Origin of the sequence: Streptomyces specialis (assembly GCF_001493375.1) — a bacterium.
In the GTDB taxonomy this organism is placed as follows: domain Bacteria; phylum Actinomycetota; class Actinomycetes; order Streptomycetales; family Streptomycetaceae; genus Streptomyces; species Streptomyces specialis.
The window spans coordinates 255,547-312,415 of the sequence record NZ_LN929896.1 but is presented as its reverse complement, the minus strand read 5'-3'; the positions used below and the strand labels follow the sequence as shown (position 1 = coordinate 312,415).

General features: G+C 73.7%; 49 protein-coding genes and 2 pseudogenes (2 of these 51 running past the window's edge). 32 read left to right on the top strand and 19 right to left on the bottom strand.

All coding sequences use genetic code 11. The annotated features are described in order from the left end of the window. From BN2279_RS19635 to BN2279_RS19620, 4 genes and pseudogenes are all read left to right on the top strand, one after another. Window positions 1–1,663 (top strand): annotated as a pseudogene (locus BN2279_RS19635) (bifunctional acetate--CoA ligase family protein/GNAT family N-acetyltransferase); it begins 1,229 nt to the left of the window's first position. Between the two features lie 49 nt (window positions 1,664–1,712). After that, the gene (locus tag BN2279_RS19630) at window positions 1,713–2,300 is read left to right on the top strand and encodes a DUF5998 family protein (protein ID WP_059011460.1); all 588 of its coding nucleotides are present in this window, start codon (window positions 1,713–1,715) and stop codon (window positions 2,298–2,300) included. Then, window positions 2,297–3,520 carry an alkaline phosphatase family protein gene (locus BN2279_RS19625; RefSeq protein WP_059011458.1) on the top strand — a complete coding sequence of 408 codons (1,224 nt, stop codon included), beginning with the start codon at window positions 2,297–2,299 and terminating at the stop codon, window positions 3,518–3,520. The genes BN2279_RS19630 and BN2279_RS19625 overlap by 4 nt, the downstream gene beginning before the upstream one ends. A 16-nt stretch (window positions 3,521–3,536) precedes the next feature. Beyond that, window positions 3,537–4,223 carry a thymidine kinase gene (locus BN2279_RS19620; protein WP_059011456.1) on the top strand — a complete coding sequence of 229 codons (687 nt, stop codon included), beginning with the start codon at window positions 3,537–3,539 and terminating at the stop codon, window positions 4,221–4,223. A gap of 37 nt (window positions 4,224–4,260) precedes the next feature. Here the strand turns inward: BN2279_RS19620 and BN2279_RS19615 are convergent, their stop codons facing one another. Beyond that, window positions 4,261–4,989 carry a VOC family protein gene (locus BN2279_RS19615; protein ID WP_234348012.1) on the bottom strand — a complete coding sequence of 243 codons (729 nt, stop codon included), beginning with the start codon at window positions 4,987–4,989 and terminating at the stop codon, window positions 4,261–4,263. A 141-nt stretch (window positions 4,990–5,130) separates the two neighbouring features. Here BN2279_RS19615 and BN2279_RS19610 point away from each other — a divergent pair, with 141 nt between their 5' ends. Then, window positions 5,131–5,970: a sulfurtransferase gene (locus tag BN2279_RS19610; RefSeq protein ID WP_059011452.1), complete on the top strand. Its 840-nt coding sequence runs from the start codon at window positions 5,131–5,133 to the stop codon at window positions 5,968–5,970. Window positions 5,971–5,995: 25 nt separating this feature from the next. On the opposite strand, the gene sepH is transcribed toward BN2279_RS19610, so the two are convergent. Next, window positions 5,996–7,012 (bottom strand): septation protein SepH, encoded by a 1,017-nt coding sequence (gene sepH / locus BN2279_RS19605; protein ID WP_059011450.1) that lies wholly within the window; start codon window positions 7,010–7,012, stop codon window positions 5,996–5,998. A 504-nt stretch (window positions 7,013–7,516) separates the two neighbouring features. On the opposite strand from sepH, the gene BN2279_RS19600 reads away from it, so the two are divergent. Both BN2279_RS19600 and BN2279_RS19595 read left to right on the top strand, forming a co-directional pair. Further along, entirely contained in the window at window positions 7,517–8,647 is a 1,131-nt protein-coding gene (locus tag BN2279_RS19600; RefSeq protein ID WP_059011447.1) for a ferrochelatase, read from the top strand. A gap of 74 nt (window positions 8,648–8,721) precedes the next feature. Then, window positions 8,722–9,564, top strand: a complete 843-nt coding sequence (locus tag BN2279_RS19595) for an inositol monophosphatase family protein (protein WP_059012583.1) — start codon at window positions 8,722–8,724, stop codon at window positions 9,562–9,564. Between the two features lie 105 nt (window positions 9,565–9,669). On the opposite strand, the gene BN2279_RS30005 is transcribed toward BN2279_RS19595, so the two are convergent. Then, window positions 9,670–9,831: a hypothetical protein gene (locus BN2279_RS30005; RefSeq protein WP_199827762.1), complete on the bottom strand. Its 162-nt coding sequence runs from the start codon at window positions 9,829–9,831 to the stop codon at window positions 9,670–9,672. A gap of 397 nt (window positions 9,832–10,228) precedes the next feature. Here BN2279_RS30005 and BN2279_RS19590 point away from each other — a divergent pair, with 397 nt between their 5' ends. From BN2279_RS19590 to BN2279_RS19580, 3 genes are all read left to right on the top strand, one after another. Continuing rightward, the gene (locus BN2279_RS19590; RefSeq protein ID WP_059011445.1) at window positions 10,229–10,882 is read left to right on the top strand and encodes a response regulator transcription factor; all 654 of its coding nucleotides are present in this window, start codon (window positions 10,229–10,231) and stop codon (window positions 10,880–10,882) included. A 178-nt stretch (window positions 10,883–11,060) separates the two neighbouring features. Next, window positions 11,061–12,182: a sensor histidine kinase gene (locus tag BN2279_RS19585; protein WP_407702272.1), complete on the top strand. Its 1,122-nt coding sequence runs from the start codon at window positions 11,061–11,063 to the stop codon at window positions 12,180–12,182. 272 nt (window positions 12,183–12,454) lie between these two features. Continuing rightward, complete coding sequence (locus BN2279_RS19580) at window positions 12,455–12,754, top strand: DUF4193 domain-containing protein (protein WP_059011443.1); 300 nt, start codon at window positions 12,455–12,457, stop codon at window positions 12,752–12,754. 19 nt (window positions 12,755–12,773) lie between these two features. On the opposite strand, the gene BN2279_RS19575 is transcribed toward BN2279_RS19580, so the two are convergent. Further along, on the bottom strand, window positions 12,774–13,226 hold the full coding sequence (locus tag BN2279_RS19575) for a DUF3093 domain-containing protein (RefSeq protein WP_059012578.1): 453 nt from the start codon (window positions 13,224–13,226) through the stop codon (window positions 12,774–12,776). A 67-nt stretch (window positions 13,227–13,293) separates the two neighbouring features. Between BN2279_RS19575 and dut the strand changes: the two genes are divergently transcribed. The 3 genes from dut to BN2279_RS19560 all read left to right on the top strand — a co-directional run bounded on the left by dut (window position 13,294) and on the right by BN2279_RS19560 (window position 15,011). Next, the gene (gene dut / locus BN2279_RS19570; protein WP_059012576.1) at window positions 13,294–13,806 is read left to right on the top strand and encodes a dUTP diphosphatase; all 513 of its coding nucleotides are present in this window, start codon (window positions 13,294–13,296) and stop codon (window positions 13,804–13,806) included. Between the two features lies 1 nt (window position 13,807). Then, window positions 13,808–14,578: a DUF3710 domain-containing protein gene (locus BN2279_RS19565; RefSeq protein ID WP_059011441.1), complete on the top strand. Its 771-nt coding sequence runs from the start codon at window positions 13,808–13,810 to the stop codon at window positions 14,576–14,578. A gap of 127 nt (window positions 14,579–14,705) precedes the next feature. After that, window positions 14,706–15,011, top strand: coding sequence for a DUF6343 family protein (locus tag BN2279_RS19560; RefSeq protein WP_059011439.1), 306 nt, complete (start codon window positions 14,706–14,708; stop codon window positions 15,009–15,011). A 566-nt stretch (window positions 15,012–15,577) separates the two neighbouring features. Here BN2279_RS19560 and BN2279_RS19555 read toward each other — a convergent pair. Then, a complete protein-coding gene (locus BN2279_RS19555) occupies window positions 15,578–17,905 on the bottom strand; it encodes a helicase-associated domain-containing protein (protein WP_059011438.1) in 2,328 nt (775 codons plus the stop codon). A gap of 198 nt (window positions 17,906–18,103) precedes the next feature. On the opposite strand from BN2279_RS19555, the gene BN2279_RS19550 reads away from it, so the two are divergent. Genes BN2279_RS19550 through BN2279_RS19535 form a run of 4 tightly spaced genes read left to right on the top strand, consistent with a single transcriptional unit; the run spans window position 18,104 to window position 22,579 of the window. Continuing rightward, window positions 18,104–20,686, top strand: coding sequence for an ATP-binding protein (locus tag BN2279_RS19550; RefSeq protein WP_059012575.1), 2,583 nt, complete (start codon window positions 18,104–18,106; stop codon window positions 20,684–20,686). Beyond that, window positions 20,661–21,341, top strand: coding sequence for a response regulator (locus BN2279_RS19545; RefSeq protein WP_059011436.1), 681 nt, complete (start codon window positions 20,661–20,663; stop codon window positions 21,339–21,341). The genes BN2279_RS19550 and BN2279_RS19545 overlap by 26 nt, the downstream gene beginning before the upstream one ends. Window positions 21,342–21,357: 16 nt before the next feature. Continuing rightward, window positions 21,358–21,777: an OB-fold nucleic acid binding domain-containing protein gene (locus tag BN2279_RS19540; protein WP_059011434.1), complete on the top strand. Its 420-nt coding sequence runs from the start codon at window positions 21,358–21,360 to the stop codon at window positions 21,775–21,777. A gap of 4 nt (window positions 21,778–21,781) precedes the next feature. Beyond that, entirely contained in the window at window positions 21,782–22,579 is a 798-nt protein-coding gene (locus BN2279_RS19535; RefSeq protein WP_079032319.1) for a DUF3159 domain-containing protein, read from the top strand. Between the two features lie 21 nt (window positions 22,580–22,600). Here BN2279_RS19535 and BN2279_RS19530 read toward each other — a convergent pair whose 3' ends face one another. Together BN2279_RS19530 and BN2279_RS19525 are read right to left on the bottom strand one after the other, a co-directional pair. Continuing rightward, the gene (locus BN2279_RS19530) at window positions 22,601–23,272 is read right to left on the bottom strand and encodes a potassium channel family protein (protein WP_059011432.1); all 672 of its coding nucleotides are present in this window, start codon (window positions 23,270–23,272) and stop codon (window positions 22,601–22,603) included. After that, the gene (locus BN2279_RS19525) at window positions 23,269–23,934 is read right to left on the bottom strand and encodes a potassium channel family protein (protein ID WP_059011430.1); all 666 of its coding nucleotides are present in this window, start codon (window positions 23,932–23,934) and stop codon (window positions 23,269–23,271) included. The genes BN2279_RS19530 and BN2279_RS19525 overlap by 4 nt, the downstream gene beginning before the upstream one ends. Window positions 23,935–23,973: 39 nt before the next feature. Between BN2279_RS19525 and BN2279_RS19520 the strand changes: the two genes are divergently transcribed. From BN2279_RS19520 to BN2279_RS19490, 7 genes are all read left to right on the top strand, one after another. Continuing rightward, on the top strand, window positions 23,974–26,031 hold the full coding sequence (locus BN2279_RS19520) for an APC family permease (RefSeq protein ID WP_059011428.1): 2,058 nt from the start codon (window positions 23,974–23,976) through the stop codon (window positions 26,029–26,031). A gap of 65 nt (window positions 26,032–26,096) precedes the next feature. Further along, window positions 26,097–27,458 carry a class I SAM-dependent RNA methyltransferase gene (locus tag BN2279_RS19515; protein WP_059011426.1) on the top strand — a complete coding sequence of 454 codons (1,362 nt, stop codon included), beginning with the start codon at window positions 26,097–26,099 and terminating at the stop codon, window positions 27,456–27,458. Between the two features lie 91 nt (window positions 27,459–27,549). Next, window positions 27,550–29,613, top strand: coding sequence for an AfsR/SARP family transcriptional regulator (locus tag BN2279_RS31090; protein ID WP_159037287.1), 2,064 nt, complete (start codon window positions 27,550–27,552; stop codon window positions 29,611–29,613). After that, on the top strand, window positions 29,556–30,446 hold the full coding sequence (locus tag BN2279_RS19505) for a hypothetical protein (protein ID WP_159037286.1): 891 nt from the start codon (window positions 29,556–29,558) through the stop codon (window positions 30,444–30,446). The genes BN2279_RS31090 and BN2279_RS19505 overlap by 58 nt, the downstream gene beginning before the upstream one ends. 300 nt (window positions 30,447–30,746) lie before the next feature. Further along, window positions 30,747–31,670, top strand: a complete 924-nt coding sequence (locus tag BN2279_RS19500; RefSeq protein WP_059011420.1) for an LLM class F420-dependent oxidoreductase — start codon at window positions 30,747–30,749, stop codon at window positions 31,668–31,670. A 13-nt stretch (window positions 31,671–31,683) separates the two neighbouring features. After that, complete coding sequence (mmuM, locus tag BN2279_RS19495; protein ID WP_059011418.1) at window positions 31,684–32,568, top strand: homocysteine S-methyltransferase; 885 nt, start codon at window positions 31,684–31,686, stop codon at window positions 32,566–32,568. A 549-nt stretch (window positions 32,569–33,117) separates the two neighbouring features. Beyond that, window positions 33,118–34,089 carry a carbon-nitrogen hydrolase family protein gene (locus tag BN2279_RS19490; protein WP_059011416.1) on the top strand — a complete coding sequence of 324 codons (972 nt, stop codon included), beginning with the start codon at window positions 33,118–33,120 and terminating at the stop codon, window positions 34,087–34,089. Between the two features lie 42 nt (window positions 34,090–34,131). Here BN2279_RS19490 and BN2279_RS19485 read toward each other — a convergent pair whose 3' ends face one another. Next, the gene (locus tag BN2279_RS19485; RefSeq protein WP_059011414.1) at window positions 34,132–34,905 is read right to left on the bottom strand and encodes an alpha/beta fold hydrolase; all 774 of its coding nucleotides are present in this window, start codon (window positions 34,903–34,905) and stop codon (window positions 34,132–34,134) included. Window positions 34,906–35,005: 100 nt separating this feature from the next. On the opposite strand from BN2279_RS19485, the gene BN2279_RS19480 reads away from it, so the two are divergent. From BN2279_RS19480 to BN2279_RS19470, 3 genes are all read left to right on the top strand, one after another. After that, window positions 35,006–36,463 (top strand): MFS transporter, encoded by a 1,458-nt coding sequence (locus BN2279_RS19480; protein ID WP_059011412.1) that lies wholly within the window; start codon window positions 35,006–35,008, stop codon window positions 36,461–36,463. A 30-nt stretch (window positions 36,464–36,493) separates the two neighbouring features. Further along, the gene (locus tag BN2279_RS19475) at window positions 36,494–37,162 is read left to right on the top strand and encodes a TetR/AcrR family transcriptional regulator (protein ID WP_059011410.1); all 669 of its coding nucleotides are present in this window, start codon (window positions 36,494–36,496) and stop codon (window positions 37,160–37,162) included. A gap of 74 nt (window positions 37,163–37,236) precedes the next feature. Further along, window positions 37,237–37,755 carry an isochorismatase family protein gene (locus BN2279_RS19470; protein ID WP_079032318.1) on the top strand — a complete coding sequence of 173 codons (519 nt, stop codon included), beginning with the start codon at window positions 37,237–37,239 and terminating at the stop codon, window positions 37,753–37,755. A gap of 65 nt (window positions 37,756–37,820) precedes the next feature. On the opposite strand, the gene BN2279_RS19465 is transcribed toward BN2279_RS19470, so the two are convergent. The 3 genes from BN2279_RS19465 to argF form a co-directional block, all read right to left on the bottom strand. Further along, window positions 37,821–38,471, bottom strand: coding sequence for a fascin domain-containing protein (locus tag BN2279_RS19465; RefSeq protein WP_234348011.1), 651 nt, complete (start codon window positions 38,469–38,471; stop codon window positions 37,821–37,823). 255 nt (window positions 38,472–38,726) lie between these two features. Beyond that, window positions 38,727–39,926, bottom strand: a complete 1,200-nt coding sequence (chrA, locus tag BN2279_RS19460; RefSeq protein WP_059011406.1) for a chromate efflux transporter — start codon at window positions 39,924–39,926, stop codon at window positions 38,727–38,729. 117 nt (window positions 39,927–40,043) lie between these two features. Beyond that, window positions 40,044–41,042 (bottom strand): ornithine carbamoyltransferase, encoded by a 999-nt coding sequence (gene argF / locus BN2279_RS19455; protein WP_059011404.1) that lies wholly within the window; start codon window positions 41,040–41,042, stop codon window positions 40,044–40,046. A gap of 142 nt (window positions 41,043–41,184) precedes the next feature. Between argF and BN2279_RS19450 the strand changes: the two genes are divergently transcribed. Further along, window positions 41,185–42,189, top strand: coding sequence for a LacI family DNA-binding transcriptional regulator (locus tag BN2279_RS19450; protein WP_059011402.1), 1,005 nt, complete (start codon window positions 41,185–41,187; stop codon window positions 42,187–42,189). Between the two features lie 210 nt (window positions 42,190–42,399). Here the strand turns inward: BN2279_RS19450 and BN2279_RS19445 are convergent, their stop codons facing one another. Continuing rightward, on the bottom strand, window positions 42,400–43,635 hold the full coding sequence (locus tag BN2279_RS19445; RefSeq protein WP_059011401.1) for an arginine deiminase: 1,236 nt from the start codon (window positions 43,633–43,635) through the stop codon (window positions 42,400–42,402). A 40-nt stretch (window positions 43,636–43,675) separates the two neighbouring features. Then, window positions 43,676–44,578, bottom strand: coding sequence for an isocitrate lyase/PEP mutase family protein (locus BN2279_RS19440; protein WP_059011399.1), 903 nt, complete (start codon window positions 44,576–44,578; stop codon window positions 43,676–43,678). A gap of 98 nt (window positions 44,579–44,676) precedes the next feature. Here BN2279_RS19440 and BN2279_RS19435 point away from each other — a divergent pair. After that, window positions 44,677–45,966, top strand: a pseudogene (locus BN2279_RS19435) (Nramp family divalent metal transporter). Between the two features lie 4 nt (window positions 45,967–45,970). Here the strand turns inward: BN2279_RS19435 and BN2279_RS19430 are convergent. The 6 genes from BN2279_RS19430 to BN2279_RS19405 all read right to left on the bottom strand — a co-directional run bounded on the left by BN2279_RS19430 (window position 45,971) and on the right by BN2279_RS19405 (window position 51,180). Next, window positions 45,971–46,171, bottom strand: a complete 201-nt coding sequence (locus BN2279_RS19430) for a DUF3099 domain-containing protein (RefSeq protein ID WP_059011397.1) — start codon at window positions 46,169–46,171, stop codon at window positions 45,971–45,973. A 73-nt stretch (window positions 46,172–46,244) separates the two neighbouring features. Further along, a complete protein-coding gene (locus tag BN2279_RS19425; protein ID WP_059011395.1) occupies window positions 46,245–46,520 on the bottom strand; it encodes a hypothetical protein in 276 nt (91 codons plus the stop codon). 254 nt (window positions 46,521–46,774) lie between these two features. Beyond that, window positions 46,775–48,304 carry a helix-turn-helix domain-containing protein gene (locus tag BN2279_RS19420; RefSeq protein ID WP_059011393.1) on the bottom strand — a complete coding sequence of 510 codons (1,530 nt, stop codon included), beginning with the start codon at window positions 48,302–48,304 and terminating at the stop codon, window positions 46,775–46,777. A gap of 298 nt (window positions 48,305–48,602) precedes the next feature. Beyond that, on the bottom strand, window positions 48,603–49,763 hold the full coding sequence (locus BN2279_RS19415) for an oxygenase MpaB family protein (protein ID WP_059011391.1): 1,161 nt from the start codon (window positions 49,761–49,763) through the stop codon (window positions 48,603–48,605). A gap of 93 nt (window positions 49,764–49,856) precedes the next feature. Next, a complete protein-coding gene (locus BN2279_RS19410) occupies window positions 49,857–50,912 on the bottom strand; it encodes a polyprenyl synthetase family protein (RefSeq protein WP_059011389.1) in 1,056 nt (351 codons plus the stop codon). After that, the gene (locus tag BN2279_RS19405) at window positions 50,902–51,180 is read right to left on the bottom strand and encodes a hypothetical protein (protein WP_059012569.1); all 279 of its coding nucleotides are present in this window, start codon (window positions 51,178–51,180) and stop codon (window positions 50,902–50,904) included. Before BN2279_RS19405 ends, BN2279_RS19410 begins: the two co-directional genes overlap by 11 nt. A 1,036-nt stretch (window positions 51,181–52,216) precedes the next feature. Here BN2279_RS19405 and acnA point away from each other — a divergent pair. The 3 genes from acnA to dxs form a co-directional block, all read left to right on the top strand. After that, on the top strand, window positions 52,217–54,937 hold the full coding sequence (gene acnA, locus BN2279_RS19400) for an aconitate hydratase AcnA (RefSeq protein ID WP_059011387.1): 2,721 nt from the start codon (window positions 52,217–52,219) through the stop codon (window positions 54,935–54,937). A 278-nt stretch (window positions 54,938–55,215) separates the two neighbouring features. After that, window positions 55,216–56,403, top strand: coding sequence for an ROK family transcriptional regulator (locus tag BN2279_RS19395; RefSeq protein ID WP_059012567.1), 1,188 nt, complete (start codon window positions 55,216–55,218; stop codon window positions 56,401–56,403). Window positions 56,404–56,585: 182 nt separating this feature from the next. After that, on the top strand, window positions 56,586–56,869 hold the start of the coding sequence (gene dxs / locus BN2279_RS19390; RefSeq protein ID WP_059011385.1) for a 1-deoxy-D-xylulose-5-phosphate synthase. Its footprint extends 1,630 nt past the window's final position; 284 of the gene's 1,914 nt are visible here — the first part of the coding sequence; its start codon is at window positions 56,586–56,588; its stop codon lies beyond the right edge, outside the window.

Sequence of the window (56,869 nt, the reverse complement as noted above, 5' to 3'; positions counted from 1 at the left end):
CGTCCTCATGTACCTCGAATCCGTGGGCAACCCGCGCAAGTTCACCCGCGTCGCCCGCCGCACCGCCGCCGCGGGCAAGCCGGTGGTCGTGGTGCGCGGCGGGCGGCACAGCGGCGGGGCGCCGCCGCACGGCCGCGCCGCCCAGGCCGGCGGCACCCCGGAGAGCACCGTCTCGGCCCTGCTCAGCCAGGCCGGGAGCATCGAGGCGGACCCCGCGGTCGAACTGGTCGACACCGGGCTGCTCCTCGCCCGCCAGCCGCTGCCCCGGGGCCCCCGGGTCGCGGTCGTCGGCAACGCGGAGGCGCTCGGCCTGATCGCCCACGACGCCTGCCGCGCCCAGGGCCTGAGCCCGCTGCCGCTGGACAGCCTGGGCCCCGCCGCGACCCCCGCCGACTACCACCGGGCCCTGACCACCGCCCTGACCGACCCCGGGGTGGACGCCGTGGTGGTCACCGCGCTGCCCATCGTCGGCGAGGACACCCGGGTCACCCACGACCTCGACCTGATGGCCGCCCTGCACACGGCCGTCGCCGACGCCGCGGCCGACAAGCCCGTGGTCGTCACCCACTTCGCGCTGGAGGAGCTGGCCTCGGCGCTCAACGCCCAGGGCATCCCCGCCTACCCCTCCGCCGAGCGGGCCGTCCGCGCCCTGGCCCAGGCCGTCCGGCACGCCGAGTGGCGGGCCGGGGCCGCCGCCCCGGGCCGGGTCCCGGAGTTCGACGACATCCACGAGCAGGTCGCCGCCCGGCTGCTGGCCGACCTCGTCGGCCCCGCCCTGCCGTCCGCGCCGTCATCCCTATAATGGTCACTACCACTTCCTTTCTGTTATTTTTATTTTTTTTCCAAGCAAAAGGCGCCACCCGATTTTCCCCCCTCCCTCGTGGGCCCGGAATTTTGTAAAAGAGCCAGCCCCCCCCCCGCGCCGCCGATGCCGTCCGTGCCGCCCGGTCCCGCCGTGCCCGGGGGCGCGGGACCCGGTACGCCGCTCGGCCAGGAGCGCACCCGCCTCCTGCTCGGCGCCTACGGCATCGCGGTGCCCGCCACCCTGCCCGCCCCCGATGAGGGGGCCGCCGTCACGGCGGTCCGCCGGATCGGCTTCCCGGTGGCCCTGAAGACCACGGCCGCGTGGCTGCGCCACCGGTCCGACCTGGGCGGCGTCCGGCTCGGCATCGCCACCGAGGCCGAGCTGCGCCGCGCCTGGGCCGAGCTGACCCGGCAGCTCGGCGACCCGGCCGAACTCCAGCCCGTGGTCCAGGCGATGGCCCCGCGCGGTGTGGACACCGTGGTGCGGGCCACCGTCGACCCGGCCATCGGCGCGGTGCTCTCCTTCGGCCTGGCCGGGCCGCCCTCGGAGCTGCTCGGCGACGTCGGCCACCGGCTGCTGCCCGTCACCGACCGGGACGCCGCCGAGCTGGTCCGTTCCATCCGGGCCGCCCCCATGCTGTTCGGCTGGCGCGGCGCCCGCCCGGTGGACACCGCCGCGCTGGAGGAGCTGCTGCTGCGGCTGGGGCGCCTGGTCGACGACCGGCCGGAGATATCGGCCGTCGAGCTGGAGCCGGTCGTGGTGGCGCCGCGGGGCGCGACGCCGCTGGCCGCGACGGTGTGGGTGGCGCCCCCGCCCCCGCGCGCGGATCTCGGCCCGCGTCGGCTCCCGGCGTACTGAGCGCCCGACGGCTCCTCCCGTGCCGGGCCCGCCCTTTAGGATGGGGCCCATGGCGAAGACCGGTACGACGTCCCAGGGGCTGCGGGAGGCGATCGAGCGCAGTGGGTACTACCCCGCGCTGGTCGCCGAGGCGGTGGAGGCAGCGGTGGGGCGGGAGCCAGTCGTCTCCTTCCTGGTCCACCAGGAGACGACCTTCGACAGCAACGAGGTGCGCCGGCATGCCACGGTCCTGGTGTTGACCGGCACCCGGTTCATCGTCAGCCACACCGACGAGCAGTCCGCGGACAGCACGGCGCCCGCTCCCTACGCCACCACCTCCACGGAGTCCGTGAAGCTCGACCGGATCTCCTCCGTGGTGATCAGCCGTGTCGTCGCCGACCCGCAGTCGTACGTGCCGGGCACCGTGCCCCGGGAGGTCGTCCTCACCATCGGCTGGGGCGCCGTCTCCCGTATCGACATGGAGCCCGCGAGCTGCGGCGATCCCAACTGCGAGGCCGACCACGGGTACACCGGCTCGACCACGGCCGACGACCTCTCCCTGCGCATCAGCGAGGCGGGTGACGGCCCGGAGACGGTGCGCCGGACCCTGGAGTTCGCCCAGGCGCTCTCCGAGGCGACCGCGGTGACCGGCAGGTGACCCTTTCCCAGCCCGGGGGAGGGTGGGGCGCCCCGCCGCCGTCCGACGATCCCGAGCCGCTCGATCCGCGCGGAGCGCCCGCGCCGAGGTACGGTTCGGCGTCGCTGGCCGACGTGTTGCCCGCCGCCGCGGCCGGGCTCGGCGTCCCCGGTGTGACGTCCGGTCTCGTCCTGCCGCCCGCCGACCGCGTCTGCCTCTTCCTCGTCGACGGCCTCGGCTGGGAGGCGCTGCGGGCGCACCCCGAGGCGGCCCCGTTCCTCACCTCCCTGCTGCCCACCTCGCGGGCCGGCGCCGGGGAGCCCATCACCGCCGGGTTCCCCTCCACCACCGCCACCTCGCTCGCCTCGGTCGGCACCGGGCTCGCCCCCGCCGTCCACGGCCTGGCCGGGTACAAGGTCCTCGACCCGGCCTCCGGCGAGCTGATGAACCAGCTCCGCTGGGATCCCTGGACCGACCCCACGCTGTGGCAGCCCCACCCCACCGTCTTCCAGCTCGCGCACGACGCGGGCGTCGCCGCCGCCCAGGTCTCCGCCCCGCACTTCGAGCACACACCGCTGACCCGCGTCGCGCTTTCCGGCGGCACGTTCCTCGGCCGGCTCGACGCCGAGGAGCGGGTGGACCTGGCCGCGCGCCGGCTGGCGGTCGCCGACCGGGCGCTCGTCTACACGTATTACGCGGAGCTGGACGCCACCGGCCACCGCTTCGGCGTCGACTCCGACGCCTGGCGCGGCGAGCTGCGCCGCGTGGACGGCCTGGCGCGTCGGCTCGCCGAGCAGTTGCCGCCGCGCTCGGTGCTGTATGTGACGGCCGACCACGGCATGGTCGACGTGCCGGCGGCCGGTGAGGCGCGGTTCGACTTCGACGACGACTGGGAGCTGCGGGCCGGCGTCGCCCGCCTCGGCGGCGAGGGCCGCGCCCGCCACCTGTACGCCGTGCCGGGCGCCGCCTCCGACGTGTACGCGGTCTGGCGCGAGGTGCTGGCCGGGCACGCCTGGGTGGCGACCCGCGACGAGGCCGTGGAGCTGGGCTGGTTCGGCCCGCCGGACGCCGGGATGGAGGCGCGCGTGCGGGCCCGCGTCGGCGACGTCGTGGTGGCGATGACCGGCACCGCCTGCGTCGTCGCCAGTGTCTCGGAGCCCCACGAGTCGGCCCTGGTCGGCATGCACGGCTCGGTGACCCCGGCGGAGCAGCTCGTGCCGCTCCTCGAAGTGAGAACGTGATCTGGAGCCCGTTCCGTTGCCCGAACTCGCCTTCTTCTCCGGCACGATGGACTGCGGCAAGAGCACGCTCGCCCTGCAGATCCAGCACAACCGCTCGGCCCGCGGCCTGATGGGCATGATCTTCACGCGGAACGACCGCGCCGGTCAGGGCCGTCTGTCCTCCCGCCTCGGCCTGGTCACCGACGCGATCGAGGCCGACGAGCGCTTCGACTTCCACGCCCACCTGGTGAGACACCTGACCGCGGGCGGGCGCGTGGACTACGTGATCGCCGACGAGGCGCAGTTCCTGTCGCCCGCGCAGGTGGATCAGCTCGCCCGGGTCGTGGACGACCTGGGCATCGACGTCTTCGCCTTCGGCATCACCACCGACTTCAGGACCCGGCTCTTCCCCGGCTCGCAGCGGCTGATCGAGCTGGCCGACCGCGTCGAGGTGCTCCAGGTCGAGGCGCTGTGCTGGTGCGGCGCGCGGGCCACGCACAACGCCCGCACCGTCGGCGGGCGGATGGTGGTCGAGGGCGCGCAGGTCGTCGTGGGCGACGTCGGCGCCCGCGCCGACGTGGGCTACGAGGTGCTGTGCCGCAGGCATCACCGCCGCCGGCTGACCGCCGCCGCGGCGGGGGCGGGCCCGCTCTCGCCGGACGTGCCCCCCGCCGACGGCCGGCCCCCGCGCCTCGGCGGGACCGCGCCGGGCGGGCCGGCGTAGCCGCCCGGGAGGGACGCCCGCCCCGGCCCGCCGGTGGTCAGGACCGCGTGGCGCGGAGCACCGCGAACGGGGCGCCCTCGCGGTCGGCGACCCGCGCCCAGCGCCCGAACGACGACTCCGCCGGCTCGCTGAGCTGCCGCCCGCCGAGCGCGGTGATCCGGCGCAGGGCCTCGTCCACGTCCGGCACGGAGAAGTACGTCAGCCAGTGCGCGCCCCGGTCGTGCGGCAGGTCACTCCCCACGCCCCGGATCCCGGCGACCTTGTGGCCCTCCAGGTGCAGCGCCTGGTAGTCCAGATCCGCCGGCGCGCCCGGCACCGGCAGCGTCTCGTACCCGAAGACCATCGAGTAGAACTTGCCGACGCCCGAGGCGTCCGCGGTGATCAGCTCGTTCCAGCAGGGAGCGCCCATCTGCCCCTGGAGCGGGCCGAACTTGCGCGGGCCGCCCTGCCAGATGCCGAAGGCCGCGCCGCACATGTCCGCGGCGATGCCCAGCCGCCCGACCTGATCGACCTCCAGTGGGCCGACCGCCACCGTGCCGCCGCAGTCGCGGATCAGCATCGCCGTGGCGTCGGCGTCCCTGGTGGCGATGTACGGCAACCACGCGACCAGCCGTCGCACTCCCTGCCCGATCTCACCGAGTCCCGCGACCGGCCGGCCGTCCACCACGGCCTGCACATAGGGGCCGAGCTGTGCCGGCCCCTCCTCGAACTCCCAGCCGAACAGAGAGCGGTAGAACTCCTGGCTCGCGGCCAGGTCATGGACCATCAGACTTACCCAGCGGTGCGTTCCGGAAACCGGCGGACTCGCTGCTTCGGTCATCCTTGTCTCTTCTCCTGTAGGACCATCGCGCCACTGCCGTTACTCACACAGACCAGTCTCCCCCCGATTACGGAGAGAATGGCCCCCATGACAGCAATGATCTCCACAGCCCGGCTGGCCGCCGAACTCGCCCCCGGCGTCCCGCCGGAGCGGCGGCCCGTCCTGCTCGATGTGCGCTGGCGGCTCGGCGGCCCGCCCGGCCGGCCCGAGTACGAACGGGGCCACTTGCCCGGCGCGGTCTACGTGGATCTGGACTCCGAACTGGCCGCCCCGCCCGGCCCCGGCGGTCGGCATCCGCTGCCCGACCCGGCGGTGTTCGGCGCGGCGATGCGCCGGGCCGGCGTCTCGCCCGGCCGCCCGGTCGTGGTCTACGACGGCGGCCAGGGGTGGGGCGCCGCCCGTGCCTGGTGGCTGCTGCGCTGGACCGGGCACGAGGAGACGCGGGTGCTGGACGGCGGGCTGGCCGCGTGGGACGGCGAGCTGACCACCGAGGTGCCCGCGCCCGCCGCGGGCGACTTCACGCCCCGGCCCGGCGCGCTGCCCGTGCTCGACGCGGACGCGGCGGCCCGGCTGGCGAGGAGCGGTGTGCTGCTGGACGCCAGGGCGGGGGAGCGGTACCGGGGCGAGGTCGAGCCGATCGACCCGGTCGGCGGCCACATCCCCGGCGCGCGGTCGGCGCCGACGACCGAGAACGTGGGCCCGGACGGCCGGTTCCGCCCCGCCGCCGAGCTGGCCGCCCGGTTCGCGGAGCTGGGCGCGGTGCCGGGCACCGAGGTGGGTGTCTACTGCGGCTCGGGGGTCTCCGGGGCGCACGAGATCCTGGCACTCGCCGTGGCGGGCGTCGACGCGGCGCTGTACCCGGGCTCGTGGAGCGAGTGGTCCGCCGACCCCGGCCGGCCCGTCGCGACCGGCCCGGAGCCCGGCTGACCGGGGGCCCGGCCGGGCCCCCCGCTCAGTCCTTCTTCTTGCGCCGGGTGCCGAACACGATCTCGTCCCAGCTCGGGACGGCCGCGCGGCGGCCGGGGCGGACGCCGTCCGCCTCGGCCTGGCGGTCGGTGCTGCCCGTCAGCCGGTCGCGGTGCCCGCCCACCGAACGCGGCATGAGCACGTCCGCGTAGGTCGAGCCGGCACCGGCCGCCGGAGCGGCGGTGCCGAGCGCGGCGGCCTCCTCGTCCTCGGGCTCGTCGTCGGCCGGGGAGGTCACCGCCGCCGGGACCGAGGGCGGCCCGGCCTGCTCGGGCACCACCAGATCGCCGCGGAAGCTCGGGACGGCCTCCAGCAGGCTGGTGAGCGAGTCGGTGTCGCTGTCGCCGGACACGCGCGGCGCCGGCGGCCGGTCGCCCTCGCGGGGCAGCCGGGCGATGCGCGGCACGAACGGCGTGCTCGGCTCCGGGGTGTCGTCCGTCTCGCCCAGCAGCGACCGCGCCTCGTCGTCCACGGCGTGGACCAGGCGGCGGGGCGGGTCGTACGTCCAGCTCGCGGAGTGCGTCTCGCCCGCGACCCGGTAGACGAGGAGCACCTCCCAGGTGCCGTCGTCCCGGCGCCAGGAGTCCCAGCGCACGGCGTCCTTCTCCGCGCCGCGCAGCATCAGGCGCTCGGCGACCGCGTCGCCGAGCTGCGGCCCGGCCGTCTCACCGGGGCGCCGCAGCGGCGTCTTGCGGGCGCGCTCGGCCATGAAGGCGCGCTCGGCCAGCACCGGGCCCTCGAAGCGGCGGACGCGTTCCACGGGGATGCCGGCGAACTGCGCGACCTCCTCGGCCGTCGCGCCGGCTCGTATACGCGCCTGGATGTCGCGCGGGCGCAGGTGGTTCTCCACCTCGATCTCGATCTGGCCGAGACGCGCCCTGTCGTTCCGGACGGCGGCGCGCAGCCGCTCGTCGATGGGAAGCGTGTATTCCGTGTTGTCGGCAGCCTTGAGCACCAGGCGTGTGCCGTCATTGCTCACGGCCACGACACGCAGTTCGGGCACGAGGACCTCCCGGTGGTGCCTGCCGACGTCACGTACGTCGCTGCTCCCGCTGGACGAGTGTGACTTGCCCGGGTGCAGCCTGCCACAACCTTGCCGACTTGCCCGGCGTGTCGGGCCATGGTCTTGAGCCGCGGTTGTGGCACAGTCACCACTTTGCCACGTGCGGTGACCGGCGCGAGCGTCTCTGCACGCGTGGGCCGCCAGGACCAGGACCAAGGGAACTTCACACTACTCCATTAGGGCCTGACGGGGTGGGGCGCCGCGCCGGTGAAGTTCTCCCGGGGCAAGGGAGTTGGCCTGGCCGTAGGCGGCAGACATGGGCCGCAAGGCTCCCAGAAGCCGCAAAACCCTACCTATCACCACGTGACGGAAGCCACTTGAGGGGATGGCGTGCAGGGAGTGTGCGCATACGGCCGAATGGGGGATTCCGGGGTGTCGGGGACACCCGCGACCGCCGGACGGCGCCGGGCGGGAGGCCCGCCGTTGGTGGCAGGATGCGGAGACATGGACCGTGCGATCGACCCGCGTCCCTATGACGCCCTGCTGCTGCTCTCCTTCGGCGGCCCCGAAGGCCCGGACGACGTCCTGCCGTTCCTGGAGAACGTCACCCGGGGGCGCGGCATCCCCCGCGAGCGGCTGGCCGAAGTGGGTGCCCACTACGGCCTCTTCGGCGGCGTGAGCCCGATCAACGAGCAGAACCGCACGCTGCTCGCCGCGCTCCGCGCCGACTTCGCCGGACAGGGCCTGGACCTGCCGGTCTACTGGGGCAACCGCAACTGGGCGCCGTATGTCACCGACGCCTTCCGCGAGATGGCGGCGGACGGCCGCCGCCGCGTCCTCACCCTGGCCACCAGCGCCTACGCCTCCTACTCCGGCTGCCGGCAGTACCGGGAGGACCTGGCGGGCGCCCTGGCGGCGCTGCGGGCCGAGGGGGCGGAGCTGCCGCGCGTGGACAAGCTGCGGCACTACTACAACCATCCCGGCTTCCTGGAGACCGTGACCGACGGCGTCCTGGCCGCCCTGGCGGACCTGCCCGAGGAGGCCCGGCAGGGCGCGCATCTGGCGTTCACCACCCACTCCATCCCCGAGGCGGCGGCGGAGACCTCCGGCCCGCCGGTGGGCCACGGCCCGGCGGGCGGGGCGTATGTCGCGCAGCACCTGGACGCCGCCCGCGTCGTCAGCCGCGCGGTGCGCGAGGCGACCGGCACCGACCACCCGTGGGAGCTGGTCTACCAGTCGCGCAGCGGCGCCCCCCACATCCCGTGGCTGGAACCCGACATCTCGGATCATCTCCGCGCCCTGCACGCCAAGGGCGTACCGGGCGTGGTCATGGTCCCGGTCGGGTTCGTCTCGGACCACATGGAGGTCCTCTACGACCTCGACACCGAGGCCATGGCGACGGCGCGGGAGCTGGGCCTGCCCGCCGTCAGGTCCGCGACGGTCGGCGCCGATCCCCGTTTCGTGGCGGCGCTGCGCGATCTGGTGCTGGAGCGGGCGGCCGAGGAGCGCGGCGAGACGCCCCGGCGCCCGGCCCTGGGCGCGCTGGGCCCGAGCCACGACCTGTGCCCGGTGGGCTGCTGCCCGGGGCGCCTGGCCAAGCCCGCCGCCGCGGGCGCCGACGACCCGTACGCGTGACCCGCGACCGGACCGAGCGATACGGCCGGCCCGAGCGGTACGGCCGGCCCGACGAGTGGGAGGAACACCGCGCCATGTCCGACCGAGCCGGGGCCGACGCGCCCACCCCCCAACTCGCCGCGGAGCTGCTCGCGCTCGCCCAGGAGGCCGCCGCGCGGGCGGGGCGGCTGCTGCGGGACGGCCGCCCGGCCGATCTGGGCGTGGCGGCCACCAAGTCCAGCCCGATCGACATCGTCACCGAGATGGACGTCGCGGCCGAGAAGCTGATCACCGGTTTCCTGTCGGAGCGTCGCCCCGGCGACGGGTTCCTCGGCGAGGAGGGCGGCGTCAGCGGCGGGAGCAGCGGTGTGCGGTGGGTCATCGACCCGCTCGACGGGACCGTCAACTACCTCTACGGGCTGCCCCAGTGGGCCGTCTCCATCGCCGCCGAACTGGACGGCGAGGTGGTGGCGGCCGTGGTCGAGGCGCCGATGCGCCGGGAGACCTACCGGGCCGTGCGCGGCGGCGGCGCCGAGCGGCTGACGCCTGGCGCGGCCCCCGAGCCGATGCGCCCGCGCCCCTCGCCGCCGCTGGACCAGGCGCTGATCGGCACCGGCTTCAACTACGTCGCCGCCGTCCGCGCCGCCCAGGCGTCCGTCGCCCACCGGCTGATCCCCCGGGTCCGCGACATCCGCCGTTCGGGCTCGGCCGCGATCGACCTGTGCGACGTGGCCGGCGGCCGGCTGGACGGCTACTACGAACGCGGCCTGGCGCCCTGGGACCTGGCCGCCGGGGACCTCATCGCCCGGGAGGCCGGAGCCCTGACCGGCGGCCGGACCGGGCGGCGGCCGGACGGCGACCTGACCGTCGCCGCGAGCCCCGGGGTCTTCGCCGTGCTCCAGCCGCTCCTGGACGAGCTCGGAGCCTGGCACGACTGACGGGGCGCCACGGGCCCGCGCGGGCACGCGCGTACGACAGAGCGCCCCCGGGACCAGCCCGGGGGCGCTCTGTCGTCGATGCGTGCCGGAAGGCGTCAGACGGCGTCAGCCGACCTGCACACCGTGCTCCGCCGCCAGTCGGCGCAGGTCGTCCAGCTCGGCCTGCTCCACGTCCATCGTGAACACATCTCCGGCCTCACGAGCGCGGTGCAGATCGGACTGGGTGTTCTCGATGCGCTGAAGGATTCCATCGGTGAACGCGTCCAAGGTGCGCCCCCTCGTCTTCGATCGGCGGCACTGGGGGGTGCCGGGGGTGGGTGCGACCACAGCGGGGCCCCATGGAACGGTCGGCAGCGCAGGGGTGGCTTACCGCCTACAGGGGGTGGTCGCGGGGTTGTGGAGCTTCCTCCCCGATGCGCTCCCGGCGGAAACCTCCCGGCAACAAAAATCACCGTCAGTCAGCCCCCCGGCGAGAGCTCTTACCGGTGGCATTGAACATAAGTCGTGAAAGTCCACCTACTAGCGCGTTACACTCTGTAATGCCTGACTTTGTTTTCAAACTAAAAGGCGCCGCGGGAGTTTTCTGCCTGTCTGGTGGGCTGGGATATGTGTATAAGGGCAAGGGTGTGGGCCCTGCCCCGGACCCGCCGAGGAAGGACAGGACGTGCGCGTACTCGTCGTCGAGGACGAGCAATTGCTCGCCGATGCCGTGGCCACCGGGCTTCGCCGCCAGGCCATGGCGGTGGACGTGGTCTACGACGGGGCCGCGGCGACCGAGCGCGTCGATCTCAACGACTACGACGTGGTGATCCTCGACCGCGATCTCCCGCTGGTCCACGGCGACGACGTCTGCCGTCACATCGTCGACAGCGGGCGCGCGACGCGGGTGCTGATGCTGACCGCCTCGGGGGACGTCAGCGACCGTGTGGAGGGCCTGGAGATCGGCGCGGACGACTATCTGCCGAAGCCGTTCGCCTTCAGCGAGCTGATCGCCCGGGTCCGCGCCCTGGGGCGCCGCGCCACGGCCGCGTTGCCGCCGGTGCTGGAGCGTTCGGGGATCAGGCTCGACCCGAACCGCCGGGAGGTCTTCCGGGACGGCAGGCAGGTCAATCTGGCGCCGAAGGAGTTCGCGGTGCTGGAGGTCCTGATGCGCAGCGAGGGCACGGTCGTCTCGGCCGAGCAGCTCCTGGAGAAAGCCTGGGACGAGAACACCGATCCCTTCACCAACGTGGTCCGCGTCACGGTGATGACGCTGCGCCGCAAGCTGGGCGACCCGCCCGTGATCACCACCGTGCCCGGCGCCGGGTACCGGGTCTGAGCCATGGCCGCCTCGCCCCCCACCGGTTCCCCTGCCTCTTATACCTTTGAATAGTGTGTCGTTAGGCTCAATAATGATTCATATCGTTTGTTGTTTTCAAGCAGAAGACGCCATTCGATATTTCTGCCTGTCGCGTGGGCTCGGAGATGGGTATAAGAGACAGCTGCTGTACGGCGGGATGTTCCTGATCGCCGGGGTCGTGCTGCTGACGATCATCTATCTCCTGGCGGCCCGCGCCCTGGACCGCGGTCTGGCCCTGCCGTTCGAGTTCAACGAGATGCAGACGGACGTGATGATCGTCTCCGACGTCTGCGCGCCGCTGCCCGAGTCGGTGACCAAGGAGGAGTTCCGGAGCTGGTTCCAGGACTGCACCGGCACCCAGCGGGCCATCGCCCTCGACCAGCTCCTGCGCAGCTCGCTCCTGGCGCTGCTCGGGATGGCGGTGGCGGCGTTCGCCTTCGGGTATGTGATGGCTGGCCGGGTGCTCTCGCCGCTGGGCCGGATCACCCGCACGGCCCGCCGGGTGGCCGGCTCCGACCTCCACCGGCGGATCGAGCTCGACGGCCCCGACGACGAGCTGAAGGAGCTGGCGGACACCTTCGACGAGATGCTGGACCGGCTGGACCGGGCGTTCACCGCGCAGCAGCGCTTCGTCGCCAACGCCTCGCACGAGCTGCGCACGCCGCTGGCGATCAACCGCACGCTGCTGGAGGTCCAGCTCTCCGACCCGGACGCGTCGCCCGAGCTGATCCAGCTCGGGAACACCCTGCTGGCGACGAACGAGCGCAGCGAGCAGCTCGTGGAGGGCCTGCTGCTGCTCGCCCGCAGCGAGAACGAGCTGGTGGACCGGAAGCCGGTGGACCTGGCGGAGGTCGCCGGGCAGGCCGTCGAGCAGACGCGCGGCGAGGCGCAGGCCCGGGGCGTGGAGATCCGGGGCGGCCGCCCGCCGGTCCACGTGCAGGGAAACGGGGTGCTCCTGGAGCGGATCGCGCTGAATCTCGTGCAGAACGCCGTACGGTACAACCTGCCGACAGACGGCTGGGTCCGCGTGGATACGGAGGTCAGGCCGGGGCAGGCGGTCCTGGTGGTGGAGAATACGGGGCCGGTGGTGCCCGCCTACGAGATCGACAACATGTTCGAGCCCTTCCGGCGGCTACGTACTCAGCGCACGGGTAGCGACAAGGGAGTCGGTCTCGGGCTGTCCATCGTCAGGTCGGTCGCGCGGGCCCACGGGGGCTATGTCGTGGCCGAGCCCCGGGAGGCCGGCGGGCTCGTCATGCGGGTCGCCATCCCGGTCTGAGGGCAGGTCGAGACGGGAATGAGGGAGATGTGATCAATCGCATACGCGAGCCCGCTGAAGCGGGCCCAAAGGGGCCGTAGCAGGCGTTATCGCCGGTTCGCGGCCCGATCGGCAGCCGGAATGATCACCTCTTCAGGCGTTCGGTTGGGTGTCGATTGAGTAACACCACTTGATGTGAGGCAAAATCTCCGCCTCGGGTCGGGCACAAAGTCCGGCCCCCCGCGCGTTACGTGCGCTGGAGATACCACAGACACCCGGAGGGGGAGAACGAAATGGCAACCGACTACGACACTCCACGTAAGACCGACGATGACGTCAACGAGGACAGCATCGAGGAGCTCAAGGCCCGGCGGAACGACAAGTCGGCTTCCACGGTCGACGTGGACGAGTTCGAGCAGGCCGAGGGCCTGGAGCTGCCCGGGGCCGATCTCTCCAACGAGGAGCTGTCGGTTCGCGTGCTGCCGCGCCAGGCCGACGAGTTCACCTGCATGAGCTGCTTCCTGGTCCATCACAGGTCCCAGCTCGCGAGTGAGAAGGACGGTCAGCCGGTCTGCCGCGACTGCGCGGCGTGACCGCCGGCCCGGAACGGGACTAGCCCGCGTCCGGGCGGGCGGCGGCCAGAGCCTTCGTCAGACGGTCGGGACGGCGGGTCGACAGGTACAGATAGGGCGTCGGATCCGCCGGGTCGGTGACCTCGACCCGTACGGCCGTCGGGATATAGGCCCGAAGGAGCATATGAGCTCGGGCATCCGCACGATGGGTGCGCCAGGCGCGCGCCTCGTCGGCGTCGAGCGCCCGAGCCTCGCCCAGGGCGGCGAGGGGGATTCTGGCCTGCCCCGCGATCAGCGAGTCGGCCACCACCCGGATCCGGGCCGATCCGTAGGTGCTGAGGGCCACCCCGCACAGCGCCCCGCCCGCCGCCAGCCCGCACAGCAGCGGCACCGCCCCGAGGGGCACCAGGGCGACGCCGAGGAGGACGACGCCCAGCGCGGCCATCGCCCACCAGGCCCTCGGCACGGTCAGTCGCTCGTCATACGGCTTCATATGGCCAAGCATGGCAGGCTCGCCTCCCCGTCCCGCCGTCGGCGGTAGGGTCTGCATCGTGAGTGCCCTGAGCAGAGCCCCGGTTGACGTCCTGATCCGGCGGACCGATTCGGCGGTCCCGATCCCGACCCGGGCCCACCCCGGCGACGCGGGCGTCGACCTCGTGACGACGCGGGCCGCCGAGCTGGCTCCCGGCGAGCGCGCCGTGCTGCCCACCGGGGTTTCGATCGCCCTGCCCGACGGGTACGCCGCCTTCGTGCACCCGCGCTCCGGCCTCGCCGCCCGCTGCGGGGTGGCCATGGTGAACGCGCCCGGCACCATCGACGCCGGGTACCGTGGGGAGATCAAGGTCATCGTGATCAATCTGGACCCGCGGGAGACCGTCCGTTTCGAGCCATTCGACCGGGTCGCCCAGCTCGTCGTCCAGCAGGTCGAGACGGTGCGTTTCCACGAGGTCGCGGAGCTCCCGGGATCGGCGCGGGCCGCGGGGGGTTTCGGCTCCACGGGTGGGCACGCCGGCGCGCACAACCCCTATGCTGCGGTCGGTCCCGGCGGGACTGCCGACCGGAAAGGACATTGACGTGTTCGGACGGCGTCGTAAGCGGAACGAGGAGCCCGAGGAAGCGCTCGAGGCCACCGCCGGGGAGGAGGCTGCCGACGAGCCCGACGAGGAAGAGGTGCGCCGCGTCAGGCTGGAGCCGGCCCCGCGGCCGGACGGCCCCTGGGACGTGAGCGAGGTCGGCAAGCCGTCCGAGGGCCGGGTCGATCTCGGCGGTCTCTTCGTGCCCGGCGTGCAGGGCATGGAGCTGCGCGTCGAGGTCGCCGGGGACGCGATCGTCGCCGCCACCGTCGTGGTCAAGGACAGCGCGATCCAGCTCCAGGCCTTCGCCGCGCCGCGTCGCGAGGGCATCTGGGCCGAGGTCCGCGAGGAGATCGGCGCCGGTATCACGCAGCAGGGCGGTGTGATCGAGGAGATCGAGGGGCCGCTGGGCTGGGAGCTGCGGGCCCGGGTGCCGGTCCAGCTTCCCGACGGCAAGCGCGGTATGCAGGTCGTGCGGTTCGTGGGGGTGGACGGCCCGCGCTGGTTCCTGCGCGGCGTCATCTCCGGCCAGGGCGCGGTGCAGCCGCAGGCCGCCGGCCTGCTGGAGCAGATCTTCCGGGACACCGTCGTGGTCCGCGGCCAGTCGCCCATGGCGCCGCGCGACCCGATCGTCCTCAAGCTGCCGCAGGACGCCCAGATGGTTCCGGACGGCGTGAAGAAGGAGGAGGCCGCCGACGGCGGCACGGTCTCCCGGTTCGCCGGGGGCCTGGACTCGCTCCGCCGCGGCCCGGAGATCTCCGAGGTCCGCTAGCGCGCCTCGCGCGGACGGTACGTCACCGCACACCCCCCGCCGCAGCGGCGGGGTGTGTCATCGGTGCGTCCGACGGGTACCCGGGGGCCTCCTTGATGAGGCCGCCGAGGCCGCCGAGGAGGCCGCCATGACCCGAGGACGCCGTCCCCGGACCGGCACCGAGCCGGTCACCGCCTACAGCCCGCTGCGCATGCGGCTGGTGCTCTCCTGCGTCTTCGTGCCGCTCTTCGCGGCCCTCACCGGCGCGTTCGCCGTCTGGTGGGCCACCAGCGACTCCGGCGATCAGCCGAGCCCCGCCGAGCTGGCCTGGCTCACCCTCGGCTGTGCCCTGCTGACCCTGCTGGCCGCGATCGACCTCGCCGTGGTCCTGCGCCGCAGACGCCACCAGCGCGAGGGCCACGAACGGCTGGCACCCCCGCCGCCGCGCCGCTAGGGCCTGTCTCTTGGATCTTGTGGATCAGGCCGCGTGTCCCCCAGGCCCTCGGGGGCCTGAGAGGTACCACCGGCGTGGCCCCACCGAGATCCGGAAGAGAGGCCCTGGGCGTGTGGTCCGGGCAGGTCGGTGGCGCCGTCGGCCCACCGGTGGCGGTGGTGTGGCCGAGCCGGGAAACGTTCCCCGGCTCGCCGCGGCGGCCGTCCGTCTCGACGACACACCGCGCCGGATGCGCGGCCTGCCGGCCGGAGTCAGCGGGTGCGCGAAGGGAGCGGGTGGGACGCGCGGCCTCGGCCGGCGGAGGGCCGGTGTCACGCGGGACGGCCGTCAGGTGGGGGCGAGCTGCCACGCGCGGGCCCGCTCGTCCAGATCCGCCGCTTCCCGCGCACCCCCGCGACGGACTCGGCGGCATGGGCGGATCGGATGCCTTCCAGCAGTCGCCGGCGCACTTCCTCGTCAAGCCCGTGGTCACCTCACGCTTCGTGACGGGGCGGGGGAAGAGCCACATCGCAGGGCCCGGCCCTGGCGGCAGCGGCCCGGGATCGTGGGTCGGGGGTCAGGGGCGGCTAGCGCGGGGCGAGGACGCCGACGAGGCGGGAGAGCAGGAAGTGGCGGCGGTCTCCGGCGCCCGCGCAGCGGGCGTCGATGCCGGGGGCCGACAGCTTGATGTCGTGGATGGTCAGCAGCTCCCGCTCGTCCCGGCTCTCGATGACGACCGGGCGGTCGTTGTCGATCGCGTGGGCCAGCAGCCCGATCTCGGAAGCCGGCAGGTCCGTGGCGAGGTCGGTGAGCAGCCGCTCGGTCTCGGTGCGCACCGCCGCCAGCCGGACGGCCATCACGTCCAGCTCGCCCCCGTCCACGCGCGGCGTGCCGTACCGCCGCTGGGGCGGGACCGCCCGGACCCGGGCGCGTTCGGGCCGTTCCACGCGGACCGTCCCGTCGGCGGCCTCGGAGGTGGGCGCGTAGCCCTGGTCGCGCAGGGTCGTCAGCGTCTCGTGCGCCGCGGTGCCGCCCACCAGGACGGTGGGCGCGAGTCTGCGCAGGCCGAGTCCGGACAGCCCTCGGTGGTGGAGGATCTCGGTGATGAGCGCGGGTTCCGCCGCGTGGATCACGCAGGCGGTGGCCACCACCTGGAGGCGGCCGTGGCGGCGGGCGGTGTCGGTGATCAGGTAGCGCAGCGGCTGCGGCAGCGGGCCGCGCGTGACGGCGAGCAGGTCCGCATCGATCGACTCGGCCGTCCCGCCCGCGTCCAGGGCGCGGCGGACGCTCGCGGGCGTGAACCGCCACACCGACGCCATGCCGCGCGTCTCCCGGTCCGCGACGGAGTCGAGGAGGCGTTCGAGCCGGGCGGAGGGCGTGCCGGTGACGACGGCGGTCAGGTCGCCGCCGATCCGCGCCTGTTCGGTGGCGGCGGGCAGCAGGAGGCGCGCGGCCTCCGCCAGGCGCCGCTCGTCGCCCGCGCGCAGGGCGGCACCGAGCGGGGAAAGGGTGCCCCGGGCGAGCACGCCCAGCATGGCCGCCTCGCGCAGCAGAGTGGCGAACGGTGGGCTGTCGTCGTCCAGGCGTCTGGCCATCGGCCGGTGCCAGGCGATCGTGGCGCCGAAGGCCATCAGGTCGGCCGCTCCCCTGCCCTCCGGCAGGCGAGCGGCGGCGCCGAGCAGCGCGCGGCGGGCGGCGAGCCGGTCGTTGCGCGGCGGGAGCCCGTCGAGCAGGGCGGGGAGCACCCGGCCCTCGGCGTCCCTGGACCGGGTGGGGGAGCCCGCCAGGGACCACCAGGCGCGCACCAGGGCGATCAGGCGGAACGCGGGGTCCCGCTCCACCCACCGGTCGTAGGCGTCGGTGACGGGGTAACGGTCGCCGTCGCGGGCCAGCAGCCCGGCCGCGTGGGCGGTCTCCAGCACCAGCCGCACCTCCGTCTCCCCGCACCGCGCCGCCGTGCCCAGGCGGGCAAGCTCGCGGGAGCCGACGCCCCCGGTCTTCAGCCGGACCGGCGGCCCGGCCGCGCACACCGCCAGCACCGCGGCGGCCTGCCCGGCGAACGCGGAGGCCGCCGCCGCGGCCTCGTCGGCGACGGCGTCGCGGGTCACCGGCGTCAGCTCGGGCACGGGCGGGTTGGGGGCGAACGGGGCCCGCCAGCCCTTGCCGCGCAGCGCGAGCGCCACCTCGGCGGGCATCCTGGCCGGCCCGTATCCGTGCCGGGCGCGCACCAGCAGGCCGCGGTCGAGCGCCCACCGCAGCGCCGGCGCCGACGCCGACTCGCGCTCCTCGCAGACGGTCCGGCTGTGTCTGGCCAGCAGTTCGCGCGTCTCCCGGGGCGCCGCCGCGGCGATAGCGGCCAGCCGGTCGGGGTCGCGGTGGTGGTCGAGGAGCGCGGCCAGCCGTTCGTGCCGGGCGGCGGGCGGGGTGAGGCCGACGGCCGACAGCATCGCGCGCAGGTCGTCGTCGCTCTTCGCGGCCATGAGGTCCCGCAGCCCGGGGCCGAGACCGAGCGGCGCCGGCCAGGTCTCCCGCAGCGGGTCGGCCAGGCGCAGCCGCCCGTCGTCGTCCCGCCAGGCCAGGGCGTACCGGGTCAGCTCGGTCAGCGCCGCGTCCACGCCGGGGCCCGGGTCGCCGAGCAGGGCCGTGAGCCGGTCCCTGGGCACGCCCTCCTCCGGCACCGTGAGGGCGGTGAGCGCGGCCAGCGCCTCGGCGGCCTGGAAACAGCGCAGCGGGAGCCTGGCCAGGGCCCGGGCCACCGATTTCTGCTCCGTCAGCCGACAGGCCAGCTCTCCCAGGCTCTGCGGCCCCGGGGAGCGGGCGACGTCGGGGCGGGCGGCGAGCAGGTCGCGCAACCGCCCGGCGTCCAGCCGGTGCAGCCACGCGGACAGCGGGGACTCTGCGGCGATCGGAATCACCCCATCGGTGCGACGACCCGAAGACTGACGGTCACCGTATCGCTCCTGTCCGCACCCGGGGCACACTTGCCGGGAAACGGCCGAGATTCCGCCCCTCGCCGCCCCTACGAGGCGACATGCCGAATTTCATACGGAATTCTGATGCCGCTGGAGCCGGGAGGGGCCCCCGTTTCCCGGCGGGCGGACGAGAATGAGGCCATGGCACGTCGCGGCAGACTCCGCGTCTACCTGGGGGCCGCGCCCGGGGTGGGCAAGACGTACGCCATGCTCGCCGAGGCGCACCGCCGGGTCGAGCGTGGCGCGGATCTGGTCGTCGGGCTGGTGGAGCACCACGACCGGCCGCGCACCCGGGCGCTGCTGCACGGCCTGGAGCAGGTGCCACGCGTCGAGGCGCGCTCGCGCGACGGCGTTCTCGCCGAGATGGACACCGGGGCGGTGCTGCGCCGCCGGCCGGCGGTCGCGCTGGTGGACGAGCTGGCGCACACCAACGCCCCCGGCTCGCGGAACGAGAAGCGCTGGCAGGACGTGGACGAGCTGCTCGACGCGGGGATCGACGTCATATCGACGCTCAACGTCCAGCACCTGGAGTCGCTGGGCGACGCCGTGGAGGCGATCACCGGGGTGCGGCAGCGGGAGACCGTGCCGGACGAGGTGGTGCGCCGGGCCGACCAGATCGAGCTGGTGGACATGGCGCCCGAGGCGCTGCGCCGCCGGCTCGCGCACGGCAACATCTGCGCCCCGGACCAGGTGGACGCGGCGCTGTCGCACTACTTCCGGCCCGGCAGCCTGACCGCGCTGCGGGAGCTGGCGCTGCTGTGGACGGCGGACCGGGTGGACGCGCACCTGCGGCGGTACCGCGACGAGCACGGCATCCGTTCCACCTGGCACGCCCGCGAACGCATCGTGGTCGGTCTCACCGGCGGCCCCGAGGGCAGCACCCTCATCCGCCGGGCCGCCCGGATGGCCGCCAAGAGCTCCGGCAGCGAGATCCTCGCCGTCCACGTCTCCCGCTCCGGCGGCCTCACCTCCGCCTCGCCGCCCGAGCTGGCCGCGCAACGGACGCTGGTGCGGCAGTTGGGCGGCACGTTCCACCACGTGATCGGGCACGACGTGCCGCGCGCGCTGCTGGACTTCGCGCGCGGGGTCAACGCCAACCAGATCGTGCTGGGCTCCAGCCGCCGCAAGACCTGGCAGTTCGTCCTCGGGCCCGGCGTCGGGGTGACCGTGGCGCGCGAGTCGGGCTCCGACCTCGACGTGCACATCGTCAACCACGACGAGGTGGCCAAGGGGCGGGGGCTGCCCGTCGCGCGCGGTGCCCGGCTGGGCCGTTCCCGGGTCGTCGGCGGCTGGGTGATCGCGGCGGCCGTTCCGCTGCTGCTGACGTGGTTCCTGCCCGAGCCGCCGCCGGGCGTCGGGCTCTCCGGCGACGTGCTGCTCTTCCTCACCGCCACCGTCCTCGCGGCGCTGGTCGGCGGGCTGTGGCCGGGGCTGGCGTCGGCGGTCTGCGGCTCCCTGCTGCTGAACTACTACTTCGCCCCGCCCACCCACCGGTGGAGCGTCGCCCACACCGGTCATGCCGTCGCCATCGTCGTGTTCTTCGTGATCGCCGTCGGGGTGGCCATGGTGGTGGACCGTTCCACCCGCCGCACCCAGCAGGCCGCGCGGCTGCGCGCGGAGTCCGAGACGCTGACGCTGCTCGCGGACAGCGTGCTGCGCGGCGAGGACACCCTCGACGCGCTGCTGACCCGCGCCCGGGAGACGTTCGGCATGGAGACCGCCGCGCTGCTGGAGCGCGACACCGAACGCCGCACGTGGAGCCGCGTGCGGAGCGTCTCCGCCACGCCCTGGGCCAGGCAGGTGAACGCGCCGGACGACGCCGACGTGGACGTGCCCGTCGGGGACCACGCCACGCTGGCGCTGGCCGGGCGGGTGCTGCCCGCCGAGGACCGCCGGGTGCTGACCGCCTTCGCCGCCCACGCCGCCGCCATCCTGCACCGGGAGCGGCTGCGGGACGAGGCGGGCCGCGCGCACAAGCTGGCCGAGGGCAATCGGATCCGCACCGCCCTCCTGGCGGCCGTCTCGCACGATCTGCGCACGCCGCTCGCCGCGATCAAGGCCGGCGTCTCGTCGCTGCGGTCCGGCGACGTGGCGTGGTCCGAGGAGGACGAGGCCGACCTGCTGGAGAGCATCGAGCAGGGCGCGGACCGGCTCGATCAGCTCGTCGGGAACCTGCTGGACGCCTCGCGCCTCCAGACCGGCACGGTGGAGCCGCTGATCCGGGACGTCGATCTGGACGAGGTGGTGCCCGGCGCGCTGGGCGGCGTGCCGGAGGCCGGGGTGGAGCTGGACATCCCCGAGTCGCTGCCGTTCGTCGCCACCGACCCCGGGCTGCTGGAGCGCGTCGTGGCCAACGTCGTGGAGAACGCCGTCAAGTACAGCCCGCCCGGGGTGCCCGTGCTGGTGCGGGGCAGCGCGCTGGGCGGGCGGGTGGAGCTGCGGGTCGTGGACCGGGGGCCCGGCGTCCCGGACAGCGACAAGGAACGGATCTTCGAGCCGTTCCAGCGGTACGGCGACAGCCCGCGCGGCAACGGTGTCGGCCTCGGGCTCGCCGTCGCGCGCGGCTTCGCGGAGGCCCTGGGCGGCACGCTCGCCGCCGAGGACACCCCCGGCGGCGGGCTGACCATGGTGCTCACGCTGCCGGCGGCGGGAACGCCGGACAGGACACCGGACGGACAGGCGAGGAAGGGGGCGGCCCATGCACCGGGTGCTCGTGGTCGATGACGAGCCGCAGATCCTGCGGGCGCTCGTGATCAACCTCAAGGCGCGCGAGTACGAGGTGGACACCGCCGTGGACGGCGCGTCGGCGCTGCGGCTGGCCGCCGACCGGCACCCCGATGTGGTGATTCTCGACCTCGGGCTGCCCGACATGGACGGCGTGCGGGTCATCGGCGGCATCCGGGGCTGGAGCCGGGTGCCCATCATCGTGCTGTCGGCCCGGCAGACCTCCGACGAGAAGGTCGAGGCCCTCGACGCGGGCGCCGACGACTACGTGACGAAACCGTTCGGGATGGACGAGCTGCTCGCCCGGCTGCGGGCGGCGGTCCGGCGGGCCGAGCCCGGCGCGGGCGGCGAGGAGGCGGTCGTGGAGACGGACGGTTTCACCGTCGATCTCGCGGCGAAGAAGGTGCACCGGGAGGGCCGGGACGTGCGGCTGACCCCGACCGAGTGGCATCTGCTGGAGGTGCTGATCCGCAACGCGGGCCGGCTGGTCGGCCAGAAGCAGCTTCTGCGGGAGGTCTGGGGGCCCTCGTACGGGACGGAGACCAACTATCTGCGGGTCTACATGGCGCAGCTCCGCCGCAAGCTGGAGGCCGATCCGTCCGCGCCCCGCCACCTGATCACCGAACCCGGCATGGGCTACCGCTTCGAGCGCTGACCGTTACGCTGATGGCATGAGTGCGGATGGCCGCTCGGGGAGCGGGCGGCGGGGCGGCCGGCTGTGGCGGCTGCTGGGACGTTCCGGGCCGGACGAGGACGGCGACCTGGCGGTCGCGGCGGAGCCGGCGGACGCGGGCTGCACCCGCATCGGCGACTGCCGCGAGCGGCCCGAGGGCCGCCCGGTGGTGCGCGTGACGGGTACGCTGCGGACGGTCACCGAGCGGACCGTGGCCGGGATGCCCGCCCTCCAGGCCGAGCTGGACGACGGCTCGGCGTCGCTCGACGTGGTCTGGCTGGGCAGGCGGGCGATCGCCGGCATAGAGCCGGGCCGTGCGCTGGTGGCCTCCGGGCGCATCGCGATGACGCACGGCCGGCCGGTGCTGTTCAATCCCCGATACCGACTGCAACCGCGTGACCCCCGTGAACAGGAGTAGCCGGGTGACCACATCCGACAGGCCCGACCGTCCCGACCGCCCCGACGAGGCGGTCACGCCCGGCGCGTCCGGCGGCACCGACCGGCGGATCGCGGAGCAGGTCGCGGACGAGGCCGCGACGCGGGCGGCGTTCTTCGAGGCGTTCGGCGGCGTCCGGGGCATGGTGGAGACGACGGTGCCCGGCCTGGTCTTCGTGCTCAGCTACACGATCAACCGCGACCTCCACGTCTCCGCCATCGCCGCGCTCAGCGTCTCCGCCGTGCTCGCCGTGCTCCGGCTGCTGCGGCGGGACACCCTCAAGCACGCCCTCGGCGGCGTCTTCGGGGTGGCGTTCGGCGCGGCCTTCGCGATGATGTCGGGCGACGCGAAGAACTTCTACCTGCCCGGCATGCTCTACACGCTGGGGCTGGGCGTGGCATACGTGGTGACGTCGCTGGCGGGGGTGCCGCTGCTGGGGCTGATCCTGGGGCCGGTGTTCCGCGAGAACCTGTCCTGGCGCACCCGGAACCCGGGGCGGAAGCGGGCGTACACCAAGGCCAGCTACGTGTGGGGCGGGATCCTGCTGGCCAAGTCGGCGATCACCTTCCCGATCTACTTCTGGGGCGACGCGACGCAGCTCGGCTGGCTGCGGGTGGCGCTGGGCATCCCGCCGTTCCTGGTGGCGGTCTACTTCACGTGGATCATCCTGGTGAAGGCGCCCGCGCCGATCGACGTGATCGCCGAGTGGGAGGCCGAGGAGGAGGCCGCCCGGGCGGCCGAGGCCGGGGCGGCGCCGGCGGCGGAGCCGACCCCGCCCCGCTGAGCGGGCGGTCAGGACTTCCGGTCAGAGCTTCCGGCCGCGGGGCGAGAGGAGCTGTTCGAGCTGCGCCTCGCGGGACGGGGCGGCCACGAACAGCAGCTCGTCGCCCACCGCCAGGGCGTCGTCCGGGTCCGGGATCAGGACCCGGGAGCCCCTGATGATCGTCACCAGGGCCGTGTCCTGCGGCCAGGCGACCTCGCCGACGCGGGTGCCGACCAGGGTGGCGCCCTCCGGGAGGGTCAGCTCGACCAGGTTGGCCTCGCCCTGGCTGAAGCGGAGCAGGCGCACCAGGTCGCCCACGCTCACCGCCTCCTCCACCAGCGCCGACATCAGGCGCGGGGTGGACACCGCCACGTCCACGCCCCACGCGTCGTTGAACAGCCACTCGTTCTTGGGGTTGTTCACCCGCGCCACCACGCGCGGCACGCCGTACTCGGTCTTCGCCAGCAGCGACACCACGAGGTTGACCTTGTCGTCGCCGCTCGCGGCGATCACCACCTGGCAGCGCTCCAGCGCCGCCTCGTCCAGCGTGGTGACCTCGCAGGCGTCGGCCAGCAGCCACTCCGCCTCCGGGACCCGCGCCACCGACACCGCCTGCGGCGACTTGTCGATGAGCAGCACCTCGTGCCCGTTCTCCAGCAGTTCGGCCGCGATCGAGCGTCCCACCGCGCCGGCGCCCGCGATCACCACTCTCATGCCGGGTCCTCCGGTCCCAGCAGGCAGGCCGCCTCGACCTCGGCGACCCGGTCGCTGTACATCATCACGTGCACCAGGTCTCCCTCCTGGAGGACCGTCCGCGCGTCCGGCAGGGTCGGTTCGCCCATGCGCGTCAGGAACGCCACCCGCACCCCCGTCCGCTCCTGGAAGGCGCTCACCCGGTGGCCCACCCAGGCGGGGGTGATGTGGACCTCGGAGAGCTGCACCCCGCCGCTGGGATCGCGCCACAGCGGCTCGGCGCCCGCCGGGAGCAGCCGGCGCAGCATCTGGTCGGCGGTCCAGCGGACCGTGGCGACCGTGGGGATGCCGAACCGCTCGTAGACCTCGGCGCGCCGCGAGTCGTAGATGCGGGCCGTGACGTTCTCCACGCCGAACACCTCGCGGGCCACCCGGGCCGCGATGATGTTGGAGTTGTCGCCGCTGCTCACCGCGGCGAAGGCGCCCGCGTCCGCGAGGCCGGCCTCGGTCAGGGTGTCCCGGTCGAACCCGAGTCCGGTCACCCGCCGGCCGCCGAACCGGGACCCGAGCCGTCGGAAGGCCGTGGGGTCCTGGTCGATGACCGCGACCGAGTGGCCCCTTTCCTCCAGGTTCTGGGCGAGGGTCGCGCCGACCCGGCCGCAGCCCATGATCACGATGTGCATAGATCTCCTCCGCGCGGGACCACGCTATACGGTGTGCCCATGGAAGGCACCAAACGCCTGCTGCTCGGCCGCGCGCTGCGCAGCGACGCGTTGGGCGAGACGCTGCTGCGCAAGCGCGTCGCGCTGCCGGTGTTCGCGTCGGACCCGCTGTCCTCGGTGGCCTACGCGCCGGGCGAGGTGCTCCTCATCCTGTCCATCGCCGGGCTGTCGGCCTACCACAACAGCGTGTGGATCACCGTCGCCGTCGTGGTGCTGATGCTCACCGTGGTCGCCTCGTACCGCCAGACCGTGCAGGCGTATCCCAACGGCGGCGGCGCGTACGAGGTCGTCTCCAGCAACTTCGGCCGCCGCGCCGGGCTGACCGTGGGCGGCGCGCTGCTGGTGGACTACGTGCTGACGGTCGCCGTCTCGGTGTCCGCCGGAGTGGACAACCTCGGGTCCGCGGCGCACTTCGTGGAACGCAACGAGGTGCTGTGCGCGCTCGCCGTCATCGCCGTGCTGATGCTGATGAACCTGCGGGGCGTCAAGGAGTCCGGCACGCTCTTCGCCATCCCCACCTACGCGTTCGTCGTCGGGGTGCTCGGCACCGTGGCATGGGGCGGTTTCCGGGCGCTGGTGCTGGACGACACGATGCGCGCGCCGACCGCCGACTACGACATCGTGCCGGAGCAGACCGACCTGGCCGGTTTCGCGATGGCCTTCCTGCTGCTGCGCGCGTTCTCCTCGGGCTGCGCCGCGCTCACCGGCGTGGAGGCCATCAGCAACGGGGTGCCCGCGTTCCGGCAGCCGAAGGGGCGGAACGCGGCGAGCACGCTGGCCCTGATGGGCGGGGTGGCGGCGACCATGTTCCTCGGGGTGATGACGCTCGCCCTGCACACCGACGTGCGGCTGGCCGAGGACCCGGCCCGCGATCTGCTGATCGGCGGGGAGCCGGCGGGCTCCGGCTACCACCAGGACCCGGTGATCGCCCAGGTCGGGGCGGCGGTGTTCGGCTCAGGATCGGTCGCGTTCGTCTTCCTCACCACCGCGACCGCCCTCATCCTGTTCCTGGCCGCCAACACCGCGTACAACGGCTTCCCGGTGCTCGGCTCGATCCTCGCCCAGGACCGTTACCTGCCGCGGCAGCTCCACACCCGCGGCGACCGGCTCGCCTTCAGCAACGGCATCGTCTTCCTGACCTTCCTCGCGGCGCTGCTCGTCGTCGCCTTCCAGGCCGACGTCAACCGGCTCATCCAGCTCTACATCGTCGGCGTGTTCGTCTCCTTCACCTTCAGCCAGAGCGGCATGGTCCGGCACTGGAACCGCGTGCTCGGGCAGGAGCGCGACCCCGCCGCCCGCCGCCGCGTGCACCGCGCCCGCGCCCTCAACGGCTTCGGCGCGGCGCTGTGCGTCCTCGTCCTGGTGATCGTGCTGGTCACCAAGTTCAGCCACGGGGCGTGGGTGTCGATCGTCGGCATGGCCGTCTTCTACGCCGTGATGACGGGGATCAGGAGCCACTACGACCGGGTCGCCGAGGAACTGGCGCTGGACGTGCCGGAGGAGGAGCTCGGCGTGCGGCCGTCGCAGGTGCACGCCGTGGTGCTGGTGTCGAAGATCCACAAGCCGACGCTGCGTGCCCTGTCGTACGCGAAGCTGCTGCGTTCGGACAGCCTGGTGGCGGTCACCATCGCCGTGGACCCGGTGGCGGCGGCGGAGCTGAAGGCCGAGTGGCGGCACCGGCATCTCGATGTGCCGCTGAAGGTCCTCGACGCCCCCTACCGGGAGATCACCCAGCCGTTCATCCGCTTCGTGAAGAAGCTCCGGAAGGCGCACCCGCACGATGTGGTGAGCGTGATCATCCCGGAGTACGTGGTCGGCCACTGGTACGAGGCGATCCTGCACAACCAGAGCGCGCTGCGGCTCAAGGCCCGGCTGCTGCTCACGCCCGGTGTGACCGTCACCTCGGTGCCGTGGCAGCTCGACTCCGCCGAGGCCGCCCGGGAGCGGGCCAGGCGGCGGCATCCGCTGGACGCGCCCGGGGCCGTCCGGCGCGGGGCGGGGCACCGCGGCCGTAACGGGGACCGGCACCGGGAACAGCGGCCCGGGCCGCGGCCGTAGACTGGACCGTCCTCCGCCTTTCCCCCCACCCCTTTGTCCTTCCTATCCTTCTGGAGCCCTTCGTCATGCCCACCGCACACTCCTCGTCCATGGCGGCCTCCCTGGTGGGCCGGGAGTACGAGGTCGAGGTCGGCCCGGTGGCGCACGGCGGGCACTGCGTCGCCCGCACCGCCGAGGGGCAGGTCCTGTTCGTCCGCCACACGCTGCCCGGCGAGCGGGTCGTCGCCCGCGTCACCGAGGGCCGCGAGGATTCCCGCTTCCTGCGGGCCGACGCCGTGACCGTGCTGACCGCGTCGAAGGACCGGGTCCCGGCGCCCTGCCCGTTCTCCGGGCCGGGGAAGTGCGGCGGCTGCGACTGGCAGCACGTGAAGCCGGGCGCGCAGCGGCGGCTGAAGGGGGAGGTGCTGGCCGAGCAGCTCCGCGCGCTGGCCGGGCTGACGCCCGAGGAGGCCGGCTGGGACGGCACGGTCGAGCCGGCACCCGGTGACAAGGTGGCGCCCGGCGAGGTGCCCGCGTGGCGCACGCGCGTGCAGTACGCGGTGGACGACGAGGGCAGGGCCGGGCTGCGGCGGCACCGTTCGCACGAGGTGGAGCCGGTCGACCGCTGTCTGATCGCCGCCGAGGGCGTCACCGAGCTGGGCATCGAGCATCGCCGCTGGCCCGGGATCGCGACGGTCGAGGCGATCGCCGCCACCGGGTCCAGCGACCGCATGGCGATCCTCACGCCGCGCCCCGGCGCCCGGCTGCCGCTGGTCGAGCTGGACCGGCCGGTCTCGGTGATGCGGGCCGAGGGGGAACGCGGGCGCGGCGGCGAGCACCCCGTGCACCGGGTGCACGGCCGGGCGTTCGTCCGGGAGCGGGCGGACGACCGGACCTGGCGGGTGAGCGGCGGCGGGTTCTGGCAGAGCCACCGCGAGGCGGCCGGGGTGCTGGTGGACGCGGTGATGCGGGGGCTGACGCCGCGCAAGGGCGAGATGGCCCTCGATCTGTACTGTGGCGCGGGCCTGTTCGCCGGGGCGCTCGCCGAGCGGCTCGGGGAGCGGGGCGCGGTCCTCGGCATCGAGGCGTCCCGGCGCGCGGTGGAGGACGCCCGCCACAACCTGGCGGACTTCCCCCGGGTCCGCGTCGAGCAGGGCACGGTGGCGAAGGTGCTGCCGAGGACGGGCATCACCGAGGCCGACCTCGTGGTCCTCGACCCGCCCCGGGCGGGCGCGGGCGAGGAGGTCGTGCGCCGGGTGGCCGCGCTGGGCGCGCGCCGGATCGCGTACGTGGCCTGTGACCCGGCGGCGCTCGCCCGTGACCTGGCGCACTTCCGGACGGCCGGGTACGTTCCCCGGTTCCTGCGGGCGCTGGACCTCTTCCCGATGACCCAGCACATGGAGTGTGTGGCGATCCTTCAGCCGGTGACGGCGGCCTCCGCGCGGTAACCCTCTTGTGATGGGCCGTCGGTAGGGTGGGGAGCCGGACACGCGCGCTGTGGTGCTCATGTACCGGCGTGGTGTCGGTTGGGAGTTTCCCTTGGACATCCGGCTCCTCGGTCCACTGCGGGTCCTCGCGGACGACGGCACGCCGCTGCCCGTCACCGCCCCCGTGGAGCGCGCCATCCTGGTGGCGCTCGCGCTGCGGGCGGGGCGGGCCGTGCCGGCCGGTGAACTGGCCGCGCGGGTGTGGGCCGGTGACCGGGCGGCCGGCGCCGGGGTGGCGCTGCGCGACGGCGTCGCCCGGCTGAACGCGGCGGTTCCCGGGGGCCGGGTGCGGGAGGTGCCCGGCGGGTATGTGCTGCGGGCCGACCGGGAGGAGACGGACCTCGGGCGGTTCGAGGAGGCGCTGCGGCGCGCGCGCGAGATGGCGGCGCGGGCCCCCGAGCACGCGGCAAGCCTGCTGGACGAGGCGCTGGAACTGTGGCGCGGGGCGCCGCTGGCGGATCTGGGCGACAGCCCGCTGCGGGCCCTGGAACAGCCCCGGCTGGTGGAGCTGCGGCTGCTCGCCGTCGAGGAGCGCGCCGAGCTGCGTCTCGCTCTGGGCGGGCACGCGGAAATCGTGGACGAACTGCTGGCGGAGAGCCGCGCGCACCCGCTGCGCGAGCGCCTGACGCGGCCGGGCGGGCGGCGCCCGGCGCCCCCGCGGCCCCCGCGGGGGGGCGGGGGGGGCGCACCCCCCCGGCCCTCGCTCCATCCTCCCGCCCCCCGCGAATCCGGCCCAGCTCCGGCCCGCGCCCCAGGAACGTGCCGGCGCCCGGCCGGGGCGTTCCCGCCGGGCGCCGGCACGTTCCTGGGGCGCGGGCCGGAGCTGGGCCGGATACGCGGCTGGCTGACCGAGGCGGTGGCCGCGCCCGCCGTCTGCCTGATCGACGGGCCCGGCGGGGTCGGCAAGTCGACACTCGCCGCGCGGGCGGCCCGCGAGGGGGCCGACCGGGTCCCCGACGGCCTGCTGTACGTCGATCTGCGCGGTGCCGATCCGCGCGATCCGCCGCCGGACGTCGCCGAGGCGCGGCGGCTGGTCCTGGCCACCCTGGGCACGCCGGGCAAGGAGCTGCCGCGGGACCCGGCCGCCGCCGCCGCGTTCTACCGCGAGCAGTTGCGGGGCCGGCGGGGGCTGCTGCTCCTCGACAACGCGCCGGACGCCGCGCGGGTGGCGCCGCTGCTGCCGGACGAGCCGGGCGCGGCGGCCCTGGTCACCAGCCGGGCCGCGTTGACCGGGGTCGGGTGCGGGCACCGTCTGCGCCTGACGCCGCTGACCGTCGCGGAGGCCGTGACGTTCGTCCAGGCCCTCGCGGGCGGGGCGGCGGAGCGCGGGACGCGGCGCGAGTGGGAGGAGCTGGTGACGCTGTGCGGGCGGCTGCCGCTGGCGCTGCGGATCGTCGCCGCCCGGATGGCGGCCCGACCGGGCCGGCGGCCCGCGGACTGGACGGCGGTGCTGGCGGACGAGCGGCGGCGGGCGGACGGGACGGCGGCGGACGGCGTGGAGGTGCGGGCGAGCCTGATGGTGAGCATCGGCCAGCTCGCGGCGGGCGCCGAGCCGGACCATCGGCTCGCGGCCGGGATGTTCCCGCTGCTGGGCGCGGCGGCGGTGCGGTCGTACAGCCCGGGGTCGGTGGCCGCGCTCGTCGGCTGCCCGGCGGGCGCCGCGCGGCGGGCCCTGGACCGGCTGACGGACGCGCAGATCGCGCGCAGCCCCCGGCCCGGGGTGTACACGCTGCACGATCTGGTGCGGTCGGCGGCGGTGTGGCGGGCCGCGCGGCTGCCCCCGGAGCGGTCGGCGGGGGGGGGGGGGGGGGGGGGGGGGGGGGGGCGGGGGGGGGGGGGGCCCGGCCCCTATAAAAATCTCCGAGCCCACGAGTCAAGGAGGAAAATCGGATTCCGCCTTCTGCTTGGACAAAACCAACAAAGAACTGAGCAGTCTGCAGGAGGCCTTGGACCGCGTGGTGCCCCGGCTCGCTCGCCCGGGTCAACGAGCCGCTGGCGCTGCCGGAGCTCTACCGCGTGCGGTACCGGGCGGGGGCGGACCGCTTCCCGGGCGGGCGGGTGTTCGCCTCGGCGGACGAGGCGCTGCCGTGGGTGGACGAGGTGCTGGAGGACGTGATCGCCCTGGCGCGCCAGCTCGCGGCGCCCGCGCACGACGCGGGGGACGAACTGGCCGGGCGCCCGCTGTCGGCGTTCGCGCTGGAGAGCGTGCGGGCGCTGGAGAGTTACTTCGGGACGCGGCTGAGCTGGCGGGCGCAGCGGCGGTTGTGCGAGATCGTGCTGGAGGTGGGGGAGCGGCGCGGTGACCGTTTCGCGCGGGCCGTGGCCTACGGGCAGTTGGGGAAGGTGGCGGGCCAGCAGGGCGACGGGATCAGGGGAGTCGAGCTGCTGCACCGGGGCATCGAGCTGTGCCGGTCGGTCGGCGAGCGGACCGAGGCTCTCGCCATGACGCTCAACCTCGTGCCGTGCCTGGGGTCTTCGGGGAAGCTCGCCGAGGCGGTGGAGGTGGCGGAACGGACGCTTCAGGAGGCACGGGCCGCGGGGATCGACGAGTTCCGGCCGCAGCTCGTCAACAACCTCGCGCGGTGCCACCTGTTCCTCGGCCACCACGCCACGGCGTTCGACCTGCTCACCGGGAACTACGAGACCGCGCCGCTGCCGTACGAGCGGACGATCGCCGCCGGGGTGCTGGCCGAGTACCACCTGGAGGTGGGGGAGTTCGAGGAGGCGGCCCTGTGGTCCCGCCGGGCGCTGGGGCACGCGGCCGAGCAGCCGTTCGACCCGTTCGTGGTGGCCCAGCAGCGCACCTGGCTGGCGGCGGCGCTGCGCGGGCTCGGGCGCGAGGACGCGGCCCGGGCCGAGGAGGCGCGGGCGGAGGGAATCCTCCAGGACCTCAACAGCCGGGAGAACATGCACCTGCGGGTGCGCGTGGAGGAGAAGTACGCCATCTGAGCCGTCGGGAGGCGTGCCGTCCCGGATGGTCATGGGCTCGACTGCCGCCCTCCTGGCGGTGGATCGTGCGGGCGACACGTCCCGTTCCCCTGTTCGCCGCGTGGGGCGGCGGCCGGCCGGCCGTCATCGAGGGCGCCGGCGTCACCCGTTCCGCCCCGCGCCGCTGCGTCTTCCGGGCGGCGTGCGACGGGGTCCCCGGCGGCGACGCGGCCCGGCTCACCGCGTCGCCCGCCTCCGGCCGGGCCGCTGACGCGGGAGTGCCGGGCGCCGCGCCGGGCCGCGCGGACCGAGAATGGGTCCATGGATCTCCGTATCTTCACCGAACCGCAGCAGGGCGCGAGCTACGACACCCTCCTCTCCGTCGCCAGGGCCACCGAGGAGCTGGGGTTCGACGCGTTCTTCCGGTCCGACCACTACCTCAAGATGGGCGGGGTCGACGGGCTGCCGGGGCCCACCGACGCCTGGATCACCCTCGCCGGACTCGCCCGGGAGACCAGCCGCATCCGGCTCGGCACCCTGATGACGGCCGCGACCTTCCGGCTGCCCGGCGTACTGGCCGTCCAGGTCGCGCAGGTCGACGCGATGTCCGGCGGCCGGGTCGAACTCGGCCTGGGCGCCGGGTGGTTCGAGGCAGAACACACCGCGTACGGCATCCCGTTCCCGAAGGAGAAGTTCTCCCGGCTGGAGGAGCAACTCGCCATCGTCACCGGGCTGTGGGGGACGCCGGCCGGTGAGACGTTCTCCTACGAGGGCGCCCACTACCGGCTCACCGACTCGCCCGCGCTGCCCAAGCCCGCCCAGCGCCGGGTGCCGGTGCTGCTGGGTGGCATGGGCAAGGAGCGCACCCCGCGCCTGGCGGCCCGGTACGCCGACGAGTTCAACGTCCCCTTCGCCTCCGTCGAGGACAGCGCCGACCGGTTCGACCGGGTGCGCCGGGCCGCCGAGGAGGCCGGCCGCGACCCGGCGGAACTGGTCTACTCCCACGCCCTGGTCGCCTGCGTCGGCCGGGACGACGCCGAGGTCGCCCGCCGCGCGGCGGCCATCGGCCGTGAGGTGGACGAACTCAGGAGCAACGGCCTGGCCGGCACGCCGGAGGAGGTCGTGGAGAAGATCGGCCGCTACGCCAGGACCGGCTCGTCCCGGATCTACCTCCAGATCCTCGACCTGGACGACCTCGACCATCTGGAGCTGATCGCCGACCGGGTCATGCCCCGGGTGCGGTGAACGGGGGCCGCCGGTGACCGCGCCACCCCTGGACCGCGCCACCCTCGTCCTCGACGGCGGCCTGTCCGACCAACTCCTCGCCCAGGGCTGCGACCTGTCCGGCGCGTTGTGGACAGCCCGGCTGCTGGCCGACGAGCCGGAGCAACTGGTGGCGGCCCACGCCGCCCAGGTCCGGGCCGGCGCGCGGGTGGTGACCACCGCCAGCTACCAGGCGTCGTTCGAGGGCTTCGCCCGCCGGGGCATCGGCCGGGCGGCGGCGGCCCGGCTCTTCGGCGACAGCGTGCGGCTGGCCCGCCGCGCCGGTGCGGAGTGGGTCGCCGCCTCGGTCGGGCCGTACGGCGCGGTGCGCGCCGACGGCGGCGAGTACCGGGGGCGGTACGGGCTGAGCGTCGCCGAGCTGGCCCGGTTCCACCGGCCGCGGGTGGCGGCGCTGGCCGAGGCCGGGCCCGATGTGCTCGCGCTGGAGACCGTGCCCGACATCGTCGAGGCCGAGGCGCTGCTCCGCGCGGTGCGGGGCTGCGGGATTCCGGTCTGGCTGTCGTACACGATCGCCGGTGACCGCACGCGCGCCGGGCAGCCGCTGGCCGACGCGTTCGCGCTGGCGGCGGACGAGCCGCGGGTGATCGCGGTGGGCGTCAACTGCTGCGCCCCGGGCGACGTCGCGGACGCCGTGGCGCTGGCGGCCGGGGTGACCGGCAAGCCCGTGGTGGCGTACCCGAACAGCGGCGAGGAGTGGGACCCGGTGGGCCGCCGCTGGCGGGGGCCCGGTACGTACGCGCCCGGCGCGGCCGTGTCCTGGCGCGCGGCGGGCGCGCGGCTGATCGGCGGCTGCTGCCGGGTCGGCGCCGGGCACATCGCGGCGGTCGCCGCCGCGCTGGCGGCGGCGCCGGCGGGGTGAGGAGAAGAGACCGGTGTGAAATGGCCCACGTTCGCTGGCTGATTGATAGCGTGCTCAGGGGGTTCCGGGGGCGCCGGTGAGCCCTGGCATATGTCTGTGACCAGCCCATCCGCCGTGCGGCGCGGCAGAAAACCGTGAATTCCAGCCGTGTTGAGCGGGCGCCGATTCGTCCGATACGCGGCGGTCGCGGGTCCAAGCCGCAGGTGGCAGCCTCTGCCACGAACTTGAATCTTCACCGGTTGGTAGCTGAGGGGATACGCAACGCGACTGAAATTGTCCGTGTGGTGCTGGATTTCGGGCGATGTTCCGGCAGACTCCGGGCATGGAGCCGGTACCTCCGCTGTGCAGGGCAGAGGTCCCGGCTCCCCCGGACGGGTCCGCGCACCGGCACTGCCGCCTCCCCGCGTTGTGGCCGGCCGCGCGGTCCGTACCGGATTCGCCGGGATACCGTGGTCGCGCGCTGTGACGACCGCCCCCGGGCCAGGGGACCACCGGGGATCCCTTCGTGACCGTGCCGCAGACCGAGTCAGCCACGAAGGAGCCTTTCCCGTGCGTGAGTTCCTGACCGTCGCGCTGCTCCAGCTCGACCGTCCCGGCCATGACCTCACCGCCAACCGCGACGCGGGCGAGGCGGCGTGCCGCCGCGCCAAGGCGCTGGGCGCCGACATCGCCCTGTTCCCCGAGATGTGGAGCAACGGCTACGCCTCGGCCGCCACGTCCGAGCAGGCCGAGACCAACATCCATCGCCATCCGGAGCTGTGGGATGGCGAGGAGCCCGTCGGCGTCCCCGGCCACCGCGAGGCGTGGCACGGCGATCCCGTCGGCCCGGACTCGCCGTTCGTGACCCACTTCCGCAAGCTGGCCGCCGAGCTGGACATGGCCGTCGCCCTGACCTACCTCGAACGCCGGGACGGCCCGCCCCGCAACACCGTCTCCCTCATCGACCGGCACGGCGAACCGGTGCTCACCCAGGCCAAGGTGCACCTGTGCGCGTTCGCCTGGTCCGAGTCCTCGCTCGAACCCGGCGACGCCTTCCGGGTCGTGACCCTGGACACGGCGGCGGGCGATGTCCGGGTGGGCGCGATGATCTGCTACGACCGGGAGTTCCCCGAGAGCGCCCGCGCGCTGATGCTGGCGGGCGCCGAGTTGATCCTGACGCCGAACGCCTGCGACCTCGAACAGCACCGGATCGCGCAGTTCCGCACCCGGGCCTACGAGAACATGGTGGGTGTCGCCATGGCCAACTACGCGGGCCCGGGCTGGGGTCACTCGGTGGCGTTCGACGGCATGCCGTTCGACGAGGACGGCGACTACCGCGACACGCTGTGCGTCGAGGCCGGTGAACATCCCGGGATCTATCCGGCCGTCTTCGACCTCGGCGCGCTGCGCGCGTACCGGCGGCGCGAGACGTGGGGCGACGCGTTCCGCCGCCCGTCCGCGTACGGGCCGTTGACCCGGAGCGGGCCGCCGCGCGAGCCGTTCGTCCGGGTGACCCACGACGGCCGCCCGCCGCGCCGCTGATCCGCGCCGGACCGGGCCGACGCGCCTCGTGCGCGCCCCGGCCTACCGGGTGTGTCCGGTGTGGCCGGTGAGGAAGTCCAGCAGCAGCGCGGCCGTTTCGGCGGGGCGTTCCAGGCTGGGCAGGTGTCCGGCCCAGTCCAGTTCCACGTGGCGGGCGCCGGGCACCGCGTCGGGCAGTGCGGCGGCGATCGCGCGGAAGTCGGCCAGGTCGTGCGCGCCCGCGACGGCCAGGGTCGGGGCGGTGATCCGGCCCAGGTCGATGTCCACCTCCGGCTGCTCGACGTCGTCGGCCGCCAACTGGACGTCGAACGCGTGCCGTTGCATCAGCCGGACCATCGCCTTGGTGTTGCCGTCGGCGTCCGGTCCCAGCCAGGTGGCGACGTTCAGCTCGACGGCGCCCGCGAGGTCGCCGGACTCGATGAGCGCGCTCTCCCGTTCGCCGAATGCCCGCAGGGCGTCGCCCGGTTCGTGGCCGGGCGCGCCCGCGTTCAACAGGGCCAGGGCCGTGACCCGTTCCGGCCGGCGGGCGGCCAGCTCCAGCGCGACCCGGCCGCCCGACGACGAACCGACCACCGCCGTCCGGCCGATGCCCAGCGCGTCGAGCAGTTCCACGACGTCGTCCGCGTCGCGGTACGGGGCGTCGGCCGCCGGGGTGTCGCCGAAGCCGCGGAAGTCGCAGCGCAGCACGCGGAACCCCGCGTCGAGGAACAGCCGCCACTGCGGGTCCCACATCCGGCGGTCGCAGACCGAGGAGTGCAGGAGCAGCACCTCCGGGCCGTCGCCATCGTCGTCATGTGCGAGAAGTGTTCGGCGCATCGGGGACGCATTCTCGCACGGCGCCGCGCGGGGCCGGCGGGCGCCCGTGGGTGCGCCCTAACTGTGGATCGGAGCGCTCCGCTCCGATAGCATCGGGTGCATGACAACCCCAGTCGCCTCCCGGCCCAACCCCAACGCGCTCCTCGCCGCGCTGCTGGTGTCGGTCGGCTCCTACACCCTCATGCAGACGATGGTCGTCCCGGCGCTGCCGGTCCTGACCGAGAAGCTGGAGACCGACACCGGCACCGCCGCCTGGCTGATCACCGCGTTCCTCCTCGGCTCCGCCGTCCTGACCCCCGTGCTCAGCGCCCTCGGCGACCGCTTCGGGCACCGCCGCATGCTGCTGGTCGCGCTCGGCGCCTTCCTGGCGAGCACGCTCGGCGCCGCCGCCGCGCCCGACGTCGGCACCCTGATCGCGATGCGCGCCCTGGAGGGCGTCAGCATGGCGATGCTGCCGCTCGCCCTGGCGATCATCCGCGAGTCGATGCCGCCGGAACGGATCGCCGCGAGTTTCGGCGTCACCGCCGCCATGCTCGGCGGCGGCGCGGGCCTCGGCCTCCTCGTCGGCGGCCTCATCATCGAGGACCACTCCTGGCGCTGGATGTTCGGCTTCGAGGCCGTGCTCATCGTCGTGGCCGCCGGACTCGTGCTGCGGTTCGTGCCCGAGACCACCCGCCGCCCCGGCGCCGCCGACCGGCGCGTGGACGTGGTCGGCGCGGTGGTGCTGGCCGGCGCGCTGTCGCTGCTGCTGCTCGGCATCACCCAGGGCGACGCGTGGGGCTGGACGTCCCCCGGCCTGCTCGGGCTCTTCGCCGGTTCGGTCGCGCTGTTCGCCGTGCTGGTCGTGGTGGAGAACCGGCAGAAGGACCCGCTGGTCGACCTGCGCCTCTTCGCGCACCCGCCGATGCTGGTCACCAACCTCGCCGCCCTGCTCCTCGGCGTGGTGCCGTTCTTCTTCTACGTGCTGCTGCCGCTGCTGCTCCAGATGCCGGGCGAGGTCGCCGAGTACGGACAGGGCCACTCGGTCGTCGAGTCCGGCCTGCTGCTCCTGCCCGCCTCGATCTGCACCATGGCCGCGGGCGGCGCGACCGCGCCGCTCGCCGCCCGGTTCGGGCCGCGCGCCCCGCTGTTCGTCGCCATGATCCTGATGACGCTCGGCGCGGTGACGACCGCGGTGTGGCACGGCGGCACGTTCGAACTCGCCGCGCTCTTCTGCCTGGTGGGCGCCGGCTCCGGCTTCGGCTTCGCCGCCCTGGCCGACTTGGTGGCGTCCATCGTGCCCCGCCACGAACTCGCCGCCGGCAACGGCCTCAACACGGTCGTCCGGACCGTTGGCAGCGCCATCGGCAGCCAGGCCGCCGCGGCCCTGCTGGAGGCCAGGACGGTCGCCGGCAGCGGCGTTCCCGCCGAGAGCGCGTTCACCACCGGCTTCTGGCTGGCCGCCGCGCTGGGCGTGGTGGGTATCGTTCTTGTCGCCGTGCTGCGTCCCCGCCCCTACCGGTCGGGACCGGCGCCGGCGGCCGGGGCGTCCGCCCCCCAGGGGGCGGCCACCCGCTGACGGACCTCATGAGCGGAGTCGGAGTCATCCATGCGAACCGAGCGCCCCACGCCCCCCAGGGGAAGGCAGGCGGAGGCCGGCCGTAACGACGAGCGGCTCCTGCGGGCCGCGCGGCAGGTCTTCGCCGAGTCGGGCTGGGACGCCCCGGTCTCGCTGATCGCCCGGCGGGCCGGGATCGGCATGGGCAGTCTGTACCGCCGCTACGGCAGCAAGGAGGACCTCGTCCGGCGCATCCAGCTCGCGGCCATGGCCCGGCTCACCGAGCTGGCCGAGTCGGCGGCGGCGCACCCCGATCCCTGGGACGGGTTCGTGGAGTTCATGACCGGCAGCCTGTGGCCGGACAACGACGGCGGCAGCATGCTCTCCATCGTCGGCGGCCGGCTGGCCGCCACCCCGGAGATCGACGCCGCCGCCGAACGGCTGCGGGTCGCCGTGGACACGATCGTGCAACGGGCCCAGCAGGCCGGGGCGTTGCGCGAGGACGTGGGCGCCGGGGACATCATGCTCAGCCTGGACCACCTCAACGCGCGGCTGCCGGCCCCGACCGCGCGCGTCGTGGAACTCCACCGCCGCTCCGTGGAGCTGCTGCTGGACGGGCTGCGCGCCCCGGCCGCCCGGCCGCTGTCCGGACCGGCCCTGAGCTGGGAGGAGTTGAAGGGCATGTGGCACGCGGGCCCGGCGGAGGACGACGCCGGCTGACCGGACCCGGCGATGTTCCCGTGCCGCGCCCGCCGTGTGATCCGGGCGTCACACGCGGTCGTTACCCTGCCCGGATGGCTTCCGTGCTGCTTCTCCTGGGCGTGCAAAGGAACATGCTGGCGCCACCCGCGCCGGTGGCGGGCGCGGCGGCCGTGTCGGCCGCGATCGAGGGGCTGTTGGGGCGGGCCCGCGCGGCCGGTTCGCTGATCGTCCATGTGCGCAACTGCGGCGTGGCCGGGGACCCCGACGAACAGGGCACACCGGGCTGGGAGTTGATCCACGAGGTGCGCGACGGTGAGCACGTGGTGGACAAGGCGGAGCCCGACGCCTTCGCCGGGACCGGGCTGGCGTCGCTGATCCCGCCCGGCTCCGGGGTGGTGGTGGCCGGATTACAGAGCGAGTTCTGCGTACGGGCCACGGCGCGGGCGGCGCTGGCGCGGGGCCACCGGGTGGCCCTGGCGCGCGGGGCGCACGGCACCTACGAGGCGCGGGTGCCGCGCGAGACAGAGGCGGAACTACGGGTCCTCGGCGTCACGGTGGTGGACGCGGAGGCCGTGAGGTTCGAGAAGTCCCGGGCCGACGCCGGGAGTTGAGCCCGGCTCGAAGGCGATGCCGCTGAAGGTGCGGCCGGGGCGGGCGAGTGCCCGCCCCGGGCCGGTCAGTCCTCGATGTCGAACGCCTCCCAGGTGCCGTTCGCGTCCGAGGACCGGGCCCGGAGGGCGTACTGCCGGATCCCGGTGTAGCTGTTCTCCATGGCCACGAAGAGACCGTTGGCATGCGCCTGGAGCACGTAGTGCCCGGTGGTGTCGTTGAACCACACGGAGAACCGTTCCCACCCGCCGGCGCCGGCCGACCTGGCGCGCAGCAGCCCGTTGTCCGCTCCCGTCCAGCTCTTCTCGACGGCCACGTACAGGTCGGTCGCGGCCGAGCGGAGGGCGTAGGACTCCGAGGCGTTGTCCCAGTCGAACCAGTACTTCTCCCACGAGCCGCCCGCCGTCTGGGAACGCGCCCGCAGCAGACCGGTGTACGGCGCGGCGTACGAGACCTCCGTCGACACGTAACGGCCGTTCCGCACCGACACCAGCCGGTACGGCCCCTCGACGGTGTCCGCCGCCATGGTCCTGGCCGCGGAGCCGGTGCCCGTGCCGATGTCGAGGCCGGGCCCCTCGACGCGCCTCCACCCGGCCCCGGCCGGGGGCCCGGCGGCGTTCCGCCCGGCGGCCCGAGCCGTCGCCCCCAGGGACGAGGCCGCCAGCAGGCCGCCGACGGAGTGGGCGAGCACGGCCCTGCGTCGCACGTTCGGTGTCACGTCGATCCTTCGGTCGTCGGGCCTCGCGGCGGACGACAGCGTCCGGGAACGGCGGCCGGGCGGGCGCCGCGAAGCGGAAGTGGTGTGCGGCCTCGGCCCGCGCGCCCCCGTCCGGACCGTGGGTCAGGCGGTCCCGGGGTGATGGCGCCCCGCACGGGGGTCAGTGTAGGGCGCGGCCCGGCCCGGCGGGTCCGGTTCGGCGAGAGAGGTCCGGCCCCGCGACAGCCCGGTCCCGGGAAGGTCCCGGCCGTCCGGTCAGGACACCGCCCAGCCCGCCAGCGCCGCCGCCACACCGAGTCCGCCGCAGGCCAGGAGCGTGCCGACCACGCCCCGGCGCAGCGCGAGCAGCGCCACGGCCGCCAGGCCGAGGACGCCGTACTGCCAGGCGTGCTGGAGCGCGAGCGCCAGCGGCACCGCCGAGCCGCAGATCGCGCCGATCACCGCCGGGCCCGCGCCGTCGAAGAACGCCTGCGCGGCGGGCGCCGACCGGATGCGCTCGAAGTGCCCCGCGCCCAGCAGGATCAGCAGGAACGACGGCCCGAACGCGACCGCCGAGGCGAGGAGTCCACCGGCGAGGCCGCCCGCCGCCCAGCCGACGACCGCGACCGTCTGCACCACCGGCCCCGGCGTTATCTGCCCGAGGGCCACCGCGTTGAGGAACTCGCCGTCCGTCATCCAGCCGTGGCCGTCCACGGCGTCGGACCGCATCAGCGGGATGATGACGAACCCGCCGCCGTAGGAGAGCGCGCCGACCTTGTACGCGGTCCACGTCAGCGCCGAGAGCGAGGCCGCCGCCGCGGTGACCGGGAGGGCCGCCAGGAACGCCCACAACCGGGCGCGGCCGGCGCGGCGTTCGCGCGCCACGGCGGGCGCGGGGGTCCGGGTCCCGCGGGCCCGGCGCACCGCGAGTTCGGTCAGCCCGGTGGCCAGCAGCACCACCACCAGCCACGGTCCGAGCAGGACGGACGCCAGGCCGCCCGCGACGAGGTAGCAGGCCCAGCGCGCCCGCCCGGCCCGGCCCGCCGCGCGGCGCACGCTGTCCGGGACCATCCGCGTGCCCGCCTGCACGGCCACCGCCGCCACGGCCGAACCGGCCCCGGCCGCCGCGCCGTTGACCCAGGCCGGGGGGTTGCCCGAGAGGAACAGCGCGGCCAGCGCCAGGATCAGGATCAGTCCCGGCACGATGAAGCAGAAGCCGCCCACCAGCGCGCCCCGCGCGCCGCGCAGCCACCAGGCGGTGAGGATCGCGAGCTGGGTCGAGGCGGGGCCGGGCAGCAGGTTGGTCGCCGCGATGCCGTCCTCGAAGTCCCGCGCGGAGAACCAGCGCCGGCGCGTCACGCACAACTCGCGCAGCAGGGCGATGTGCGTCGGCGGCCCGCCGAACCCGAGGACGCCGATCCGCCCCCACTCCCGGGCGATGGTGCGGAGCGGCACGTCGGGCCGGACGTGGGGCACGGGAGCCTCCGGGGACGGGGGAGACGCGGGGGACTTCACGACGTCCGCGACCCTATCCCCGCCCGGTGAACGGGCCGTGACGCCCGCCGTGACGCCCGGCCCGACGCCCGCCGGCCCTCAGCCCAGGGTGGCGACCATGAGCGCCTTGATGGTGTGCAGCCGGTTCTCCGCCTGGTCGAAGACGACGGAGTGCGGCGACTCGAAGACCTCGTCGGTGACTTCGAGGGACTCCAGCCCGTGCCGGGCGTGGATCTCGCGCGCCACCCGGGTGCCGAGGTCGTGGAAGGCGGGCAGGCAGTGCAGGAACCGCACGTCCGGGTTGCCGGTCGCGCGCAGCACGTCCATCCCCACGGCGTACGGCTTCAGCAGCGCGATCCGCTCGTCCCACACCTCCGGGGGCTCACCGAGCGAGACCCAGACATCGGTGGCCACGAAGTCCGCGCCCCGCACGCCCTCGGCCACCTCCTCCGTGAGGGTGATCCGGGCGCCGGTGGACGCGGCGAGCCGGGCGGCCTCGGCGCGGACCGGCGCCTCCGGCCAGAGCGACTCGGGCGCCACGATCCGCACGTCCATGCCGAGCAACGCGCCGGTGATCAGGTAGGAGTTGCCCATGTTGTTGCGGGCGTCGCCGAGGTAGGCGAAGGCCATCCACTCCAGCGGCTTGGTGCTGTGCTCGGTCATGGTGAGCACGTCGGCCAGCATCTGCGTGGGGTGCCACTCGTCGGTCAGCCCGTTGTACACCGGGACCCCGGCGTGCTCCGCCAGCTCCTCGACGGTCCGCTGGGCACTGCCCCGGTACTGGATGGCGTCGAACATCCGGCCCAGGACCCGGGCGGTGTCCCGGGTCGACTCCTTGTACCCGAGGTGGGAGCCGGCCGGGTCGAGATAGGTGGTGGCGGCGCCCTGGTCGGCGGCGGCCACCTCGAACGCGCAGCGCGTGCGCGTCGAGCTCTTCTCGAAGATCAGCGCGATGTGCTTCCCGGTGAGGTGCCGCACCTCGGAGCCGGACCGCTTGGCGGCCTTGAGCCCGGTGGCGAGACCGACCAGGGAGCGGAACTCCTCGGGGGTGAGGTCGAGCTCCTTGAGAAAGTGGCGGCCCGTGAGCTCTGTCGCCATGGCGGCTCCGTAGGTGCGTCGCTCGGATGGACTGAGGCAAGCTGAAATTGTATACGTCATCCTACATGACTATGCAAGGCTGTTTCCGTACGGCCGGAGGTACGGTGATCCTCGCGGAAACCGGCGGAGGAGGGGGACCGGCATGCGGACGCATGTGGACCAGCGGCACGGGCGGGTGCTCGAACTCGTGCGTTCCCGGGGCAGTTTGCGGGTCGCGGACCTCGCCCGCGAGCTGGGGGTGTCGCCCGTGACGGTCCGCCGTGACGTGGAGGCGCTGGCCGCCCAGGGACGGTTGCGCCGGCTGCACGGCGCCGTCGTCTGGCCGGGGGCCGAGGCGGTCCGGGCCGTCCCGGTGCTCGGCATGGTCGTCCCCGGCCCCGAGCGGTGTTTCGCGGAGCTGGTGCGCGGCGTCCGCGACGCGGTCGCGGCGCGCGACGGCCGGCTGGTCGTCGGCCTCTCCCACCACGACCCGGACGAGGACCCGCGCCAGGTGGCCCGCCTGCTGGAGTCCGGCGCCGAGGGCCTGCTGCTGGTGCCCGCCTGGCCGCGGGGCACGCCCCCGCCCGGCGAGGCCGGACGGCTGGCCGGCACCGGCGTGCCGACCGTCCTGGTCGACCGCGCCACGCCCCCCGGCAGTCCCCTCGCCGAGCTGGACTCGGTGCTGTCGGACCACGTGCGCGGCGCGGCCGGCGCGGTCCGGCACCTCGCCGCCCTCGGCCACCGGCGCGTCGCCCTGGTGCTGCGCGAGGACCCGACCGCGCATCGGGTGGCCGAGGGCTTCGCCGCCGGGGCCGCCGCCTGCGGCCTGGACGACGCGGGCCCGCCCGTCACCGTGCCGCGCGACGCCGCCCCCGCCGCCATCGACGCGGCCGTGGACCGGCTCTGCGAGGCCCGCGAACGGGACGGCCTGCGGGCCGCCCTGGTCCTGGACGACCAGATCGCCCTCGGCGTCCTGCAACGGCTGCGGCAGCGCGGCGTCCTGGTCCCCGCCGATTTCGCGCTCGTCGCCTACGAGGACGACCTGGCGGCGCTGGCCGACGTTCCCCTGACCGCCGTCGCCCCGCCCCGCCACGCGGTCGGCGAGACCGCGGCGCACCTCCTGCTCGACCGCATGACGGCTGTCTCTTATCCCCCTCTGACGCCGTAGGATGTTGGTGGGGGAGAGGGTGGGCGGGAGGGCTGTTGAGTGTGATGTTGCTGTGATAGGGGCGACGGGGGCAAGGCAGAGCAAAGCTGTCCACTTCGTCGGCGGCGTCAGAGGTGGATAAGAGAGAGGGATCGCGCTGGTGCCGCGCCTCCACGTCAGGCGTTCCAGCGGCGGCCCGGCCGCGGCCTGACCCGTACCCGCCCCGCGCGGTCAGCGGACCGGGTCCCGTTCCACCGGGCAGCTCATGCAGCGGGGCCCGCCCCGGCCCCGGCCCAGCTCGCTGCCGGGGATCTCCAGCACCTCGAACCCCTGGTCCCGCAGGTACGTGTTGGCGGTGACCGTCCGCTCGTACGCCACCACGACGCCGGGTTCGACGGCCAGCACGTTGCAGCCGTCGTCCCACTGCTCGCGCTCCGCCGAGCGCACGTCCTGAACCGGCGTCAGCACCCGGACGCGATCCAGCCCGAGCGCGGCGGCGATCGCCCGGTGCATGTGCTCCGGCGGGTGGTCGGTGACCTTCAGCTCCTGCCCGTCCCCGCCCGGCTCGATGGTGTACGAGCGGAGCATCCCCAGCCCCGCGTACTGCGTGAACGTCTCGCCGTCCACCATCGTCAGCACCGTGTCCAGGTGCATGAACGCCCGCCGCTTCGGCAGGTCCAGGGCCACGATGCAGCGCGCCGACCCGGCCCCGAACAGCCGCCGGGCCAGCAGCTCCACGGCCTGCGGCGTGGTCCGCTCGCTCATCCCGACCAGCACCGCGCCGTTGCCGATCACCAGCACGTCGCCGCCCTCGATGGTGGACGGATGCGCGCCCCGCCCCTCCGACCAGGTGTGGAACGTGCCCGCGTCCGGCCCGGTGAACAGGGGATGGTGGTGGTACACCGCCTCGAAGTGGACGGTCTCCCGCTGCCTGGCCGGCCAGCGCATCGCGTTGATCGCCACCCCGTCGTAGACCCAGGCCGAGGCGTCGCGGGCGAAGAGGTGGTTGGGCAGCGGACGCAGCAGGAAGTCGTCCGGCTCCATCACGTGGAACCGCACGGACGACGGCTCCTCGTGCCGCTCCAGGTACTCCCGCTTGGTCATCCCGCCGATCAGCGCCTCCGCCAGCTCCGCGGTCGGCAGCGCGTCGAAGACCGAGCGCAGCAGGTCCGTGGCGAGCGGGCCGTACTCGCGCTCGTCGAAGACCCGGTCCAGCACCAGGGCGCGGGCGGCCGGGACGTCGAGGCTCCGCGCGAGCAGGTCCCCGAACAGGTGAACCTCGACGCCCCGGGCGCGCAGCAGCCCCGAGAAGACGTCGTGCTCCTGCTGCGCGCGGCGCACCCACAGCACGTCGTCGAAGAGCAACTCGTCCTTGTTGGTGGGGGTGAGCCGCTTCAGCTCCAGGCCCGGGCGGTGCAGGATCACGCGGCGCAGCCGCCCGGTCTCGGAATCGACGTGGAAGGTCATACCACCATTCTGGACGCCCTTCCCTCCGGGCGCGGGTCCGTCACGACGCGGGCGTCTCCCCGGCCCGCGGATCGCGGGGTGCGGCCATCAGGGCGTCCAGAGCGTCCAGGTCACTGTATTCGTGGCCCCCGGCGAGTCCTTCGAACGTGCCCGCCGTGAGGATCTCCCGCGCCGCCCGTTCGGCCAGCGCGTAGGCGGACCGGGCCAGCGCCGAGCCGACGCTGACACGGGCCGCGCCCGCCGCCGCCAGGGCCGGGACGGGTGGCGCGCCGGGGCCCGCCAGCACGTTGAGCGGCACGGGCAGGGCCGCCGCGAGTTCCGCGATCAGCTCCGCGTCGGTGACGCCCGGCACGAAGAGGCCGTCCGCGCCCGCCGCCAGATGCGCCTCGGCCCGTTCCAGGGTCCGCCGCATCCGGTCGGCCGTGCGGTCGCCGACACCGCGCAGGAAGACGTCCACCCGCGCGTTGACGAACACCGGCACGCCCAGCGCGTCGCCCGCCGCGCGGGCCGCCTCCAGCCGCCGTGCCGGGTCGGCCGCCGCGCGCGGGGGCTCGGGTCCGCCGTGGTCGGCATCCTCCAGGTGGCCCCCGACCGCTCCCGCCTCCAGCACCCCGCGCACGGTCTCCCCGACACCGGCCGCGTCCCGGGCGAGGCCGCTCTCGATGTCGGCCGTCACCGGGACGGGCACGGCCGCGGCGATCCGGGCGATCAGCTCCAGGGCCTGGCGCCGGTCGAGCCGTTCACCGTCCGGGACGCCCATGCTCCAGGCCGTGCCGGAGCTGGTGGTGGCGACGGCGGTGGCGCCGGCCCGCACCACGAGCCGGGCACTGAGCGCGTCCCAGGCGTTGGGCAGCACCAGCGGGGTGGCGTCCTGGTGCAGGGAGTGGAAGTGACGGGCGAGGTCGGCGAGTTCCGGGGTGCGGGTATCCGTTGTCTCGGTCATGGAACCCAGTGAACCAGCCGTCCCGGCGGCCCCACCGGCGGCATTCCGGCACGTTCGCCTTCGCGTATCGGGCGGCGCCTGATGGGCAGAACCTTCCCGTGGACGACGAAGGACAACTCCCCAGGACACGCTGGCGGTTCATCGGCCCGGGGCTGGTGGTGGCGGCGACCGGGGTGGGCGCGGGGGATCTGGTGGACGCAAGTACGGGGAGGTAAGTGCAGGTTGGGGGTTGGGGAAGACAGGGAGATCAGCACTTTCCTCTTCGGCGGCAGCGTCAGAGGTGTAGGAGAGACAGGCTGTGGGCGGCGGTGCTCGGCTGCCTGGTCAAGATCTCCCTCGCCGAGGCCACCGGGCGCTGGCATCTGGCCACCGGCACCACGGTGTTCGACGGCTGGCGCTCGCTCGGCCGGTGGCCCGTGCGGTACTTCGGGGCGTACATCGTCGTCTGGGGGTTCGTCTACGGCGCGACCGCCATGTCCGCCAGCGCCCTGCCGCTCGTCGCGCTCTTCCCCGACGGGCCCTCGCTGCGCGTCTGGGGCATCCTGTCCGGGCTGCTCGGCCTGGCCTGCGTCTGGTTCAACCGCTACGCCGTGGTCGAGAAGCTGATGACGGGCTTCGTCGGTGTCATGTTCCTGGTGGTGGCCGGCATCGCCGTCCGCGTCGGCCCCGACGCGGGCGCCCTGGCGGCGGGGCTGGTGCCCACGCTGCCCGACGGCTCCGTGCTGTACACACTCGGTCTGCTCGGCGGCGTCGGCGGCACCATCACCCTGGCCGCGTACGGGTACTGGGTGACCGCCAAGGGCTGGCGCGGCCCCGCCTGGATGCCGGTGATGCGCCTGGACAACCGCGTCGCCTACGCCACGACCGGGCTGTTCGTCGTCGCCATGCTGGTCATCGGCGCCGAGCTGCTGCACGCCGCCGACATCGCCCTGGCGACCGGCGACCGGGGGCTGCTCGATCTGGGCGAGGTACTGGAGGACCGCTTCGGCGCGGTCACCGCCGACCTGTTCCTGATCGGGTTCTTCGCCGCCTCCTTCAGCTCCGTCATCGGCGTCTGGCACGGGGTGAGCCTGCTGTTCACCGACTTCGTCGCCCACGGCCACCCCGAGCCGGAACGGTCCGGACCGTTCCGCGCGTACCTGCTGTGGCTGACGTTCCCGCCGATGGGGCTGCTCTTCCTGGACGAGCCGGTGGGGCTGATCCTGACCTACGGGGTGCTGGGCGCGTTCTTCATGCCGTTCCTCGCGCTGACCCTGCTGTGGCTGCTCAACACCGGCCGCGTACCGGACCGCTGGCGCAACGGCCCGTTCGGCAACGTGATGCTGGCGGCCTCCGGGGCGCTCTTCGTGGTGCTGTGCGTCCAGCAGATCCGCGAGCTGCCGTGGTGAACCGCTACCTCTCGTCCCACCAGCGGTCGTCCGGCTCCCGCCGGTTCGCGGTGATCGCCGCCACGGGCAGAATCACCGCCGCGACCAGACACATCACGATGGCCAGCGGCACCGACCACAACCGCACCACGCCCCACGCGCCGACGAAGAGCGCCACACAGACGCCCATCAGCGCGAAGTAACGGCGGCGACGTCGCTCGTACACACTCCCCACGCTACGCACCGGCGAGCGATGCCACACCCGGGACGGACCGCGTGACCCGCGCGGCCTCGGGCGCTCAGGGGACGAACGGGGCCGCCACCAGATAGGGGAGGCTGCCCGCCAGGATCCCGGCGAAGACCACGGTGGCGGTCATCACGCCCGCGTTCTCCCGGATCCGGGCGAGCATGCCCGTCGCCACCAGCCCGAACGCGCCGAGCAACAGCTCGTAGAGGACGAACAACGGCGAGGCGAGCACCGCCAGCACGCACGTGGCGCCGAAGAGCACCAGCGTCCGCCGCGTGGTCCTGTGGTCCAGCCGATTGTCCAGCCTGTTGTCCAGTGCCTGGTCCATGACGGAACTCCTCACCGCAGCCGGGTTTTTGCCGGTCCTTTGTCACCTTCCCCCGGATGAGCGCCGCTCATGCCACGCGAGGAAATTGATCGAACCGGCAGGCAACCGTGACCGTTTCGCGCCCTTCTCCGCCCCGACCCGGACGTGATCTGTCGCGTTGCCGCCGCGTCCTCCACCGGCACCGGTGCCCGTCACGACGAAGGCCGGGCCGGCGCCACCAGCGTGGCGCCGGCCCGGCCCAGCGGTCCGCCGGATCAGATGTCGCGGAACGTCTCGATCTGCGCGCCCACGGAGTTCAGCCGCTCGGCCAGATCCTCGTAACCCCGGTTGATCACGTACACGTTGCGCAGCACCGAGGTGCCCTCGGCGGCCATCATCGCCAGCAGCACCACGACCGCCGGGCGCAGGGCGGGCGGGCACATCATCTCGGCGGCCCGCCAGCGGGTCGGCCCCTCCACGAGCACCCGGTGCGGGTCGAGGAGCTGGAGCCGCCCACCGAGCCGGTTGAGGTCCGTCAGGTAGATGGCGCGGTTGTCGTACACCCAGTCGTGGATGAGCGTCGAGCCGTGAGCCGAGGCCGCGATGGCGGCGAAGAAGGGCGCGTTGTCGATGTTCAGCCCGGGGAACGGCATCGGGTGGATCTTGTCGATCGGCGCCTCCAGCTTGGAGGGCCGGACGGTCAGGTCCGCCAGCCGGGTGCGGCCGTTGTCCGCCGGGTACTCGGGGCCGAGGTCGTGGTCCAGGCCCATGCCCTCCAGCACCGCCAGCTCGATCTCCAGGAACTCCAGCGGCACCCGCCGGATGGTGAGCTGGGACTCGGTGACCACGGCGGCGGCGATCAGGCTCATGGCCTCGACCGGGTCCTCGGAGGGGGAGTAGTCGACGTCGCGGTCGATGTCGGCCACACCGTGCACGGTGAGCGTCGTGGTGCCGACGCCGTCGATGCGGACACCCAGCTCCTCCAGGAAGAAGCACAGGTCCTGGACCATGTAGTTCGACGAGGCGTTGCGGATGACGGTCACCCCGTCGTGCCGGGCGGCGGCCAGCAGCGCGTTCTCCGTCACGGTGTCACCGCGTTCGGTCAGCACGATGGGCCGGTCGGGGGTGACCTGCCGGTTCACGGTGGCGTGGTAGACGCCCTCGGTGGCGGTGATGTCCAGGCCGAACCGCCGCAGCGCCATCATGTGCGGCTGAATGGTCCGGGTGCCCAGGTCGCAGCCGCCCGCGTAGGGAATCCGGAACTGGTCCATCCGGTGCAGCAGCGGCCCCAGGAACATGATGATGCTGCGCGTGCGCCGGGCCGCCTCGGTGTCGATGGCGTCCAGGTCCAGTTCGGCCGGAGGCACGATCTCCAGGTCCGCGCCGTCGTTGATCCAGCGGCTGCGCACGCCGATCGAGCCGAGGACCTCCAGGATGCGGAAGACCTCCTCGATGCGGGCGACGCGGCGCAGCACGGTGCGGCCGGAGTTGAGCAGGGAGGCGCACAGCAGCGCGACGCAGGCGTTCTTGCTCGTCTTGACGTCGATGGCGCCGTGCAGCCGCCGTCCGCCGACCACCCGCAGATGCATGGGACCCGCGTAACCGAGGGACACGATCTCGCTGTCCAGTGCTTCACCGATGCGGGCGATCATCTCAAGCGTGATGTTCTGATTGCCGCGCTCGATGCGGTTGACCGCGCTCTGGCTGGTCCCCAGTGCCTCGGCGAGCTGGAGTTGTGTCCAGCCGCGATGCTGGCGTGCGTCCCGGATGAGCTGTCCGATCCGGACGAGGTAGTCGTCGATCATGTGCGCGACTCTATCTCAGATATGAGATGACTACCTGCTGAGACGGCCGTTCGGGTGACGACACGCCGTGAGGCTCTCGCGGCCCGCTCCCACGGTCCCCGGGACCCGGCCGGCCCGCAACCGGGCGTCACCGCTCCGACCTGCGCGAAGACCGGTTCCCTCCGCCGCCCCGGTGACAGAACACGACGGAGGAAGACGCGCGATGAACGGAAACGGACAGCCGGCCGAGCACCCGGCACGGAACTCAGGAGTCTCCCGGCGGAGTGCCCGCGCCCCGACGCACACCCGCGCGTGTGGGTCAGGAGACGGTGGCGGCCGGCGGGCTCCACCGGTGGGTGGGGGGCACCGTGCTGGAGATGCCGTAGTCCTTCTTCAACGTGTCGGGGATCGCGTAGTGCATGACGCGTCCGCGGGTGAGGGAGGACAGCTCGAGGACGGCGGTGAGGTGGCCGAGGCGGTCCAGGGCCCAGGCGCCGAGCGGGGAGCGGTCCTCGATGGCCTCCAGGACGCCGAGGAGGTGAGGAACGGTCTTGACGACGGTGTCCCACGGCGTGCGCGGCACCTGGAGCCAGTCGGCGCAGGTGTCGCCGACGAGGTAGCGGATGAGGGCGGAGACGATCGGGTCGAAGAAGGTGCCGGGCACCACCTCCTCGTAGAGGTCGATCAACTGCCGGGTCAGGTGCGTGCCCTCCTCGGAAGGCCCCATGTGCCGGACCAGGTACAGGTCGAAGAACCGGCGGGCCTCGTCCAGGGTCTTCGGGACGGCGTCCTGGTCGACACCGAGCATGGCTCCGACGACGCGCCACGCGTAGTAGTAGGCTTCCGCGCCTTCCGTCGACATGTGGATGCCGAGGCGGTGCAGGCTGTCCAGCACGAGCAGGGAGAAGCACATCTGCCCGCCGATCATGTCCTCCTGGCAGATCGGCGTCCCGTGGGCCCCGGTGTCCCAGCGGTTCTCGCGCTTGAGGTGGTGGCGGATGGAGGCGTGCAGGAGGCGGACCTTCTGGGCGGCGGGGATGAAGCGGCTACCGGCCTCGAAGGCGTCGGGTTGCATCAGGTAGACGGTGAACTGGCCGGTCTCCGCCATCCGCTTGGAGGGGTACGCCAGCCCGTGGGTGGCCGACAGCAGCTTCGCCACGTGCGGAACGACGTAGCAGGCGGGCATGGAGGCGAAGGACAGCGCGGTGGAGATGTGCACGTTGTTGTCGATGAAGAACAGCCGGGCCTTCTCCATCTCCGACCAGTCCACCCAGGACGGCGGGACGCGGGTGGCCTCCAGGTACTCGTGCGCGACGTCGGGCAGCCCGTCCGGCAGCGGAGCGCCGGCCACGGAGACGTAGCGCATCAGGGTGTTGAACTTGCCCACCTCCCCGCGTGCGAAGAGTGCGGCGACAGTGGCGTCGGCGAGCTCGTCACCGGCCTGCCGCAGGGCGTCCATCGATGCCTCGGTATAGGTCATGGGCAGGGCTCCTTGCCTTTCACGGGATGGGCCACGACAGGGGGAGGGGCGGCTGCCCGGGATGACACGGACCTGCGCCGCCCGGTACGGGAGTCAGGACAGGCGGACCGTCGCCGAATGCGCCAGCGCGGTCAGGGCGGCGGTGGCGGGCGCCGGTACGCCCAGCCCGTGAAGGGCGGCGAGGGCCTCCTCGACCCGCGCGCTGATCATCTCCTCGATCCGGTCGGGAGCCTTCAGCCGGCGCATCACCTCGCGCACCGCGTCCAGCCCCTCCTTGTCCAGGTCACCCCGGCCCAGCAGGGCACCCAGCATCACCCGCTCGCCCTCGTCGGCGAGCCGCCACGTCTCTGCCAGCAGCGCCGTGGGCCGCTGACCGCGCACATCGTCGGTACTGGCCTTGCCGGTGTCCTCCTGGTCCCCGAACACGCCGAGCAAGTCGTCCCGGAGCTGGAACGCCTCGCCCAGCGGCAGCCCGTACGCGGAGTACCCCTCGCGCAGCCGTGCGCCCGCCCCGGCCAGGGCGCCGCCGATCAGCATGGGCTGCTCGGCGGTGTACTTGGCGGTCTTGTACCGGATCACCTTCAGCGATGCCCCGGTGTCCGGCGTGGTCCCGGTGCGCAGTATCTCCAGGCACTCGCCCGCGATCAGTTCGCGGGCCATCACCGACCACAACGGGCGGGCCCGGACGAGATAGGCGGCGGGCAGGCCGCTCGTGGCGAACAGTTGCCCGGCAAGCGCCATCAGCAGGTCTCCCACCAGGATGGCCAGCGACCTCCCGGCGGCGTCGGCGCCCGGACGAGGCCCCGCGGCACAGCGCAGGGCGACATGTGCGGTGGGCCGCCCGCGCCGCAGCGGGCTGTCGTCGATCAGGTCGTCGTGCACGACCGCGGCGGCGTGTACCAGCTCCATGGAGGCCGCCGCTCGCACCAGCGCGTCGTTGTCCGGCTGGCCCGCCGCACGCCATCCCCAGTAGCAGAACGCCGCCCGCAGCCGCTTGCCCTCCGCGACCGCCACCTCCAACTGCTCAGCCACCGCGTCCAGCATCGGATCGATCGCCGCGAACTCGTCGGCCTCCTGGGCGACGAACCGGTGCAGCACCTCATCGACGCGGGTCTTGAACGAGGCCGGATCCCACCGGTCAGACGTCATCGGCCGTCTTCCGGGCCACGGCGTGCCGGGCGAGGATCTCCAGGTGGGGGAGGGGCACGGTCCCGTACCGGTCCAGCACCAGGCGCCCGCGCGCCCTGAGGTCGTGCTCGGCCTCCGCGGCCAGCTCCGCGGCATCCGAGCGGCGCAGCAGTCCCCGCGCCGTCCCCACGGCCGACCCCAGCGTGCTCACCGCCAGGTCGGCCAGCCCGGCCGCCAGCAGCAGCACCTGGCCGTCCAGACTTTCGCGTTGTCGTCCTTCTCGCGTCACGCCCTCTCCCTCCACCGCCGCACCTCCAGCGTCGTGCCGGTACCATGCGGCCTTTCGAGCGTAGTGTCCCGCCGGGCGGAAAAGCGGAAGAATGCACGATCGAGTGATCAATCGATCAACCGTGCGTACTGCGTCATGTGTCCTTGTGCCGCGTATGGCGCCCTCTGAGCGCGCCGGGACATTTTCCTCGCGATTCATGTGCCGCCTCACCGGACCTGAATGCTTCTCATCGATATCCGAGTGATCAAGGTGGGGAGGTCGCAGGGGCTCCGGCGGGGGATGGTGCCTCGACCGGCGCGGGGACGGCTGACGGGGCAAGCGCGGGAGAAGGCGGAAAACCCGACCGAGTCGGTGCTCACCCCCCTCGCGCGCCGGTCTTACCGGTCCGCTCCGATGCAGGGGGTCTTTTGCGTGCTGCCATGGTTTTTACGTCGGCCGGCCTGAATGCTGCCGTTGCGGTTCGTGCACTCGCTCGGGCACTCCGAGGGCCGAGTACGGGGCGAACTCCTCAAGGCTCTGGAATTCCAGGACCCCAAGCCCGAACTGTTACGTCTCCGCCTCGGTCATCCACACCGGATCGGGGCGCCAACGGACACGAATTCCCAGCCGGCCGCCGAACAGACCCGAGCTGCTCCTCGGCCCGGACATCGCCCCCCACCGGCCCCGCCTCAGCCATGACTCGTCACCCACATGGCCGCCGGTGGTCCCCGCGTCGTACCGGCCCGGGGAAACCGGTCCGGACCGAAGGCGCTGAGCACGGGATCGCCGTACGCGTGCGACGCTCCGCCCGCCGTCTCCCCGGGCGGTCAGGCCCCAACGGCCACTCGGCCTTCGCCGCGACAGATCACCACCGGCCGCCGCATGACCGCGCGCCCTCCATGAGTTAGTGTTATCTCGACATCGAGATATCTGGTGCAGGACGACGCTGCCGCCGCGTCCTCGATGGGGCGCTAAGGGTCACCTCAGCGCGCCGCGTCACGGTGCGGGCGGCAGGATTGCGGTAGTACGCGCGAATCATGTGTTGAAGGAGACAGTCGTGTCGGCGAACAGCTTCGACGCCCGCAGCACGCTGCGGGTGGGCGACGAGTCGTACGAGATCTTCCGGCTGGACAAGGTGGCGGGGTCGGACCGCCTTCCGTACAGCCTGAAGGTTCTGCTGGAGAATCTGCTCCGCACCGAGGACGGGGCGAACATCACCGCCGACCACATCAGGGCGCTGGGCGGCTGGGATCCCGATGCTCAGCCGAGCCAGGAGATCCAGTTCACGCCCGCCCGCGTGATCATGCAGGACTTCACCGGCGTGCCCTGCGTCGTGGACCTCGCGACCATGCGCGAGGCCGTCAAGGAGCTGGGCGGCGACCCGGCGCGCATCAACCCGCTCGCCCCGGCCGAGCTGGTCATCGACCACTCCGTCATCGCCGACAAGTTCGGCACCCCCGACGCCTTCCAGCAGAACGTCGAGCTGGAGTACGGCCGCAACCGCGAGCGCTACCAGTTCCTGCGCTGGGGCCAGACGGCGTTCGACGAGTTCAAGGTCGTCCCGCCGGGCACCGGCATCGTCCACCAGGTCAACATCGAGCACCTGGCCCGCACCGTCATGGTCCGCAACGGCCAGGCGTACCCGGACACCCTGGTCGGCACCGACTCGCACACCACCATGGTCAACGGCCTGGGCGTGCTGGGCTGGGGCGTCGGCGGCATCGAGGCGGAGGCCGCGATGCTCGGCCAGCCCGTCTCCATGCTCATCCCGCGCGTCGTCGGCTTCAAGCTCACCGGCGAGCTGCCCACCGGCACCACCGCCACCGACCTGGTGCTGACCATCACCGAGATGCTGCGCAAGCACGGCGTGGTCGGCAAGTTCGTGGAGTTCTACGGCGAGGGCGTGGCCGCCGTGCCGCTGGCCAACCGCGCCACCATCGGGAACATGTCGCCGGAGTTCGGCTCCACCGCGGCGATCTTCCCGATCGACGCCGAGACCATCAACTACCTGCGGCTCACCGGCCGGGACGCCCAGCAGCTCGCGCTGGTCGAGGCGTACACCAAGGAGCAGGGCCTGTGGCACGACCCGGCCCGTGAGCCGGAGTTCTCCGAGCGCCTGGAGCTCGACCTCTCCTCCGTCGTGCCGTCCATCGCGGGCCCCAAGCGCCCCCAGGACCGCATCGCCCTCACCGACGCCGCGCGGAAGTTCGGCGAGGACGTCCGCGTCCACGTGCCGGACACCGACGAGGACGAGGCAGGCAAGGAGTCCTTCCCGGCCTCCGACTCCCCGGCGATCAGCAACGGCGTGCCGAGCAAGCCGGTCACCGTCACCGCCGCCGACGGCACCACGTTCGAGATCGACCACGGCGCCGTCACCGTCGCCGCGATCACCTCCTGCACCAACACCTCCAACCCCTCCGTCATGGTCGGCGCCGCCCTGCTGGCCAAGAAGGCGGTGGAGCGCGGCCTGACCCGCAAGCCGTGGGTCAAGACCACCCTGGCGCCCGGCTCCAAGGTCGTCATGGACTACTACGACCGCGCCGGCCTCACCCCGTACCTGGACAAGCTCGGTTTCAACCTGGTCGGTTACGGCTGCACCACCTGCATCGGCAACTCGGGCCCGCTGCCCGAGGAGATCTCCAAGGCGGTCAACGACAACGACCTCGCCGTCGTCTCCGTCCTCTCCGGCAACCGGAACTTCGAAGGCCGCATCAACCCCGACGTCAAGATGAACTACCTGGCGTCCCCGCCCCTCGTCGTCGCCTACGCCATCGCCGGCTCCATGAAGGTGGACATCACCGCCGAGCCCCTCGGCGCGGACCAGGACGGCAAGCCGGTCTACCTGCGGGACATCTGGCCCACCGAGCAGGAGATCGAGGACGTCGTCGCCTCCGCCATCGGCCAGGAGATGTTCGGCCAGAGCTACGCCGACGTCTTCGCCGGCGACGCCCAGTGGAACGCGCTGCCGATCCCCACCGGCTCCACCTTCGAGTGGGACCCGGAGTCCACCTACGTCCGCAAGCCCCCGTACTTCGAGGGCATGGGCACCGAGCCGGAGCCCGTCACCGACATCACCGGCGCCCGGGTGCTGGCCAAGCTCGGCGACTCGGTCACCACCGACCACATCTCGCCGGCCGGCGCCATCAAGGCCGACACCCCGGCCGGCCAGTACCTGACCGGACACGGCGTGGAGCGCCGGGACTTCAACTCCTACGGGTCCCGTCGCGGCAACCACGAGGTGATGATCCGCGGCACGTTCGCCAACATCCGCCTGCGCAACCAGATCGCGCCCGGCACCGAGGGCGGCTACACGCGGGACTTCACCCAGGACGGCGCCCCGGTCGCGTTCATCTACGACGCCTCGCAGCACTACCAGGCCGCCGGCATCCCGCTGGTCGTGCTGGCCGGCAAGGAGTACGGCTCCGGCTCGTCCCGTGACTGGGCCGCCAAGGGCACCGCGCTGCTGGGCGTGCGGGCCGTCATCGCCGAGTCGTACGAGCGCATCCACCGCTCGAACCTGATCGGCATGGGCGTGCTGCCGCTCCAGTTCCCCGAGGGGCACTCCGCGGCCTCCTACGCCCTGACCGGCGAGGAGACGTTCTCCATCACCGGCATCACCGCGCTCAACGAGGGCGGCATCCCGGCGACGGTCAAGGTCACCACGGACACCGGCGTGGAGTTCGACGCCACCGTCCGGATCGACACCCCCGGCGAGGCGGACTACTACCGCAACGGCGGGATCATGCAGTACGTGCTGCGGTCCCTGCTGGACAAGTGACCGGACCCGTGGCCGCGCGGGTGACGCGGCGGCGCCCGTCGGCACCCTGACGGCGCACCGGGCCACGGCCGAGCGGGCCGCCGGACTCCCCCCGGGGAGACCGGCGGCCCGCTGCCGTCGCCGGGGGCGGTCACCGTCCGCCGCGAGCGGTTTCCGCACCGTTCTCCCACGCCCGCCCTTCAGTTCATATAGTGGGCGCGGCGCCGTCTCCCACCGCTGTCGGGGCGGCCGGCGGGTCCATGGCCGTGCCCGCCCAGGAGACCGAAGGGGAGCAAGCCGTGCAGACTCCGGGGTCGCAGTCGTCGCTGCACCGCGCCAACCTGGAACGCGTGGTGCGCGCCGTGCGTGCCGCCGGTTCGCTGACCCAGGCCGACATCGCCAGGACCACCGGGCTGTCGGCCGCCACGGTCTCCAACATCGTTCGGGAATTGAAGGACCTGGGCACCGTCGAGGTCCGCCCCACCTCGGCCGGCGGGCGCCGGGCGCGCAGCGTCTCCCTCTCCTCCGACGCCGGTGTCGTCGTCGGGGTCGACTTCGGCCACTCCCACCTGCGGGTCGCCGTCGGGAACCTGGCGCACGAGGTCCTCGCCGAGGAGGCCGAGCCCATCGACGTGGACGCCTCGGCCGGCCAGGGCTTCGACCGCGCCGAGAAGCTGGTCGCCCGGCTGCTCGCGACCGCGGGCGTGGACCGCGGCAAGGTCGTCGGCATCGGCCTCGGCGTCCCCGGCCCGATCGACGTGGAGACCGGCGTGCGCGGCCCCCCCGCCATCCTCCCCGGCTGGCGCGGCACCAACCCGCGCGAGGAGCTGACCGCCAGGACCGGCATCCGGGTCCACGTCGACAACGACGCCAACCTCGGCGCCCTCGGCGAGCTGGTCTGGGGCAGCGGCCGGGGCGCCACCGACCTGGCGTACATCAAGGTGGCCAGCGGCGTCGGCGCCGGCCTCGTCATCAACGGGCAGATCTACCGGGGCCCCGGCGGCACCGCGGGCGAGATCGGGCACATCACGCTGGACGAGTCGGGGCCGGTCTGCCGCTGCGGCAACCGGGGCTGTCTGGAGACGTTCACCGCCGCCCGCCACGTCCTGCCGCTGCTCCTCGCCAGCCACGGCCCCGACCTCACCATGCAGCGGGTCGTCCAGCTCGCCCGCGAGGGCGACCCCGGCTGCCGCCGCGTCGTCGTGGACATCGGCCGCCACATCGGCACCGGCGTGGCCCAGCTCTGCAACCTCCTCAACCCCAGCCGGATCATCCTGGGCGGCGACCTGGCCGAGGCCGGCGAGATCGCCCTCGCCCCGATCCGCGACTCCGTCGGCCGCTACGCCATCCCCAGCGCCGCCCGCCAGCTCTCCCTGGTCTCCGGCGCCCTCGGCGGCCGGGCCGAGGTGCTCGGCGCGCTCGCCCTGGCCCTGCGGGAGATGGGCGACGGCATGCTGCTCACGCCCCTCCCCGCGGCCACCGTCTGAACGGGCGCGTCTCCATGCGGCGTGCATTCACGAAGTGACGAGCGCCGGGTGACCCCGCGCGCCGTCCCGGGCCCCTGCCACGCCCGTCGGGTGACGTATCTCGCATCCTGAGATCGCGAGTGTCCTACTGGTCACACTAAACTCGGGGCACGGCCGCCCAAGCGCCGACGCAAGGAGGAAAGGTGCCGCTGCTGACCCGCATTTCGGGACCGCGCGATCTCGACCGGCTCACCACCGAGCAACTGGAGGAGCTGGCCGCGGAAATCCGCTCCTTCCTCATCACGGCGGTCGCCAGAACGGGCGGGCATCTCGGCCCCAACCTCGGCGTCGTCGAGCTGACGATCGCCCTCCACCGCGTCTTCGACTCGCCCTCCGACCGCATCCTGTGGGACACCGGCCACCAGTCCTACGTCCACAAACTGCTGACCGGCCGCCGCGACTTCTCGGCCCTGCGCGCCAAGGGCGG

What these genes read in the sequence shown, in the direction of transcription:
- BN2279_RS19560 (WP_059011439.1), top strand. Translation starts at nt 14,706, where the DNA reads ATGACCCGAGGACGCCGTCCCCGGACCGGCACCGAGCCGGTCACCGCC.
- BN2279_RS19600 (WP_059011447.1), top strand. Translation starts at nt 7,517, where the DNA reads ATGGACCGTGCGATCGACCCGCGTCCCTATGACGCCCTGCTGCTGCTC.
- BN2279_RS19520 (WP_059011428.1), top strand. Translation starts at nt 23,974, where the DNA reads ATGGAAGGCACCAAACGCCTGCTGCTCGGCCGCGCGCTGCGCAGCGAC.
- BN2279_RS19525 (WP_059011430.1), bottom strand. Translation starts at nt 23,934, where the DNA reads ATGCACATCGTGATCATGGGCTGCGGCCGGGTCGGCGCGACCCTCGCC.
- BN2279_RS19415 (WP_059011391.1), bottom strand. Translation starts at nt 49,763, where the DNA reads ATGACCTATACCGAGGCATCGATGGACGCCCTGCGGCAGGCCGGTGAC.
- BN2279_RS19485 (WP_059011414.1), bottom strand. Translation starts at nt 34,905, where the DNA reads ATGCGCCGAACACTTCTCGCACATGACGACGATGGCGACGGCCCGGAG.
- BN2279_RS19595 (WP_059012583.1), top strand. Translation starts at nt 8,722, where the DNA reads ATGTCCGACCGAGCCGGGGCCGACGCGCCCACCCCCCAACTCGCCGCG.
- BN2279_RS19630 (WP_059011460.1), top strand. Translation starts at nt 1,713, where the DNA reads ATGGCGAAGACCGGTACGACGTCCCAGGGGCTGCGGGAGGCGATCGAG.
- BN2279_RS19530 (WP_059011432.1), bottom strand. Translation starts at nt 23,272, where the DNA reads ATGAGAGTGGTGATCGCGGGCGCCGGCGCGGTGGGACGCTCGATCGCG.
- BN2279_RS19450 (WP_059011402.1), top strand. Translation starts at nt 41,185, where the DNA reads ATGCGGACGCATGTGGACCAGCGGCACGGGCGGGTGCTCGAACTCGTG.
- BN2279_RS19545 (WP_059011436.1), top strand. Translation starts at nt 20,661, where the DNA reads ATGCACCGGGTGCTCGTGGTCGATGACGAGCCGCAGATCCTGCGGGCG.
- BN2279_RS19420 (WP_059011393.1), bottom strand. Translation starts at nt 48,304, where the DNA reads ATGATCGACGACTACCTCGTCCGGATCGGACAGCTCATCCGGGACGCA.
- BN2279_RS19615 (WP_234348012.1), bottom strand. Translation starts at nt 4,989, where the DNA reads ATGGTCCATGACCTGGCCGCGAGCCAGGAGTTCTACCGCTCTCTGTTC.
- BN2279_RS19475 (WP_059011410.1), top strand. Translation starts at nt 36,494, where the DNA reads ATGCGAACCGAGCGCCCCACGCCCCCCAGGGGAAGGCAGGCGGAGGCC.
- BN2279_RS19610 (WP_059011452.1), top strand. Translation starts at nt 5,131, where the DNA reads ATGACAGCAATGATCTCCACAGCCCGGCTGGCCGCCGAACTCGCCCCC.
- BN2279_RS19470 (WP_079032318.1), top strand. Translation starts at nt 37,237, where the DNA reads ATGGCTTCCGTGCTGCTTCTCCTGGGCGTGCAAAGGAACATGCTGGCG.
- BN2279_RS19410 (WP_059011389.1), bottom strand. Translation starts at nt 50,912, where the DNA reads ATGACGTCTGACCGGTGGGATCCGGCCTCGTTCAAGACCCGCGTCGAT.
- BN2279_RS19425 (WP_059011395.1), bottom strand. Translation starts at nt 46,520, where the DNA reads ATGGACCAGGCACTGGACAACAGGCTGGACAATCGGCTGGACCACAGG.
- argF (WP_059011404.1), bottom strand. Translation starts at nt 41,042, where the DNA reads ATGGCGACAGAGCTCACGGGCCGCCACTTTCTCAAGGAGCTCGACCTC.
- BN2279_RS19480 (WP_059011412.1), top strand. Translation starts at nt 35,006, where the DNA reads ATGACAACCCCAGTCGCCTCCCGGCCCAACCCCAACGCGCTCCTCGCC.
- BN2279_RS19540 (WP_059011434.1), top strand. Translation starts at nt 21,358, where the DNA reads ATGAGTGCGGATGGCCGCTCGGGGAGCGGGCGGCGGGGCGGCCGGCTG.
- BN2279_RS19500 (WP_059011420.1), top strand. Translation starts at nt 30,747, where the DNA reads ATGGATCTCCGTATCTTCACCGAACCGCAGCAGGGCGCGAGCTACGAC.
- BN2279_RS19445 (WP_059011401.1), bottom strand. Translation starts at nt 43,635, where the DNA reads ATGACCTTCCACGTCGATTCCGAGACCGGGCGGCTGCGCCGCGTGATC.
- BN2279_RS19585 (WP_407702272.1), top strand. Translation starts at nt 11,061, where the DNA reads ATGTTCCTGATCGCCGGGGTCGTGCTGCTGACGATCATCTATCTCCTG.
- BN2279_RS19580 (WP_059011443.1), top strand. Translation starts at nt 12,455, where the DNA reads ATGGCAACCGACTACGACACTCCACGTAAGACCGACGATGACGTCAAC.
- BN2279_RS19440 (WP_059011399.1), bottom strand. Translation starts at nt 44,578, where the DNA reads ATGACCGAGACAACGGATACCCGCACCCCGGAACTCGCCGACCTCGCC.
- BN2279_RS19515 (WP_059011426.1), top strand. Translation starts at nt 26,097, where the DNA reads ATGCCCACCGCACACTCCTCGTCCATGGCGGCCTCCCTGGTGGGCCGG.
- BN2279_RS19550 (WP_059012575.1), top strand. Translation starts at nt 18,104, where the DNA reads ATGGCACGTCGCGGCAGACTCCGCGTCTACCTGGGGGCCGCGCCCGGG.
- BN2279_RS19575 (WP_059012578.1), bottom strand. Translation starts at nt 13,226, where the DNA reads ATGAAGCCGTATGACGAGCGACTGACCGTGCCGAGGGCCTGGTGGGCG.